At 67.4% G+C, this 55840-nt stretch carries 52 protein-coding genes (2 of these 52 only partly in view); 22 read left to right on the top strand and 30 right to left on the bottom strand.

Annotated features, from left to right (window positions below):
• Window positions 1-1014 carry the 5' portion of an FAD-dependent oxidoreductase gene (locus JC881_RS19250; RefSeq protein WP_198787309.1) on the bottom strand. 147 nt of this gene lie to the left of the window's left edge, so only the first 1014 of its 1161 coding nucleotides appear in the window; the start codon lies at window positions 1012-1014; the stop codon falls past the left edge of the window.
• A gap of 70 nt (window positions 1015-1084) precedes the next feature.
• Here JC881_RS19250 and JC881_RS19255 point away from each other — a divergent pair, with 70 nt between their 5' ends.
• On the top strand, window positions 1085-1543 hold the full coding sequence (locus JC881_RS19255; protein WP_198787310.1) for a MarR family winged helix-turn-helix transcriptional regulator: 459 nt from the start codon (window positions 1085-1087) through the stop codon (window positions 1541-1543).
• A gap of 572 nt (window positions 1544-2115) precedes the next feature.
• On the top strand, window positions 2116-2397 hold the full coding sequence (locus JC881_RS19260) for a hypothetical protein (protein WP_198787311.1): 282 nt from the start codon (window positions 2116-2118) through the stop codon (window positions 2395-2397).
• 331 nt (window positions 2398-2728) lie between these two features.
• Here the strand turns inward: JC881_RS19260 and JC881_RS19265 are convergent, their stop codons facing one another.
• From JC881_RS19265 to JC881_RS19320, 12 genes are all read right to left on the bottom strand, one after another.
• Window positions 2729-3496 (bottom strand): hypothetical protein, encoded by a 768-nt coding sequence (locus tag JC881_RS19265; protein ID WP_198787312.1) that lies wholly within the window; start codon window positions 3494-3496, stop codon window positions 2729-2731.
• 18 nt (window positions 3497-3514) lie between these two features.
• The gene (locus tag JC881_RS19270; RefSeq protein WP_198787313.1) at window positions 3515-4933 is read right to left on the bottom strand and encodes a radical SAM/SPASM domain-containing protein; all 1419 of its coding nucleotides are present in this window, start codon (window positions 4931-4933) and stop codon (window positions 3515-3517) included.
• A 28-nt stretch (window positions 4934-4961) separates the two neighbouring features.
• Window positions 4962-5174 (bottom strand): hypothetical protein, encoded by a 213-nt coding sequence (locus JC881_RS19275; protein WP_198787314.1) that lies wholly within the window; start codon window positions 5172-5174, stop codon window positions 4962-4964.
• A 167-nt stretch (window positions 5175-5341) separates the two neighbouring features.
• A complete protein-coding gene (locus tag JC881_RS19280; RefSeq protein ID WP_198787315.1) occupies window positions 5342-6358 on the bottom strand; it encodes an SLAC1 anion channel family protein in 1017 nt (338 codons plus the stop codon).
• A 229-nt stretch (window positions 6359-6587) separates the two neighbouring features.
• Window positions 6588-7028, bottom strand: a complete 441-nt coding sequence (locus JC881_RS19285; RefSeq protein ID WP_198787316.1) for a hypothetical protein — start codon at window positions 7026-7028, stop codon at window positions 6588-6590.
• Window positions 7025-10081 (bottom strand): autotransporter outer membrane beta-barrel domain-containing protein, encoded by a 3057-nt coding sequence (locus JC881_RS19290; RefSeq protein WP_198787317.1) that lies wholly within the window; start codon window positions 10079-10081, stop codon window positions 7025-7027. Before JC881_RS19290 ends, JC881_RS19285 begins: the two co-directional genes overlap by 4 nt.
• Window positions 10082-10257: 176 nt before the next feature.
• Window positions 10258-10974: a response regulator transcription factor gene (locus JC881_RS19295; protein ID WP_198787318.1), complete on the bottom strand. Its 717-nt coding sequence runs from the start codon at window positions 10972-10974 to the stop codon at window positions 10258-10260.
• An 18-nt stretch (window positions 10975-10992) separates the two neighbouring features.
• A complete protein-coding gene (locus tag JC881_RS19300; protein WP_198787319.1) occupies window positions 10993-12951 on the bottom strand; it encodes a sensor histidine kinase in 1959 nt (652 codons plus the stop codon).
• A gap of 257 nt (window positions 12952-13208) precedes the next feature.
• Window positions 13209-14243: a succinylglutamate desuccinylase/aspartoacylase family protein gene (locus JC881_RS19305; protein WP_198787320.1), complete on the bottom strand. Its 1035-nt coding sequence runs from the start codon at window positions 14241-14243 to the stop codon at window positions 13209-13211.
• Window positions 14240-15073: a transporter substrate-binding domain-containing protein gene (locus tag JC881_RS19310; protein ID WP_198787321.1), complete on the bottom strand. Its 834-nt coding sequence runs from the start codon at window positions 15071-15073 to the stop codon at window positions 14240-14242. Before JC881_RS19310 ends, JC881_RS19305 begins: the two co-directional genes overlap by 4 nt.
• A gap of 11 nt (window positions 15074-15084) precedes the next feature.
• Window positions 15085-15936, bottom strand: a complete 852-nt coding sequence (locus JC881_RS19315) for a transporter substrate-binding domain-containing protein (protein WP_233101899.1) — start codon at window positions 15934-15936, stop codon at window positions 15085-15087.
• Between the two features lie 118 nt (window positions 15937-16054).
• Window positions 16055-17008: a LysR substrate-binding domain-containing protein gene (locus JC881_RS19320; RefSeq protein WP_093442858.1), complete on the bottom strand. Its 954-nt coding sequence runs from the start codon at window positions 17006-17008 to the stop codon at window positions 16055-16057.
• Between the two features lie 112 nt (window positions 17009-17120).
• On the opposite strand from JC881_RS19320, the gene metC reads away from it, so the two are divergent.
• The 3 genes from metC to JC881_RS19335 are packed head-to-tail and all read left to right on the top strand — an operon-like array spanning window position 17121 to window position 19726.
• The gene (metC, locus tag JC881_RS19325; protein WP_198787322.1) at window positions 17121-18287 is read left to right on the top strand and encodes a cystathionine beta-lyase; all 1167 of its coding nucleotides are present in this window, start codon (window positions 17121-17123) and stop codon (window positions 18285-18287) included.
• Between the two features lie 21 nt (window positions 18288-18308).
• Window positions 18309-18959 carry an amino acid ABC transporter permease gene (locus JC881_RS19330; protein ID WP_198787323.1) on the top strand — a complete coding sequence of 217 codons (651 nt, stop codon included), beginning with the start codon at window positions 18309-18311 and terminating at the stop codon, window positions 18957-18959.
• The gene (locus JC881_RS19335) at window positions 18956-19726 is read left to right on the top strand and encodes an amino acid ABC transporter ATP-binding protein (RefSeq protein ID WP_198787324.1); all 771 of its coding nucleotides are present in this window, start codon (window positions 18956-18958) and stop codon (window positions 19724-19726) included. Before JC881_RS19330 ends, JC881_RS19335 begins: the two co-directional genes overlap by 4 nt.
• Window positions 19727-19752: 26 nt before the next feature.
• Here JC881_RS19335 and JC881_RS19340 read toward each other — a convergent pair whose 3' ends face one another.
• Genes JC881_RS19340 through JC881_RS19350 form a run of 3 tightly spaced genes read right to left on the bottom strand, consistent with a single transcriptional unit; the run spans window position 19753 to window position 23200 of the window.
• Window positions 19753-21102 carry a sulfatase family protein gene (locus JC881_RS19340; protein WP_198787325.1) on the bottom strand — a complete coding sequence of 450 codons (1350 nt, stop codon included), beginning with the start codon at window positions 21100-21102 and terminating at the stop codon, window positions 19753-19755.
• A gap of 19 nt (window positions 21103-21121) precedes the next feature.
• Window positions 21122-22132 (bottom strand): Bug family tripartite tricarboxylate transporter substrate binding protein, encoded by a 1011-nt coding sequence (locus tag JC881_RS19345; RefSeq protein WP_233101900.1) that lies wholly within the window; start codon window positions 22130-22132, stop codon window positions 21122-21124.
• A 48-nt stretch (window positions 22133-22180) separates the two neighbouring features.
• Window positions 22181-23200 carry a Bug family tripartite tricarboxylate transporter substrate binding protein gene (locus JC881_RS19350; RefSeq protein WP_233101901.1) on the bottom strand — a complete coding sequence of 340 codons (1020 nt, stop codon included), beginning with the start codon at window positions 23198-23200 and terminating at the stop codon, window positions 22181-22183.
• 94 nt (window positions 23201-23294) lie between these two features.
• Here JC881_RS19350 and JC881_RS19355 point away from each other — a divergent pair, with 94 nt between their 5' ends.
• Complete coding sequence (locus JC881_RS19355; RefSeq protein WP_198787326.1) at window positions 23295-23807, top strand: MarR family winged helix-turn-helix transcriptional regulator; 513 nt, start codon at window positions 23295-23297, stop codon at window positions 23805-23807.
• Window positions 23808-23925: 118 nt separating this feature from the next.
• Entirely contained in the window at window positions 23926-24540 is a 615-nt protein-coding gene (locus JC881_RS19360; protein ID WP_198787327.1) for a Dps family protein, read from the top strand.
• A 173-nt stretch (window positions 24541-24713) separates the two neighbouring features.
• Here the strand turns inward: JC881_RS19360 and JC881_RS19365 are convergent, their stop codons facing one another.
• Window positions 24714-24968, bottom strand: coding sequence for a DUF1488 family protein (locus JC881_RS19365; protein WP_042577022.1), 255 nt, complete (start codon window positions 24966-24968; stop codon window positions 24714-24716).
• A gap of 167 nt (window positions 24969-25135) precedes the next feature.
• Between JC881_RS19365 and JC881_RS19370 the strand changes: the two genes are divergently transcribed.
• Complete coding sequence (locus tag JC881_RS19370; protein ID WP_198787328.1) at window positions 25136-25798, top strand: suppressor of fused domain protein; 663 nt, start codon at window positions 25136-25138, stop codon at window positions 25796-25798.
• A 6-nt stretch (window positions 25799-25804) separates the two neighbouring features.
• Here JC881_RS19370 and JC881_RS19375 read toward each other — a convergent pair whose 3' ends face one another.
• The 6 genes from JC881_RS19375 to JC881_RS19400 form a co-directional block, all read right to left on the bottom strand.
• Window positions 25805-28189, bottom strand: coding sequence for an ATP-binding cassette domain-containing protein (locus JC881_RS19375; protein WP_198787329.1), 2385 nt, complete (start codon window positions 28187-28189; stop codon window positions 25805-25807).
• A 30-nt stretch (window positions 28190-28219) separates the two neighbouring features.
• On the bottom strand, window positions 28220-28630 hold the full coding sequence (locus JC881_RS19380; protein WP_198787330.1) for a VOC family protein: 411 nt from the start codon (window positions 28628-28630) through the stop codon (window positions 28220-28222).
• Between the two features lie 12 nt (window positions 28631-28642).
• On the bottom strand, window positions 28643-29110 hold the full coding sequence (locus JC881_RS19385; RefSeq protein ID WP_093431166.1) for a helix-turn-helix transcriptional regulator: 468 nt from the start codon (window positions 29108-29110) through the stop codon (window positions 28643-28645).
• A gap of 61 nt (window positions 29111-29171) precedes the next feature.
• The gene (locus tag JC881_RS19390) at window positions 29172-30254 is read right to left on the bottom strand and encodes a mechanosensitive ion channel family protein (protein WP_198787331.1); all 1083 of its coding nucleotides are present in this window, start codon (window positions 30252-30254) and stop codon (window positions 29172-29174) included.
• Window positions 30254-32491: an FUSC family protein gene (locus tag JC881_RS19395; protein ID WP_198787332.1), complete on the bottom strand. Its 2238-nt coding sequence runs from the start codon at window positions 32489-32491 to the stop codon at window positions 30254-30256. The genes JC881_RS19390 and JC881_RS19395 overlap by 1 nt, the downstream gene beginning before the upstream one ends.
• Window positions 32491-33540, bottom strand: a complete 1050-nt coding sequence (locus JC881_RS19400; RefSeq protein ID WP_198787333.1) for an inositol monophosphatase family protein — start codon at window positions 33538-33540, stop codon at window positions 32491-32493. Before JC881_RS19400 ends, JC881_RS19395 begins: the two co-directional genes overlap by 1 nt.
• 131 nt (window positions 33541-33671) lie before the next feature.
• Here JC881_RS19400 and JC881_RS19405 point away from each other — a divergent pair, with 131 nt between their 5' ends.
• Window positions 33672-34424 carry an RNA methyltransferase gene (locus JC881_RS19405; protein WP_198787334.1) on the top strand — a complete coding sequence of 251 codons (753 nt, stop codon included), beginning with the start codon at window positions 33672-33674 and terminating at the stop codon, window positions 34422-34424.
• A gap of 57 nt (window positions 34425-34481) precedes the next feature.
• On the top strand, window positions 34482-35273 hold the full coding sequence (gene cysE / locus JC881_RS19410) for a serine O-acetyltransferase (protein ID WP_443083362.1): 792 nt from the start codon (window positions 34482-34484) through the stop codon (window positions 35271-35273).
• A gap of 27 nt (window positions 35274-35300) precedes the next feature.
• Here the strand turns inward: cysE and JC881_RS19415 are convergent, their stop codons facing one another.
• From JC881_RS19415 to cadR, 3 genes are read right to left on the bottom strand one after another with little or no spacing between them, the layout of a single operon-like run.
• A complete protein-coding gene (locus JC881_RS19415; RefSeq protein ID WP_198787336.1) occupies window positions 35301-35693 on the bottom strand; it encodes a VOC family protein in 393 nt (130 codons plus the stop codon).
• A 14-nt stretch (window positions 35694-35707) separates the two neighbouring features.
• Window positions 35708-36160: a helix-turn-helix transcriptional regulator gene (locus JC881_RS19420; protein WP_198787337.1), complete on the bottom strand. Its 453-nt coding sequence runs from the start codon at window positions 36158-36160 to the stop codon at window positions 35708-35710.
• Between the two features lie 13 nt (window positions 36161-36173).
• Window positions 36174-36647 (bottom strand): Cd(II)/Pb(II)-responsive transcriptional regulator, encoded by a 474-nt coding sequence (gene cadR, locus JC881_RS19425; protein WP_198787338.1) that lies wholly within the window; start codon window positions 36645-36647, stop codon window positions 36174-36176.
• 70 nt (window positions 36648-36717) lie between these two features.
• Here cadR and JC881_RS19430 point away from each other — a divergent pair, with 70 nt between their 5' ends.
• Entirely contained in the window at window positions 36718-39009 is a 2292-nt protein-coding gene (locus JC881_RS19430) for a heavy metal translocating P-type ATPase (RefSeq protein WP_198787339.1), read from the top strand.
• 3 nt (window positions 39010-39012) lie between these two features.
• Here the strand turns inward: JC881_RS19430 and JC881_RS19435 are convergent, their stop codons facing one another.
• Complete coding sequence (locus JC881_RS19435) at window positions 39013-39591, bottom strand: carboxymuconolactone decarboxylase family protein (protein ID WP_198787340.1); 579 nt, start codon at window positions 39589-39591, stop codon at window positions 39013-39015.
• A gap of 119 nt (window positions 39592-39710) precedes the next feature.
• Here JC881_RS19435 and JC881_RS19440 point away from each other — a divergent pair, with 119 nt between their 5' ends.
• From JC881_RS19440 to JC881_RS19455, 4 genes are all read left to right on the top strand, one after another.
• Window positions 39711-40043, top strand: a complete 333-nt coding sequence (locus JC881_RS19440; RefSeq protein ID WP_198787341.1) for a winged helix-turn-helix transcriptional regulator — start codon at window positions 39711-39713, stop codon at window positions 40041-40043.
• A gap of 210 nt (window positions 40044-40253) precedes the next feature.
• On the top strand, window positions 40254-40736 hold the full coding sequence (locus tag JC881_RS19445; RefSeq protein WP_198787342.1) for a DUF4148 domain-containing protein: 483 nt from the start codon (window positions 40254-40256) through the stop codon (window positions 40734-40736).
• Window positions 40733-41206, top strand: a complete 474-nt coding sequence (locus JC881_RS19450) for a DUF305 domain-containing protein (RefSeq protein WP_198787343.1) — start codon at window positions 40733-40735, stop codon at window positions 41204-41206. Before JC881_RS19445 ends, JC881_RS19450 begins: the two co-directional genes overlap by 4 nt.
• Window positions 41203-42660, top strand: a complete 1458-nt coding sequence (locus JC881_RS19455) for a YncE family protein (RefSeq protein WP_198787344.1) — start codon at window positions 41203-41205, stop codon at window positions 42658-42660. The genes JC881_RS19450 and JC881_RS19455 overlap by 4 nt, the downstream gene beginning before the upstream one ends.
• A gap of 4 nt (window positions 42661-42664) precedes the next feature.
• On the opposite strand, the gene JC881_RS19460 is transcribed toward JC881_RS19455, so the two are convergent.
• Window positions 42665-43405: a response regulator gene (locus tag JC881_RS19460; RefSeq protein ID WP_198787345.1), complete on the bottom strand. Its 741-nt coding sequence runs from the start codon at window positions 43403-43405 to the stop codon at window positions 42665-42667.
• Window positions 43406-43557: 152 nt separating this feature from the next.
• Between JC881_RS19460 and JC881_RS19465 the strand changes: the two genes are divergently transcribed.
• From JC881_RS19465 to JC881_RS19475, 3 genes are all read left to right on the top strand, one after another.
• Window positions 43558-43932, top strand: coding sequence for a response regulator (locus JC881_RS19465; protein ID WP_198787346.1), 375 nt, complete (start codon window positions 43558-43560; stop codon window positions 43930-43932).
• A 14-nt stretch (window positions 43933-43946) separates the two neighbouring features.
• Window positions 43947-46484: an ATP-binding protein gene (locus tag JC881_RS19470; protein ID WP_198787347.1), complete on the top strand. Its 2538-nt coding sequence runs from the start codon at window positions 43947-43949 to the stop codon at window positions 46482-46484.
• A 64-nt stretch (window positions 46485-46548) separates the two neighbouring features.
• On the top strand, window positions 46549-47823 hold the full coding sequence (locus tag JC881_RS19475; RefSeq protein WP_198787348.1) for a cation:proton antiporter: 1275 nt from the start codon (window positions 46549-46551) through the stop codon (window positions 47821-47823).
• A gap of 16 nt (window positions 47824-47839) precedes the next feature.
• Here JC881_RS19475 and JC881_RS19480 read toward each other — a convergent pair whose 3' ends face one another.
• Window positions 47840-49168, bottom strand: a complete 1329-nt coding sequence (locus JC881_RS19480; protein ID WP_198787349.1) for a heavy metal sensor histidine kinase — start codon at window positions 49166-49168, stop codon at window positions 47840-47842.
• Complete coding sequence (locus JC881_RS19485) at window positions 49165-49842, bottom strand: heavy metal response regulator transcription factor (protein WP_198787350.1); 678 nt, start codon at window positions 49840-49842, stop codon at window positions 49165-49167. Before JC881_RS19485 ends, JC881_RS19480 begins: the two co-directional genes overlap by 4 nt.
• A gap of 160 nt (window positions 49843-50002) precedes the next feature.
• Here JC881_RS19485 and JC881_RS19490 point away from each other — a divergent pair, with 160 nt between their 5' ends.
• The 4 genes from JC881_RS19490 to JC881_RS19505 all read left to right on the top strand — a co-directional run.
• Window positions 50003-50377 (top strand): hypothetical protein, encoded by a 375-nt coding sequence (locus tag JC881_RS19490; protein ID WP_198787351.1) that lies wholly within the window; start codon window positions 50003-50005, stop codon window positions 50375-50377.
• 95 nt (window positions 50378-50472) lie between these two features.
• Window positions 50473-51810 carry a TolC family protein gene (locus JC881_RS19495; RefSeq protein WP_198787352.1) on the top strand — a complete coding sequence of 446 codons (1338 nt, stop codon included), beginning with the start codon at window positions 50473-50475 and terminating at the stop codon, window positions 51808-51810.
• 12 nt (window positions 51811-51822) lie between these two features.
• Entirely contained in the window at window positions 51823-53196 is a 1374-nt protein-coding gene (locus JC881_RS19500; RefSeq protein WP_198787353.1) for an efflux RND transporter periplasmic adaptor subunit, read from the top strand.
• A gap of 10 nt (window positions 53197-53206) precedes the next feature.
• Window positions 53207-55840, top strand: the 5' portion of a protein-coding gene (locus JC881_RS19505) for a CusA/CzcA family heavy metal efflux RND transporter (RefSeq protein WP_198787354.1). The gene runs 576 nt beyond the window's last position; 2634 of the gene's 3210 nt are visible here — the first part of the coding sequence; it begins with the start codon at window positions 53207-53209; its stop codon lies off the right edge, out of view.

Consider the following 55840-nt stretch of genomic DNA (forward strand, 5'->3'; position numbering starts at 1 on the left):
GCCGTCGCAGTCCTGTTCCGAGGCCAGCAGCGCGGCCAGCTCTGCCGCATCCCTCAGCGCGGCATTCACGCCTTCGCCGCCGAAGGGCGACATCACATGCGCCGCATCGCCCAGCAGCGTGAGCCCGCGCCGGTGGGCCCAGCAGTGCCCGACCGGCAGCGCATGAATCGGCCGCGCCGCAAAGCTGTCGTTGCTCGCGCGAAAGAGATCGGTGATCGCATCGCCATACCCCGTGAACTCGGCAAGCAAGGCGCTGCGCACCGCGGCGGGCGAGGCGAAATCGAAACGCTGCGCCGCCCAGTCCGCCGGCACCCGGAAGATCGCGTACCCCCGGATGTGCGCGTTGCCGTTGCGCTGCGCAATGATCGACATGCCATCGCCCTGCACATCGAGCTTGCCGCGCCCGACCAGCTGCGCGAGGGCAGGGTGGCTGCGGTCCACGTCGTCGATGCCGAACTCGATGAAGGTCAGGCCGCTGTACTGCGGCTTGTACGGCGACAGCAGCGGCCGCACGCGCGACCACGCGCCGTCCGCGCCGACCACCAGATCGAAGGGCCCGGCCTCACCGTTCGAGAAGACCAGGTTCCATCGCCCATCGTTCAGCGGCACCACCTCGCGCAGCGCGCACCCCCACTGCACACAGCCCTCGGGCAGCGACGCGAGCAGCATGTCGCGCAGCGCCGTGCGATCGACCTCGGGCCGGTCGCCCGCGGACGCATCGGGCTCCTCGAAAAGCACGCGCCCCGACTTGTCGACCAGCCGCGAGCCCTGGTCGTCATAGCGCGCGATGCGAAGGAACCCGGCTTCGAGACCGGCGCGGCGCACGGCCATCAGCCCCGAGTCTTCGTGCAGGTCGAGCGTGCCGCCCTGCGGCCGCACGAGCGCGCTGTCTTCGCGCTCGAACACGGTGGCCGCGATGCCCGACAGGTGCAGCAGGCGCGCCAGCATGAGGCCGCCGGGACCCGCGCCGACGATGGCGATGCGGGGCGTGAAAACAGAAGAAGAGGGATGCATCCGGATGACTCCGCAGAAAGGATAGGTTCCTATCCATATTAGCATAGGAGCCTATGTATAGAATGAGCGCATGACCGAAGCCAACGACACCCTCGATCTCCCTGAAACCAACCCCCTCAAGCTCATCGGCCGCGTCGCCCGCGGCTTCGTGCGCATCGCCGATGCCGACCTGCGCGAAGCGGGCCTGGCCGCGGGCCAGCTGCCGGTGCTCGTGTCGCTCAAGAAAAGCAAGGCGCTCTCGCAGGCCGAGCTCGCGCGCATCGCGCAGGTCGAGCAGCCCAGCATGGCGCAGCTGCTCACCCGCATGGAGCGCGACGGCCTGGTCCAGCGCGTGGACGACCCCGCCGACAAGCGCAGCCGCCTCATCTCGCTCACGCCGCTGGCCGCGCGGCGGCTGCCCAAGGCGAGGGCGCTGATGGAAGGGCACACGCAGCAGGCGCTGGCCGGCTTCTCCAAGGCGGAGGTCGCGCAGCTGCTGGCGCTGCTGCGGCGCGTGAATGCGAACGTGGAGCGCATGGGCGGCGGCTGATGGCACCGGCGCGCAGCGGTGTCGCCTTGAACGATTGACGGTCGGCCCGCGCGAAGCGCATCGCATCGCACCGTGCGACCGAGGGAATGAGCGACCGCGCAGCATCCCTGGCTTCATCGCGCGCTTTACGGCCCCATGTGCGCGATGAATCGAGCGGGACGAATTGCGCACAGCCCCGCCTCGTTTTTCTTCGTCGGATGCCGCGGCTTTTGCACCGCGCCTGGCGCGCGTCGGGCCTTCAAATGTCAGCCCTTTGTGTCCCTCGGCCGCGAGCCCGCAGATACCTCGCGAATTCGAGAATTCCTAGACGAATTCTCTTCGCCGGACACGGCTTTGCTTCTCTACAGTGAATGCCCTGACGACAAGACGCCGCACCGAATGCGCGACGAACAGCGTCAGACAAACAACCCCGGAAAAACGAATGAACGAATGAACCGCTTTGCCTCACAGCGGGTGTCGATGGCCTTGTGCTGGCGATGCGAATGTGAGGCGCAAAAGGCGACGGCCAAGGTGTTCACGCACCTTGGCCGTCTAACCACATGACGTGCAACTATTTACTGAAAGCACACCAAATGGCTAAGCAAATTATCGCCGGGCGCTCTACGCCCAAGTCTTCCCGTCACACGGCAACCGCCATCACCAGCGGCTCACCACCCGTGCCCCCGACAGGCCAGGACGCATTCGACCTCCTCGAAAACAAAGCCGCCCAACTCAGATCACTGCTGTGGTGCGCCTACGGCGGCAACGGCTGGTTCGAAGAAGCAGGAGAAGAACACCGATCGAACATCGTCTGGATCGCAGCGGATCTGGCGATGGAGGTGGAGGAGTTGGTGCAGGGGAGTGTGAGGGGGTAGGAGCTCAGTGCCGTCATCGCTCGCTGGGATGACGGCTTGAGAGCAGCAAATGTTCTAAGTTGTGCAACGTTTCATCATCCGCACAGAATCAGGAGCGCCAGACTGTTCGCTAGGCCGCGTAAAAAAGCTTGTTGAGTTGGGCCCGTCGAGACACCTTGCCGAGCGGTTCGATAGCGAATTCCAGAGGCCCGGTTTCTCTTTAAACCGCGAGAAGCGCCATCAATTCGGGTCTAGGCATGCCTCCTCAGGCACGTCGACAGCACGTTCAAAAAGCAGGGCGCGCCATGTCATTCGCTCTTCATCACAGTTACAGCCGAGAGTTAGAGCGAACTCAACCTGATTTTTCAACTACCCTTTGATCCAGAGCTGGCCACATTAGCCATTCAGTTGGGTTCCTCAGAATTGCGTTACTAATTTCTGAATTTATTGTTGTAGCCAATGCGCTTACGTTGTTGATTTCTTTAAAGTGTGAGAGCGTTCCAATATCTTTTTTAACTGGACCAAGCACCCTAATTTCATAGTTGAAAAGTTTTCCGAGTTTTAGGATGCCTATTGGAGTTCTAACAGGATAGGAGAGAAAGTTAACGATCTCCTGCTTGGTTTCTTCGTAGCAATAGTCAAACATTGCCACGATTGGAGTGCCATTTCGCATTTCCCGTACTAGTTTGGAAATTGGCTTTCCAGATCTAAAGTTGAACGTTAGGCCGGCGCTGGTAAGGTCCTCTAGCCAATCTGCATCGCGCGCAACCAGAATTATTGCTTTGTGAGCCAGGAGAATAGGGCGTAAGGTTGGGTAATCGCGAAAGTGCCAGCATAAGTAAAGTGTTTTTGAGCCTCCTTCTAAATTTACTGCCCGACTCGATATAGCCGTTCCGGCAGCTTGCTCTGCGTTCTTATAGCAACTATTTAAGTACCCATTTATGAAGTCGGACTCATCTAAATACCCACTGCCGAGCCGATTTGTGACGATTTTGTAGTTCTTGAATGCTTTTCGAACCATTGGTGAGCTTTTATCCCACGTCTGACTAAGCAAGTCTTGTCGGCCGATCGAGTCATCACGTAGCTTTCGAAGTTTTGCAATGAGCGATTCTTCATTCATAAGTAAAGATTATTCGCATTAGTTGGGTAACACGTGCTTGCGATAGTACGAAATTAACGGGCCGGAATCCAAGCCAATATTTGCTATTTCTTCTAATATTGTTGGGTAGATGAATTTAGCAATGCTACAGGTGACTTGATCTACCGTATGACTGCTGCCGGTCGACGAAATTGCTTTGCCCACGCAAGTGCCTCCGCACAATCCAAATAGAGCGCAAGTTGAACAAGAATTCCCGAAGCTTTTAAGCCAAATATGCCTTTCGCCAATTTTTTCACGCGCCGCGAGAACGGTATCGTCGTTGGGGTTTTGCGTCGCATCTCCGATCTCAAAAAAAGGATCGTAAATAATATCGCAGGAGCGCAACTTGTTTTCTGAATCCAATACCAGGAATTCATTGGCAGCGGCACAGGGTCCTCTGTTGCAAAAATCCCTTGGGATAAATGAAAAAAGATTGTCTATATAGCTTACTAGAGAGGATATATTAATTTTTGAAATTTCTCCCCCCTGGATAAGCTTGACGAGACGAGCATATAAAAGTGCTGCATCTTTAGGACTTGGAACTTCGTGGGTCAATCCCAGTCCTTTCCCCGTAGCATCCATGAAGGCGAGGGATAGACTCCGAAAACCTTGGTCTTGCAACCAAATTGCAAAATCGGGGATTTCGTTTATAGAGCTTTGTGAAACTACTGCAAGAACTCCACACCTTCGCCTGATGAACTCGCCGAAGTTTTTGAGAAGATGTTGAAGTACGTCGAACGAATTGGACCCTCTGGGTCCAATTCGAAGTTTGTTGGAATTGTATGTTTTTCCATCAAAAGAAATACCGACAGTGAATTTCTTTGTTTCCAAGAAATCAACTATCTCTTGGGTGAATAGAGAGCCATTTGTTTGAATTGTGTATTTGATTTTTTTGTGTTGATGATTTTTTTCTATGAATTCAACTATTTGTTTGATGAAATCAAATCTTAATAAAGGCTCGCCACCGTGAAACGCGATGTTTAAATCATCTTGAGTATTGAGGATTTCAGATATTACACTAACAGTGCGCTCCGTTGATAATCGCGTCTTAAAGCGCTTCGCCTCGTAGTCATAGCAATAAGTGCATTGAAAATTGCAGCTTCCGGTAACTTTAAGCAGTAGGGTTGTTATTTTTTTCTTTTTAATAATTGTCGAGGCTGAACTCAAATCCCCTTGGGCAACAAGTAGGCCGGCATGCCACAAAACATTCAGTGTCGATGTCTGCGAGAGCGAAGTATCTTCAAGTTTTATTGATTTGGAAAGCCAGTGGGTTAAACTAGCGTAATCGCGCTCCTCAATGATGACCCAGCCCGTATGCTTTGAGGCCAAGATGGCAAGTTTTCCATCACGCAAAGTCAAAATTCTGTGCTCAGAAAGACAGAGAGGCTTTTTATCCGGGATCGACGCACGATCAAACATGGCGCTCCAATACTAGTGGTTAATGCATTCAATGACCACCGATGTCGCAGGTTGTTTTGGTCCACATTGCATTCATTCCTTTTTCTTCGGCTCGAGAAATTCGAAGATCTCCGGCCGATCTAATCGGAATGTGTGGCGCGATTGCGTTTTGAAGAGCCTTTCCAAAATCATCGGAAAGATTGGCTTCATCGAAATTGTCATCGACGGTGATTTCAACTGAGATTTGCAACTTCTTTGTCATAAAATGATCCTGGTTATGAGAGTTTATGAGTAATGTTTTAAATTTGCCTTGGGCTACATCAGATCGTTTGTAATAAACCTGGTGCAAGGATTGGTGTATGTGTTCTGTTTTTAATTGTCAATCCCATATATTGGTGAATTCCGACGAGAGTTTTGTCGATATCACCCTCACCCTGCCAGCAATCGCCCAGTAAAGAGAACCCGCACGGTCCGAACCGCCAACACAAACATCGTCGCAGTCAACACCACCAACATCCCCCCAGCCACCACCTTCAACGGCACCGCCCCCCGCACGCTCGCGTACTTCAACCCCGCATTCACCATCGCAGCCAGCGGAAAGCTAATAGCCCACCACCCCGCCCCAAACGGCACGCTCCGCCTGAACACCTTCGGCGCCAGCACCACGAACAAGAACAGCCCGAAGTAAAAGAGCAGCCCCGCGAACAGGTCCACCCGCCCCGTGAGGTTCACATACGCCGTGAATCCCACCTCGAAGGGCGCGACAAGAATCAGCAGCGAGGGCGTCATCGCCGGCGCGAGCGGCTCGTGCTGGATCAGCCGCGTGACGATCATCGTGAACAGCACGAGCGCCAGCACCGAGCCCACCGCCGCCGACAGCAGCAGCACCTCGCCGGCCCAGGCCATGGGCATGTGGCTGCCGGTCACGGGAATGTCCAGCGCGGCGACGCCCGGAATGATCCACGCGGGCACCGCGTGCGCGGGGTGGCAGTTGCCGCCCAGAAGGCGCGAGACCACGTATGCGGCCAGCAGCAGCGTGGCGACGGTGCCGGCGATCCACATGGCCTGGCTCAGCGCGTGGCCCAGCGCGCTGTCGCAGGTGGTGCCGAGCACGGCCGATTGCAGCAGCAGCGCAATGGCGATGGTGCCGAAGAAGTTGCCGGCAATCGGGTGATGGAACTCCGCCTTCACGGCCGCCGGGTGCCGCAGCAGCTTGGCGCCATAGCCCACGAGCAGCACGACGAACACGAAGGTGGCGAAGAGGCCGATCGCATCCGACACGACGCGCGGCACGCCGAACTCGGTGTGCGCAAAGCGCCAGCCCATCGAAAGCCCCGACAGGCCCATGACCGCGGCGAAGAGGTTGACGGGGAGGTTCTTGATGGACGCGCCGGAGGCAGGGCGAGTGCCCGCCGCGGCGAGGGCAGAGGTAGCGGAATTTGTCATGGCGCAGTCTCGGGCGCACAGGGGTCGGCCGTCCGTGTCGTGAGGCGGCGATTCCTGCCAAATTCATGTGTTGTCTGACGTGCGCGGTGGCCCCAGCTTTTTTCCGCTCCAGCGGGCCTCGACGATTTCGTTTTGTCCGAGTTGTCGCAGTTCAACTGCGACAACGCGAACAAATCGAAATGGGCCGAGCAAGTTCAGGGGTCAAGCCATCGCAGGCGCAGCCCGGCCCTCAGCCCTGCGCCGTGTCGCCGCCCACGCGCCACAGGCTGGTCATCGCATCCTGCGCAATCCGCAACTCGAAGATGAACCGCACCGCGCCGGGCCGCGACAGCATGCCCGCGGCCACGCCCGCCGAATGATCGAAGGCCTGTTGCCAGGTGCGCGCGTTGTCGCGCTCGATCTTGTTCATCCAGTCGAAGCCGCTCTCGCGTTGCTTTTGCCACGCACGAAAGCAGGCGATGACGTGGTCCGGCCCGCCCAGGCCCTGCTCGAGCATCACGAGCATGGCCTGGCTCACCTGCATGCGGTCGCGCAGCGTGATGCCGTCGCCTTCGAGCCGGACGGCGTAGGGCGAGATGAACGAGGCGCTGTGCCGGCGCGCGAAGGCCTGCGCCTCCTGGGCGCCTCTGGCGTCGTCTTCACCGTGCGCTTGTCGGGCGCCCGTTCTCACCACTTCACGCGCACACCGAGGGAGCCGTTGATCGCGCTCTTGACCTTCGCATCGCCGCCCGACGACCAGAGCTTGCCGACCTCTCCGTAGAGGCTGGTCGTGGGGCCGAGCGCCAGCGTGAAGCCGCCCGCGAGTTCGGTGCTCGTGCCGCCGGTGGGCGCCGCGATGTCGGTGGTGGTCGCGCCGTTCACGAAGCGCGCGATGTCGGTGCCGCTCGATGTCTTGTAGACGTTGAAGCGGCCATACGGCTGCAGCGCGCCCATGACGGTGTCGATCTCGCCCTTCACGCGCACGCCGGCGCGCGCGATCCAGCCGCTGTCGGCCTGCGGTTGCACCACGGCGCCCAGGATCACCGAGTTGCCCAGGTCCAGGTGCTGGTGAATCAGCTGCAGCTGCGGCTCGATGCGCCAGCCGCTGCCGCCCAACGGAAAGGACTGGCCCACCTCGATGGAGCCCAGCAGGCTGTTGCCCTTGCCTTCGGCACCGGTGCCGATGTTCGTCTGCACGGTGTAGCGGTGGCGGCCCGACTGCACGACGGCATCGGCATAGAAACCGCTGTCGCCGGTGAAGGTGCCGTACACGCCGACGTATTCGTTGCGCAAGTCGTTGCGGCCCGTGCGCAGGTTGCTCACGCCGCTGGCGAAGCCGTTGACCGTGGCGTCGCCGTCGAGCTGGCCGACGTACAGGCCCGCGCGCCAGTTCGGCGTGGCCAGCAAATCGGTGCCGGCCTGGAAGCCCGTGAGGCGCCCCTTGCTGGTCGGCGACACGGTACCGCTTTGCTGGATGTCGATGTCGGTGGAGAGCACGCGCGCCCAGGCGCGGCGGGCGGTTCCCTCGGAGGCCGCGGCCGATCCCTTCACGTCGTCGTCGCCGATGCGTTGGTGCAGGCTGCCGAGCATCGAGACGGATGCCTGGCGCAGCTGCGCGGGCAGCGCGGCGAACAGCGGCACTTCGGTGCGATAGGTCGGGATGACGATGGGCGCAGGCGCCGGTGCGGCACCGCCCGGCGCATTACCGGGTGCGCCGGGCGTGCCGGGGTCCGCGGGCGGCGTGCCCGGATCGACCGGCGGCGCGACCACGACGGCCGAGCGCAGGTACCAGTTCTCGCCCGCGCCGCCGGCATCGGCCGCATGCAGGCGGTATTCGAAAGCGCCCGCGTCCACATGGCCGCCTGCGAGGCTGAAGGCGTCCTTGGTGGTCTGCGCGGTGGTGGTCGCGCCGTTGATCGCGCTCACCACTTCGATGCCGTTGCCCGTGGTCAATGCGCCGAGGCCGCCGAGGTTGGCGATGCGCACCTGCGTGTTGCCGCTGGCGATGGCGCCTGCGCCGTCGAGCACCAATCGGTCGGTGGGGCTCGCGCTGTTGCCCAGCGCGGTGCCCAGGCGCAGCGTGCCGCCGTTGCCGACCCACGCGCCTTTCACGGTGAGCGTGGTGCCCGGTGCGCCGCCCACGAGCGACACGGTGCCCGCGTTGTCCACCGAGGCGAGCGTGTGGCCGAAGCCGGCCAGGTCGAGCGTGCCGGCCGCGGCCACGGTGTAGGCCGAGGCGGCGCTCAGCGTGCCGGCCGCGCCCGCGCGCAAGGTGCCGGCGGCCACGCGCGTGGTGCCCGCATAGGTGTTGGCGCCGCTGAGCACCGTGGTGCCGGGGCCGCTCTGGCTCACCACGGCGGCGGCGGAGCCGCCGAGGATCGGCACGGCGAAGTGGTAGTTGCCGTCGGTGTGGTTGAAGTCGATGGTGGCCGCGCCGGTACTGAGCGTGACCGATGACGCTTCGAGCACGCCCGGCGCCTGGGCCGCCTGGCCCAGTGCGCCGCCGATGCTCAGGGTGCCGCGGGCCGCGGCCGCGCTGGCGATCTTCACGGTACCGACGCCCGCGCGCGCGGAAGCCGTGCCGCCGTTGGCCAGCTGGAGCGAGGCGTCGCCGGCCCGCGCGATCTCGAAATCGACGCCTGCGCTGGAGGAGCTGGACACCAGTTGCGAGCCAACGCCCGAGATGACGGTCGAGGCCGTTTGGCCTGCGGTGGTGCCGATGCGCGTGTACGCGGTGGCCACCACGCCGCCATCGAGAATTGCAAGGGAGCCGTCGTGCAGGTTCGCTGTGCCGGTATCGAGCCGTGAGCCGGGGCCGGTCACCGTCACCGCACCGGTGCCTCCCGCCGAAATCGTGCCAATGCCGCCGATGGCGAACGAGCCGCTGTCGATCTTGCCTCCGGCCGTGACGTCGATGAAACCCGTTCCGCGGAATATCGACAGTCCGTTGATCGAGACCAGGGAGCCCGCACCGTCGACCCTCAGTCGTCCCGTCGTGCCCGCTGTATCGCCGAGCATGAGCGCGTTGCTCGTGCGGAACTGGCCGCCGCTCTCCACGGTCAGCGAACTGCCGGCCACGGAGCCCACCCTGGATGCGCCGTCGCGCGCGTCCATCAACGAGCCCGCGCCGGTGATGGTGACGCTCGCGTTGTTGCCGCTCACCTCCAGCCCTGTGTTACCGACGGCATTGCCGAAGGTGATCTGTCCGCCGCCCTGCACGCGCACCGCGCCGGCCCCGATCACCATGCGGTTGGTGTAGCTGCTGCCCGTGCCCGTCAAGACCAGCGTGCCCGCGCCGTTCTTGTTGAACTGGCCCGTGCCCGTGATGCGGCCGTCGACGGTCACCGTCGCGCCGGCCGCCGCATCGATGCTGCCGTTGCCGGCCGTGGCCAGCACGAAGGCGCCGGGGCTGATCGTCAGCGCCTTGGTGGCGGAGGGCACCGCGCCGGGCGCGGCGATGGTGATGTTGCTGGTGAGGGTGATGGTGGACGACGGATCGCCGTCCGCATTCGCGGACGCGATGGCGGTGGCCAGCTCTGCTTCGTTCGATGCGGTGTAGGCGGCGGCCAGCGCCGATGGCGCGATGGCCAGGGCCAGCACCGCCGCCGCGGCGTGCGGCGCGAGGCGAATGGCCGCATGCCGCGTGGCGCGGGCCGAGCTCTTCACGCGCCCCGACGCCAGCTCCGATGCGGCGACCCATGCGCCCAGCGTTTCGTTCCACACCGACCTGTATGTCCTGTTCAAGCTCTCGCTCCTCGTTGTTTTGTGAAGGCGCACCAAGAAACAATATTTAACGTTTGGCGCGGGAGCGACTGTCAGGGATCAGGGGGGTGGGGTCAACGCTCGTTCCTTTCACTAAGTTGCAGAGAATTGCAGTGGCGCGCGCGCCGTGCGTGCTCGCCTTTTCGCCTGCGCGCGCGCTACGCGGCGAACTGGTAGCCCGCGCCGCGCACCACATGCAGCGGCAGGCGCATGCCGGCCTGCTCGCTCTTGCGGCGCAGGCGGCTGGCGATCACGTCGAGCCGCTTGGGGTCCAGGGCGCCGGCTTCGCCTTCCAGGCCCGCGAGCAGGTCGTTGCGGCTCACCACGCCGCCGTGCGAGCGCATCAGCAGGGCGAGAAAACCGCGCTCGTTGCTGGTGAGCTTGAGCGTCTTGCCCTCGGGGTCGCAAAGCATCCAGTCGCCTTCGGTCAGCCGCCATCCGGCGCCAGAGGGCAGGGAGGGCGCCGATGCATTGGCCGGCTGCCTCCCTGAGCGCACGCGGCTGCCGAGCATGCGGATCGTTGCGCTCAGTTCATCGACATGCACGGGCTTGACCATGTACACGTCGGCGCCCTGGCGCAGTGCCGCGATGCGGTCTTCGACAGCGCCGCGGGCCGACGCCATCACGATGCCGATCGAGCCCGAGGCGCGCAGTTGCGATGCGAGCGAGAGGCCGTCTTCGCCATCGAGCCCGATGTCGAGCACCACGACCTCGCAGGGCGCGAGCGCGTGGGCCTTGTAGAACGCGGGCGCATCGGCCAGTCCCAGCACCTCGAAGCCGGCGCTGCCCAGCAGCAGGGCCATGTCTTCGCGCAGGTCGTCGTCGTCTTCCACGAGGTAGACGCGGAGGGGCGTCGATGCGTCGATCATCCTCATGCGCTGCGCCTTGCGGCGTCAGGATGCAACCGGTGCGCTCGATGCACCCGATGCAACGGGCATCCCGAAGCGAAAGAGCGAGCCCTCGATGCCCGAGCGCACGAGCGTGAGCGAGCCGCCGTGCGCATGCGCGATCTCGGCGCCGAGAAAGAGCCCGAGCCCGGTGCCGCTCGCGATGCGGGAGCCCGCGCCGCGAAAGAAGCGCTCGAAGATCCGGCCTTGCTCGCCGGCGGGAATGCCGCCGCCGCGGTCTTCCACGTCGATGCGCGCGGCGCCCTCGTGGTCGGTGAGCCGGATGTCCACGGGGCTATCGGGCGGGGAGTACTTGATGGCATTTTGTACAAGGTTGTGAAGTGCGATTTCCAGCAGTGCGGGGTCCGCATGCACCCAGCTGCCGGCGGCGGGCAGCTGGATGCGGATGCGCGCCTGGTCCAGCGGCGCGAAGGGCGAGGCCAGCGCCTCGACGATGGCCTTGAGATCGACCGTCTCGGTCCTGGGCAGCATGCGGTCGGCATGCAGGCGGTCTTCGGCCAGGCAGTTGACCACCAGCAGCGTGAGGCGCTGCACGGCGCGCCGGATCTTGACGATGCGCGGCTCCACCGCAACGCCCGGCAGCGCGATCGACTGCGCCGCCGCATCGATCACCGCGAGCGGCGTGCGGAATTCGTGCGACACCAGCGAGACGAACTGGCGCTGCTGCTGCATGGCGCTGCGCTCGGAGCTGAGCGCGGCCTCCAGGCCTGCCTCCGCGCGGCGGCGGCGGTCGATCTCTTCGGCCAGGAGCGCGTTGCTGCGCGCGAGCTCGGAGGTGCGCTGCAGCACCTTCTCTTCGAGCACGCGCTCCGCGCGCTGCGCCTCGTCCAGCTCGCGGCGCCGGGCGCTGCGCACATGCAGCTCCGCGCGCCGGGTGCGGTCGGCAACGATGATGGCCAGGAGCAGCATGTAGGTCAGGCGCACGACGATCCACGTCGGCCCGAGGCCTTCGTCGGGCCCCGCGTCCAGCACGCCGAGCCAGCGCAGCCGACCGACCAGGCTCGCCACCGCGAGCAGCAGCATCAACGCCGCGGGCCAGGTGAACTGCCACTGGCGCTTGACGAACAGCAGCCAGCCGGCCGCGGCGATGGTGCCCGCGAGCGCCGAGAGCTCCAGCACCGCGGTGAGGTACTCGATCGCTTCGTGATGGCCCGCCAGCGAAATGACGCCCGTCACCACGTTCAACGCGACGAACACGCCCACCATTCGCGCCGCCATGGGAAGGTAGCGCCTGAACTCGAACATGCGCGAGACGAAGAGCGCGGTGGTCGCCTGGAACAGCGACTGCATCGCGCCCCGAAGCGCCAGGTCGCCCACGCGCTCGGGCTCCCACATCGAGGGCGCGATCTGCCAGGCGTGCAGCAGCACGGCCGAGAGCATGACGAGCGCGAAGTACAGAAAGAGCCGGTCGCGCAGCCACCGCCAGAAGATCAGGTTGAGCACCAGCAGCGCGAAGGTGGCGCCGGCGCTGATGTTCAGGTACGTGCTCAGTTGCCGCTGCTGGCGCTCCAGCCCGCCGTCCTGCAGCAGCGAGAAGCCGTCGACGCCGAACGTGTCTTCCAGGCGCATGTAGTAGGTCGCGGGTTGCTGGGCGAGCTGCACGGGAAAGAACAGGTCCGAGCTGACGAAGCGCCAGTTCAGCGGGAGCTCGCGGGGCAGCAGCGCGTTGGTTTCGTTCGTCTTGTTCGCACCGGCCGCGTACAGCGCCACCGCGCCGGGCCGCACGGCCCTCGCGCGCAGCCACCAGTGGGCCGGTGCCTGCGCACTGCGCTGCAGCGTGAATCGGACCCAGCACACGGTGCCGTCGTTGCACTTGAGGTTCGGCGTCGCAGGCTCGATGAACTCGGCGTCCCGATGGCCCGACAGCACCTCGCTGGTGGCCAGTGAATTCGCGGGTGTGCGAAGCACCGCGATCGCCTGCCCGAAGCCGAAGGGCTGCGCCACGCCATCGGCCTCGGTCGCGTCGACCGATTCGAGCGCATCACCCGATTGGGCCGATGCGGTGCAGGACAGGCAGAAAAGAAATGCGGCCAGCAGGCAGAGGAGAAACCGGTGCGCAAGGCGAGGAGGTGCGAGGTTCGGGATGGAGGCGTCTCCGTTCGGGGCTGAGGGGCCGCCGGATTCTCACACTCAACGCCGGATGCTGCAGGCCACGCCGCGTCGCGGGGACATCGCGGGACGCCCCGGGGGGGGCGCCTCGGTCAGACCTTCGCCCGGCGCTCGCTCGCCAACTGGAAGATGCAGTCGCCGCGCTTGACCATCGCGATCGCGCGCTTGCAGATCACTTCGCCATCGCCCGGGAAGTACACCGTCTCGGGTTCGCGCTTCGGGTGCGCCGGAAAGTGCACCAGCGCGGCGGGATCGCCCTTGCGCACCACCGCGCCCAGGCCCACCAGCGGCTCGTGCACGCCGTCGTCCATCGCGTACACGTAGTGCAGCTTGCGGTCGATCTGCATGAGGCGCGCGGTCGCCGGCGGCGCGGCCGGTACCAGCGCGCCGTGCAGCAGGCCGATGTAGCCCAGCAGGTGCAAAAGGCCGTGGCGGCCCTGCTCGACGAGCGCCGCATCCACGCCGCCGCCGCCGCCCAGCTCGGTGAGAAAGCAGATGGCGCCTTGCCGCCGCGCGGCCGCCGTCACGTTCACCGGGTTGGGCTGATAGAGAAAGGCGCGCGGCAGGCCGAAGGCTTTCAAAAGGCCCGTGACGCGCGCTTCCTCTTCGGCATCGCGCGGCTCCAGGCCCATCATGTTGGCGCCGTCGTACACGAGCGAGGTGCCGCCCGAGTGCAGGTCGATCATGTACTGCGCACGCGCGAGCAGCGTGTGCTCGATGTAGTGCGCGATCACCTGCGAGGGCGTGCCCTGCGGGTTGCCGGGGTACAGGCGGTTGAGGTTGCCGTCGTCCAGCGGCGAGGTGCGAAGGCCCGCCTCGGCCGCGGGCGCGTTGGCCATCGGCATGAGGATGAGCTGGCCTTTCACCATCGCGGGGTCGATCTCGCGGATGAGGCGCGAGACGATGATCTGCCCCTCGTACTCGTCGCCGTGCGTGCCCGCGGACACCAGCACCACGGGGCCTTCGCCGTTGCGGATCGACGCGATGGGAATCGGCAGCCACCCGTAGGCCGAGCGGTGCACGGAGTGCGGCAGGCGCAGGAACCCGATGTGCTTGCCGTCGGCGCCCAGGTCGATGTCGCACTGGATGGGGTTGGCCGCTGTTGTCGTTGTCGTTGCCGCGCTCATTTCCAGGCCGAGCCCTTCTTCATGTTGCCCACCATGTCGTAGCCGGGCGCGACGTACTGGTCGGCGAGCTTCTGCAGCGTGCCGTCCGCGATCATGTCGCCGATGGCCTTGTCCATGGCCGCGAGCAGCGCGGGCGAGTTCTTGGGCACCACGGCCGCGCCGAGCGAATACACCACGGGTTCGCCGACCGACTTGATGGGCAGCTTGTTGACGGTCTTCATCTTGTAGCCGTTGAAGTACGAGTCCACGATGCTGTCGATGCGCCCGTTCACCAGGTCGTTGAAGACGAAGCCGCCGCCGTCGTAGGCCTTGATCTCCGACGACGGCAGGTTGTTGCGCGCCCACATCTCGTTGGTGGTGCCCGCGCTCACGCCCACGGTCTTGCCCTTGAGGGTGGCCGCGTCCTGGATGTCGGTGTTGCGCTCGTGCACCCAGAGGCGAAAGTCCTGCACGGTGTAGGGCACGGTGAAGTCGACCACCTTGGCGCGCTCGTTGGTGCGCGCGAGGCTGTTGACGACCACGTCGTACTTCTTCGCGTTCACGCCGTCGATGAAGTGCTTGAACTTGTCCGCGACGAACTCCACCTTCGCAACGCCCAGGCGGCGGAAGATCTCGCGCGCCACGGCCACGTCGTAGCCGGTGGGCAGGTTGTCCGCGCCGAGGTAGCTCCAGGGCGGGCTCTCCTGCGTGTTGGCGACCTTGACGACGCCGGCTTTCTGCAGGCGCGAGAGCGAGTCGTCCGCTTGCGCGGTGGCGAGCGATGCGGCGCAGAGGCCGGCGGCGGCGAGCGCGATCGCGCCTGCCGTGCGAAAGAGAAGGCGGCGCTTCATGGCTTGGCGCTTCATTGTTTTTCCGCCTGCTTCTCGGCCTTGGCGATCTCCACCGTCATCTGGTAGCTCACGCCGAGCCAGCGCGTGGAGAGGCGGTCGATGGTGCCGTCCGCGCGCATGTCCCGCACGGCCTTGCTCACGGCCTCGCGCAGCGCGGGCTGGTTCTTGGCCATGGCCGCGGCCGACAGCTGGTAGGTGAGGATGGGGCCGACTTCCTTGATCGGCAGCTTGTTCACCGTCGCGTACTTCATGCCGCCGAAGTGCGAGCTGATGACCGCATCGATGCGGCCGATGGCGATGTCGTTGAACACGAGGCCGCCGTTGTCGTAGGTGACGATCTCCGAATCGGCGAGGTTCGCGCGCGACCACGATTCGTTGCTCGTGCCCGCGGTCACGCCGATGCGCTTGCCCTTGAGGTCGGGGCGGTCCTTGATGTCGTTGTTGGCGGTGCGAACGAAGATGCGAAAGTCCTCCAGCCCGTAGGCCGCGCTGAAGTCCACCTGCTTCTCGCGCTCCACGGTCGGCGTGAGGTCGTTCATCACGAGGTCGTACTTGCCGGCCTTCAGCCCCTCGACGAAGTTCTTGAAGAGGTCGGCCACGAACTCCACCTTCGCCACGCCGATGCGCCGGGCCACTTCCTTGGCCACTTCGACGTCGTAGCCGGCGGGCTGGTTCTTGTCGTCCAGCATGCTCCAGGGCGGGCTGGCCTGTGTGTTGGCGATGCGGATCACGCCGCTGCTGCGCGCGGCGGCCAAGAGGTCGCGCGGCTGCTGGGCCCAGGTGGCGGAGCCGAGGAGTGCGAGCGATGCGCACGCGCCCATCAGGCTGCACAGCAGTGTTCGGCGAAGAGGGGTTCGGTTCATGGCGCTGTCCTGCAAGAAGGTGTGAATGAGCGCGATCTTGTCGGCGTCATCCGCCCGCCACAATCGTGCGCCGGTAGTTGCTCAATAACCTGAGCTTATGCACCAATCGGGGAAACCACTATCCCCTTTTAGGTGCCCGCTTCACTGAAGACACGGCCGAGCGGCCCAGCACCTCGCGCACGCGCTTCAAGTCCGCATCCAGCTGGATGCGCATCACGCGCAGCAGCTCCTTGGCGTTGTCCGACAGCGGCATGCCGGGCCGAAAGACCAGAAGCGAGGTGGCCGGAATGTCGAACACCATCGGCTTGAGCAGCAGGCCGCGCGAGATGTAGTCCAGCGCCATCACCGGATGCGCCATGCCCATGCCCACGCCCTGCAGCGCGAATTCGCACACCGAGATGGAGTAGGGCGTCTCGATCACCGGCCGCAAGGTCTTGCCTTCCTCGGCCAGCGCCTGGTCGAGCGCGCGGCGGCCCACGTCTTCGGGGTTGAGCGCGATGAAGGGGTGGCTCGCCAGGTCGTCGGCGTCCAGGATCTTCTTGCGCGCGAGCGGGTGCTTCGCGTTCATCACGATGACGCCGCACACCGCGGCGAACGGCGAGTGCTCCAGGCCCGTGACCGAGAGCTCCTCGGCCATGAGCCCGAAGTCCAGCTGGCCGGCCGACACCTGCTGGTAGACCTCGCGCGAGCTCATGACCTGGAACGACAGCTGGATCTGCCGCTCGTGCAGCCCGAACGCGGCGATCGCGCGCGGCATGAAGCCGGTGCCCAGCGCGGGCAGCGAGCCGATGGCCAGCCGCCCCAGGCCGAAGGACTTCAAGCTGCGGATGCGGTGCTCGATCATCTCCAGGCCGGTGAAGTAGCGGTCCACCTCGACCATGAGCGCGAGCGCCTCCTGCGTGGGCACCAGGCGTCCGCGCACCCGCTCGAACAGGCGCAGTTCGCAGGCGGTCTCGAACTTGCGCAGCGACTGGCTCACCGCGGGCTGAGACACCCCCAGCAGGTTGGCCGCCTGGCTGGTCGTGCCGGCGCGCATGACCGCGCGGAACACCTCGATGTCGCGTTTTTCCATCCATAACCTCTGCTTATTGAGCGACTCTTGCAGCCTGTTGAGCCGATAGGGCGGAAGGCGAATACTTCCATGGCACCGGTCGCGGACCACCTAACCTGAACGAATAGCATAAATGCAATCTATAGACCCAACTAATGTGGCGTTCGAGAGCCTTTCGCCCCCGGTGATGCGCGGCTCCACGGTGGTGTTCGACACCTTCGCCGACTTCGTGAACCGCAAGAGCCGCCAGCCCGACGGCTTCAGCTACGGCATCACCGGCACGCCCACGGCGCGCGGGCTCGAGCGCAGGATCGCCGAGCTCGAAGGCGGGCGGCACTGCGTGGTCACGCCCTCGGGGCAGTCCGCGCTCATGACCACGGTGATGGGCTTCGTGCGGGGCGGCGAGCACCTTTTGGTGTCGGCCGCCTGCTACGGGGCGCTCAAGACCTTCGCGCAGAAATGGCTCGCCGCGATGAATGTCGACGTGGAGTTCTATCCGCCGGCCATCGGCGCGGAGATCGAGGCGCTCATCCGCCCGAACACGCGGATGATCTGCATGGAATCGCCCGGCACCGTGACCATGGAGATGCAGGACACGCCCGCCATCGCGGCCGTGGCCCGGCGCCACGGCGTGCTCACGATGATGGACAACACCTGGGCGAGCCCGCTCGGGTTCCAGCCGCTCGCGAACGGGGTGGATTTCAGCATCGAGGCGGCGACCAAGTTCATGGGCGGGCACTCCGACCTCCTGATGGGCAGCATCAGCACGAACGACCACGCGCACTACGAGGTGCTGCGCGAAACGCAGAGCATCCTGGGCCAGCAGGTGAGCCCCGACGACTGCTTCCTGGTGCTGCGCGGGCTGGAGACGCTCAAGGTGCGGCTGGCCGCGCAGAGCGCCTCGACGCTGCACATCGCGCAATGGCTGCAGGCGCAGCCGGCCGTCGAGCGCCTCCTGTACCCACCACTCGAATCGGACCCGGGCCACGCGCTGTGGAAGCGCGACTTCCGCACCAACGGGTGCCTCTTCTCGCTGGTGCTCAAGCCCGCGCCCGAAGGCGCGTTCCACGGCTTCTTCGATGCGCTGCGGCACTTCGTCATCGGCGCGAGCTGGGGCGGCGTGCACAGCCTGGCCGCGTACTACCCCGCGGCGCTGCAGGCCGACCGCGTCTTCCCGGCCACCGACCAGCCAGTGGTGCGGCTGTCGATCGGGCTGGAAGACACGGACGATCTGATCGCCGATCTGAAGGCCGCGCTTGCCGGCTACAGCGCGCACGGCACCGCAGCGTCCGCGCGCTGAAGAACCCCAAGGAGTCCCACGATGATGGATCTGTTTCTGAGGGCGCTGCCCTTGCTCGAGAAGGCCGTGCTGGTCACGCTGGGCCTCGGGTTCTCGGCGTTCTTCTTCGGCTGCGTGCTGGGCCTTCTGATCGCGCTGGCGCGCATCTCGCCGTTCCGGCCGCTGCGCTGGTTCGCGTTCTCGTACGTGTCGGTGTTTCGCGGCACGCCCCTCCTGATCCAGATCCTCTTGATCTACTTCGGGCTGCCGACCTGGGGCATCGTGATTCCGCCCATTCCCTCGGCGCTGCTGGCGCTGAGCCTCTTCGCCGCGGCCTACCTGAGCGAGAACTTCCGCTCCGGGATCATGGCGGTGGACAAGGGCCAGTGGGAGGCCGCCTGGGCCATGGGCATGGGCTACTGGAAGACGCTGGTGCGCATCGTGCTGCCGCAGGCCTTTCGCATCGCGCTGCCGCCGGTGGGGAGCCGCCTCATCGGCCTCATGAAGGACACCTCGCTCGCCTCGACCGTCACCGTGGTGGAGCTCACGCGCGTGGCCGAGCAGATGGGCGCGACCACCTTCCGGTACATGGAAATGTTCCTCATCGTCGGGGCCATCTACTGGTTCATCAACCAGATCCTCACCATCCTGCAGACCTGGCTCGAAAACCGACTCTCCAAGCGCTACGCATGAACGATTCGCTCAACCCCCCGGTGCAGGTTCGCGGACTTGCCAAGAGCTTCGGCGCCAACCAGGTGCTCAGGCACATCGACTTCTCGGTCGCGCGCGGCGAGGTGGTGGTCATCATGGGGCCCTCGGGCTCGGGCAAGACGACGCTGATCCGCTCGCTCAACTTCCTGGAGATGCCCGACAGCGGCAGCATCCGCATGTGCGGCATCGAGATCGCCGATGCGGGGCCCAGGCCCTCGGGCGAGACGCGCCGCAAGATGCGCGAGATCCGCAAGAAGACCGCGATGGTGTTCCAGTCGTTCAACCTCTTCGCGCACATGACCGCGCTGGACAACGTGATCGAGGGCATGGTCTCGGTGCAGGGCATCCGCAAGGCCGAGGCGCTGCCGCGCGGGCGCGAGCTGCTCGGCCAGGTCGGGCTGCTGGAGAAGGCGAACGAGTACCCGGGGCGCCTGTCGGGCGGGCAGAAGCAGCGCGTGGCGATTGCGCGCGCGCTCGCCATGAACCCCGAGGTGATCCTGTTCGACGAGCCCACCTCGGCGCTGGACCCCGAGCTGCGCGGCGAGGTGCTCAAGGTGATGCGCGATCTCGCCGACAAGGGCATGACGATGCTCGTGGTGACGCACGAGACGCGCTTCGCCAAGGACGCGGCGGACCGCATCATCTTCATGGAAGGCGGCGTGATCGTGGAAGACGCGGCGCCCGATCACTTCTTCGGTGCCGCCGCGAGCCAGCGCTCCAGGGACTTCCTGGGGCTGATACAGGATTGAGGGGGGGCCGTGCCGCGGCGGCGCTGTCAGCGCTGCGGCATGTCCTTCACCGAATACCCCAGGCTCACCGTCGCATCCTCCGGAATCGCCGGCATCGTCGCATTCCACGCATCCCAGTTCGCGCGCATCGCGGCCAGCCGCTCAGGTTCCTTCTTCGCGAGGTTCGCGCGCTCGCGCTCGTCCGCCGGAATGTTGAACAGGTACTCGTTGCCATCGACCTTCAGGTACTTCCAGTCGCCGTCGCGCATCGCCTGCTGGCCGCGGTGGTTCATGCGCCAGTGCAGCGGGCGGGCGAAGCTCTGCGTCGCGTCTTTCAGCACGGGCATGAGCGACACGCCATCGAGCGGGTAGGCCGCATCGGCCTTCACGCCGGCCGCATCGGCCTTCACGCCGGCCGCATCGAGCATGGTGGCGGACCAGTCCATCGTCATGCACAGCTGCGTGCTCTCGCTGGCCTTGGCGATCACCGCGGGCCAGTGCGCGATCCATGGCACGCGGATGCCGCCTTCGGTCAGGTCCATCTTGCCGCCCACGAGCGGCCAGTTGTCCGAGAAGCGCTCGCCGCCGTTGTCGCTGGTGAACACCACGAGGGTGTTGTCGGCCATGCCGTGCTTCTCGAGCGCGGCCATGATCCAGCCGATGCCCTCGTCCATGTGATGGATCATGCGGCGGTACACGTGGATGTTGCCGCCGGCCAGGTCGAACAGGTTGTCCTTCACGGCGGGCGCCTTGTCGGCGTCGTCGCGCGTCTCCCACGGCCAGTGCGGGGCGGTGTAGTGCAGGCTGAGGAAGAAGGGGGCTTCTTCCTGCTTTTGTTTTGCGGCCATGCGCTCCACGTAGTCCACGGCGCGCTTCGAAAGAATGTCGGTGAGGTAGCCCTCTTCCGCCTTGTCTTCCTCGCCGAACCACAGGTCGTGCTTGCCGGTGGAGTCGCAGTGGGTGAAGTAGTCCACGCCGCCCGACATGGGCCCGAAGAACTCGTCGTATCCCGAGCGCAGCGGCCCGAAGTGCGGCGGATAGCCCAGGTGCCACTTGCCGATGAGCGCGGTCTGGTAGCCGCTGGCCTTGAGCAGCGAGGGCAGCGTGGGGTGGTCGGTGGGCAGGCCCAGCGTGGTGCTGCCGCGGCTGCTGCTGCGGATGGGCTCCTCGGCCGCGCCGCGCAGGCGGTACTGGTAGCGCGCGGTGATCATCGCGAACCGCGTGGGCGAGCACACGGGCGAGTTCGCGTAGCCCTGCGTGAGCTTCAAGCCATTCGCCGCCAGGCCGTCGAGCACGGGCGACACGGGGCCGAACGCGGCATCGCGGCCGCCGTAGCAGCCCAGGTCCGCATAGCCGAGGTCGTCGGCGACGATGAAGATGATGTTGGGTCGGGTCATGTCTCTTTTTTTAAAAAGGTCAGGGCTGGTAACCCGATTTCTGCACGACGGGCGCCCACTGCGTCTTGTACGCCTTGAGCATCGCGATCGTCTGCGCCTGCGAGCTGACGACGGGCGTCATGCCCGAGTCCTTGAACTTGCGCTGCGTGTCGGGGTCCTGCATCACGTCGCGGATGGTCGCGGCCAGTTGCTCGATCTTGTCCTTGGGCATGGTGGCGGGCGCGAAGAAGGTGTTCCAGCCGGTGGCCGCAAGGTCCAGGCCCGCTTCCTTGAAGGTGGGAATGTTCGGCGCGAAGGGCGAGCGCTTTTCGCCCGAGAGCGCCAGGATGCGCAGCTTGCCCGCGTTGTGCTGGGGGATCACCACGTCTTCGGTATCGACGGCGATGGGCACCTGGCCGCCGATGAGGTCGTTCAAGAGCGGCGCCGAGCCGCGGTAGCCGATCACCTGGGTCTGGACCTTGGCCTTCTCGCCGACCATGAGGCCGAAGAAGTGCGGGAGGCTCCCGGTCGCGGGCACGCCCACGTTGGCCTGCTGCGGGTTGGCGCGCATCCATGCGAGCAGGTGCGGCAGTTCGCGCACGGGCAGGGTGGGCGAGACGGCCAGCGCGAAGTCGTAGGCGTTGACATGCGACACGGGCACGAAGTCGCGCTCGGCGTCGTAGTTGTTGTCCTTGAAGACCAGGGGCGCGACCACCATCACGGCAGGGTTGGCCAGCATCAGCACGTTCTGGTTGGCGGGCGTGAGCTTGACCTGCTGCGCCGCCAGGCGCCCGCCCGCGCCGGGCTTGTTGTCCACGATGACGGGCACGCCCAGCTTGGCGCCGAGCTTCTCGCCCACGATGCGCGCCACCCGGTCGGTGGCGCCGCCGGGGGCGTAGCCCACGACGATGTGCAGGGGGCTGTCGAGCTTCAGCTGCGCGCTGGCGGTGGTGGGCACGGCGGCGATGGACGCCATGAGGCCGGCCGCGGCCATGAGGCCGGCGGCGCGGCGGGTGATGCGTCGTGCAGTGGGTTGGTTCGGGTTCGGCATGGTGTTGGTTCCTCCTCGTTCAGTCATTCGGTCGTCTGTCGTTCAATCTCAATCGTTCGCCTGGAAATTCACGGCCTTCATGATGCCGGCCCAGCGTGTCGTGTCTTCGCGCATGGTCTTCAAGAGCGCCTCGCTGCCATCGGCGATGGGGTACATGCCGTTCTGCAGCAGGAGCTGGCGCACCTCGCGCGAATTGACGGCGCGGGTGAGCTCGGCGCGCAGCTTGTCGACGGTGGCCTGCGGCGTCTTGAGCGGCGCGTAGTACGCGAACCATGCGGTGGCCACCACGTCCTTGTAGCCGGCCTCCACGAAGCACGGCAGGTTGGGCATGAGCGGCGAGCGCTTCTCGCCGCTGGTGGCCAGCACCTTCACGCGGCCCGAGGGCAGCATCTGCTGCGCGCCGCCGATGGTGTCGAAGTACACGGGCACGGTGCCGCCCATGAGGTCTTGCCGCGCGGGCGTGGAGCCGCGGTAGGGCACGTGCACCATCTTCAGGCCCGCCGCGCGGTTGAGCATTTCGCCCAGAAAGTGCGAGGGCGTGCCCGCGCCGTAGGAGCCGAAGCTCAGCTTGTCGCCTTGTGCCTTGGCCCAGGTGATGAATTCGGGGAGCGTGCTGGCGGGCACGTCCTTGTGCACGGCGAGCGCGAGCTCGAAGCGGGCCGCGTTGATGAGCGGGATGAAGTCCTTCACCGGGTCGTACGAGAGGTTGCGGTACGCGCTCGGGAACATCGTCATCATGCTGGCCGTGCCGAGCAGCAGGGTGTGGCCATCGGGCGGCGCGGTCTTCACGGCATCGACCGCGATGCGGCCGGCCGCACCCGAGCGGTTGTCGATGATGAGCGGCCCGAGCGAGTCGCGCACCTGCTGCGCGATGGCGCGCGTGAGCACGTCCTGCGTGCCGCCGGCCGGCACGCCGATCAGCACCTTGATCGGCTGGCCCGGCACGAAGGCCTGGGCCTGCTGGGCTTGCACGCGCCCGGCGAGCGGCGCGAGGGCCAGCCCGCCCAGGGCGGCGAGTGCATGGCGGCGGTCGAAGGCGAGGCTGCGGCGGGGCATGGGCACGGGCATGGGCGGGTCTCCGGTTCTTTCGTTCGGTGGCGAACGACTTTAGAGACGCTACATTCGATTGATCTAATCAACCATCCCCCGGACTAACCCCCACATGCCCGCCCCAGCCTCCGCCGCGTCCCGTCGCCCGCTGGACGACCTGCTGCTGTACCGCCTGTCGCGGCTGCTGGCCGTGGCGGGGAGCATGGTGATCCGCCTGTGCGAAGGGCGCTTCGGCATCACCCGGCGCGAGTGGCGGCTGATCGCGGTGCTGGCGAGCCGAGGCGAGCTGGGCTCTTCTCAACTGGCCGAGCATGCGCAGCTGGACCGGGCGCGCACCTCGAAGGCGGTGGGCTCGCTGGTCGCAAAGCACCTGATCTCGCGGGTGGCCAAGGCCGGGGACCGGCGGCAGGTGCAACTGGGACTCACCGAGGCGGGGCGGGCGCTGTACGACGAGCTCTTTCCGCTGGTGACGAAGATCAATGCCGACCTGATGGGTGCGCTGGATGAGGACGATGCGGCGCGCTTCGATGCTTCGTTGAATCTCTTGCAGGCGAGGGCGGAGCGGATGGTCGAAGAGGCGGTGCTGCCCAAGGCAGACCGGGGTCGCCGCGGCGCCAAGGCATAGACCCCGTGGGGACAAGCGCCCCGCACGAACACTGCCGCCCCGCCTACGCACAGCCCGATTGACGGGTGCTAGAAGTTGTCGATCGATTCCATCATCACCAACTCAGGAGCATCCCCCAATGGCAGCCTCGAAGAACACCAAGCCGACCGCGCGCACGACGCCCGCCCGCTCGAAGCAGGAAGAAGTCAAACCCGATCTCGACCAGAAGAGCCACGAGACGCAGCGCTTCGGCGAAATCGTGAAGCTCCCCAACGGGTTGTCGGAGAAGGTCTGCAAGGACAGCGTGGCGCTGCTGAACCAGTGCCTGGCCGACACGATCACGCTGCGCGACATGTACAAGAAGCACCACTGGCAGGTGGTCGGCCCGACCTTCAACCAGCTGCACCTGATGTACGACCAGCACTACGAAGGGCAGGTGCTGCTGGTGGACATCCTGGCCGAGCGCATCCAGCTCCTGGGCGGCATCGCGCTCGCGATGGCGGCCGACATCGCCGAGACCACGAAGATCGCCCGCCCGCCGCGCGGCCGCGAACCCGCCGCGGTGCAACTGCGCCGGCTCGCCGAGGCGCACGAGCACATCATCGTGGGCGCGCGCGAGGCGGCCGAGAAGGTCGACAAATCGGGCGATGCGGGCAGCAACGACGTGTTCGTGAGCAATGTGCTGCGCACCAACGAACTGCAGGTGTGGTTCCTGACCGAGCACCTGGTCGCCGCGTCGCCTGTCACGGCCTGAGCAACGGCCTGAGGCAACGGCCTGCGCGTTTTCAGCGCATTGGCGATCGATCCACAAGAGCCGTTCGGGCTGAGCTTGTCGAAGCCTCGCGCGGCGCTTCGACAGGCTCAGCGTGAACGGGTCCCTCTTTTCGAACGCGCCTTTGCAGCCTTTGCAGCCTTTGCAGCCTGGTATCAGGCCGGTGCGCGCAGGTCGTTCTCGCGCAGCATGATGGGCGCCGTGGAGCCCGCTGCCAGCCGGCGCCGCACGGCCGCATCGAACTCCTCGATGTGCATGCCGTAGGTGTCCAGCGGGTCGGCGTTCTCGGCGGTGCGGTAGTGGTAGCGCAGCACTTCGCGTCCGATGCTGGCGTTCACGTCCTGGCCCTCCACCGTCACCGAAAACCTGACCGTGCCCGAAGCGTCGTGAAAGAAGGGGGCGTCAGCCATGGCGTGGCTTCGTGTGTGTCAAGGAGATTCCTTTGGACGGATGCGCAGGAGGACTCCCGCGTCGGGCCACTCTAGTCCTTTAGGCGGGTGGCGTCTGTCGGGTCTCACGCTTATGCTCTCGCCGGCGCCAAGGCCCCGAGGCACCTGCGCACGAGAAGGAGAGGCCGATGAGTTCCATGGAAGAAGTCTGGGCGTACCGCGAGGAGACGCTCTACCCGCAGCTGTTCGGCGACAAGCGCAGCGGCATCTACGTGCTGGACTTCGATGTCTTCTCATCGCTCGGCGCAGAGGACATCGACCCGGCCTGGCTGCACCTGGGCGTGTTCGAGTTCGAGCCCACGCCCGCGCGCAACTCGTGGCTCTACGTCACCTCGGGCGGATCGACGCCCTGGGCAACGGAGCCGGCCGAGTACGACCCCGAAGCCTATTCATGGCTCGGCTCCGAGCTGGTCATCGAGGTCGCGCAGCAGCCGAAGGACCAGTGGGCGATCAAGCTGCTGCGCCGGCTGCTGGCCTTCAACGTGCTGCTCGCGCACGGGTGCTTCGGCGAAGACAAGCCGCTGCTCGACTACGGCGACCGGGTTCCGATGGGCGAGGTGGTTCGTGAGAAGGGCGCCGTGGGCCTGCGCAACGTGGTGCTGACCGAGCCGAAGCACTATCCCGCCACGGCGCAGCTGGCTTCGGGCAAGTTCGACTTTCTGCATGTGGCCGGCATCACCGATTCCGAGAAGGACTGGGCCAAGGCGCACAGCTCCGAGGCGCTGGTGCGGCTGCTCGAAGTGCATGGCGGCTGTCCGGTGACGGACCCGGGGCGCAAGGCCGTCGCTTGAACTGAATCAGCCGCCGACGTAGGCCGCGAGGTGCTTGCCTGTGAGCGTGGCGCGCCCCTTCACGAGCGCGGCCGGCGTGCCTTCGAACACGACCTTGCCGCCGTCATGCCCCGCGCCGGGGCCCAGGTCGATGATCCAGTCCGCATGCGCCATCACCGCCTGGTGGTGCTCCACCACGATGACCGACTTGCCCGCATCGACCAGCCGGTCGAGGAGGCCGAGCAGTTGCGCGACGTCGGCCAGGTGCAGGCCGGCGGTCGGCTCGTCGAGCACGTAGACGCCGCCTTTCTCCGCCATGTGCGTGGCCAGCTTCAGGCGCTGCCGCTCGCCGCCCGAGAGCGTGGTGAGCGGCTGGCCGAGGCTCAGGTACCCGAGGCCGACGTCGGCGAGCCGTTCGAGGATGGCGTGCGCTGCGGGCGTGCGCGCATCGCCCTTGCCGAAGAATTCGGTGGCCTCGGTGACGGACATCGCGAGCACTTCGCTGATGTCGCGTTTACCGAGCTTGTGTTCGAGCACCGAGGCGTGGAAGCGCTTGCCTTCGCACTCCTCGCAGACCGTGGCCACGCCGGCCATCATCGCGAGGTCGGTGTAGATGACGCCCGCGCCGTTGCATGCGGGGCAGGCGCCTTCGGAGTTGGCGCTGAAGAGCGCGGGCTTCACGCCGTTGGCCTTGGCGAAGGCGTTGCGGATCGGGTCGAGCAGGCCCGTGTAGGTCGCGGGATTGCTGCGCCGCGAGCCGCGGATCGAGCCCTGGTCGACCGACACCACGCCCGCGCCCGCGGGAATCGAGCCGTGCACCAGCGAGCTCTTGCCCGAGCCCGCCACGCCGGTCACGACGACGAGCACGCCGAGCGGCACATCGACGTTCACGTTGCGCAGGTTGTGCGCCTTCGCGCCGCGGATCGGCAGCATGCCGGTGGGCGTGCGCACCTTCTTCTTGAGTGTGGCGCGGTCGTCCAGGTGGCGGCCGGTGAGGGTGGTGCTGGCGCGCAGCGCATCGACCGTGCCCTCGAAGCAGATGCTGCCGCCGGCCGAGCCCGCGCCGGGGCCCAGGTCCACCACGTGGTCCGCGATGGCGATGGCCTCGGGCTTGTGCTCCACCACGAGCACGGTGTTGCCCTTGTCGCGCAACCGCAGCAGGAGGCCATTCATGCGCTGGATGTCGTGCGGGTGCAGGCCGATGGTGGGCTCGTCGAAAACGTAGGTCACATCGGTGAGCGAGGAGCCCAGGTGGCGGATCATCTTCGTGCGCTGCGCCTCGCCGCCCGAGAGCGTGCCCGAGGGGCGGTCCAGGCTCAGGTACCCGAGGCCGATTTCCACGAACGAATCGAGCGTGTGCGCGAGCTTCTCGAGCAGCGGCGCGACCGAGGGTTCGTCGAGGCCGCGCACCCATTCGGCCAAGTCGCTGATCTGCATCGCGCAGGCGTCGGCGATGTTGATCTTCTTGATCTTCGAAGACCGCGCGCCTTCGCTCAGCCGCGTGCCGTCGCACTCGGGGCAGGTGCTGAAGGTGACCGCGCGTTCCACGAAGGCGCGGATGTGCGGCTGCATCGCATCGACGTCCTTCGCGAGAAAAGACTTCTGCACCTGCGGGATCAGGCCCTGGTAGGTGAGGTTGATGCCGTCGACCTTGATCTTGGTCGGCTCCTTGTGCAGCAGGGCGTCGAGCTCTTTCTTGGTGAACTTGCGGATCGGCTTGTCGGGGTCGAAGAAGCCGCAGCCGTTGAAGATGCGGCCGTACCAGCCCTCCATGCTGAAGCCCGGAATGGTGAGCGCGCCTTCGTTGAGCGATTTGCTGTCGTCGTAGAACGCAGTCAGGTCGAAGTCGGTGACCGCGCCCCGGCCTTCGCAGCGCGGACACATGCCGCCGGTGCGGTTGAAGGTCTGCTTGACCGTCTTGCTCGCGCCGCGCTCCACGGTGATGGCGCCGGTCGCCTTCACCGAGGGCACGTTGAAGGCGAAGGCGCTCGGCGAGCCGATGTGCGGTTTGCCGAGGCGGCTGAAGAGAATGCGCAGCATCGCGTTGGCATCGGTCGCGGTGCCCACGGTGGAACGCGGATCGCCGCCCATGCGCTCCTGGTCCACGATGATCGCGGTCGTGAGGCCGTCGAGCACATCGACCTCGGGCCGCGCGAGCGTGGGCATGAAGCCCTGCACGAAGGCGCTGTAGGTCTCGTTGATCAGCCGCTGCGATTCCGCGGCAATGGTGCCGAAAACCAGGGAGCTCTTGCCCGAGCCGGAGACGCCGGTGAACACGGTGAGCCGGCGCTTGGGGAGTTCGACGCTGATGTCCTTCAGGTTGTTCACGCGCGCGCCCTGCACGCGGATCATGTCGTGATGGTCGGCGGCGTGGGGCGTGTTCTTGGTGTCCTTCTTCGGGGCTTTGCTCATCAGGTCTCCGTCGTTTTCTTGTCGTGCGGCTCAGCGCAATTGCTGGATGCGGATCATGTTGCCCGCCGGGTCGCGCACCGCGCAGTCGCGCACGCCGTAGGGCTGGTCGGTCGGCTCCTCGACGATCTCGGCCTTGCCGGCCTGCAGTTTTGCGAAGGCGCCATCGAGGTCCTTGGTGGCCAGCAGCATCGTGGCGTAGGTGCCCTTGGCCATCATCTCGGCGATGGTGCGGCGCTCGTCGTCGGTGATGCCGGGGGTGGCGGCCGGCGGGTACAGCACGATCGAAACGCCGGGCTGCCCCACGGGGCCGACGGTGATCCAGCGCATGCCGCCGTAGCCGACGTCCTTGCGGATCTCGAAACCGAGGGTGTCGCGGTAGAAGGCCAGCGAGACCTCGGCGTCGGCGTGCGGAAGAAAGGTGGAGTGGATGGTGATGTCCATGGCAATGTGCTTTTAAGTGGGTTCGGGCGCCGATGCTATTTCGGCAGGCGCGGTCGGCGCTTCTCGATTCCTGATCGGTCGCGTCACCTGCCGGGCCACACATGAAGGAATGCCCTCGGTCGTGTTCGCGTCCTGGCGCCGGTACACGCCGGGCGGCACGCCCACCAGCTCGGTGAAACGGGTGGTGAAGGTACCGAGCGAGCCGCAGCCGACCGAGAAGCACACCTCGGTCACGCTCAGGTCGCCGCGGCGCAGCAGCGCCATCGCGCGCTCGATGCGCCGCGTCATGAGGTACGCGTAGGGCGGCTCGCCGTAGGCGATGCGGAACTGGCGGCTCAGGTGGCCGGCCGACATGCCCGCGTCGCGCGCGAGCGTCTCGACGTCCAGCGGCTGCGCGTAGTCGCGGTCGATCCGGTCGCGCACGCGGCGCAGGCGCGCAAGGTCGCGCAGGTGCTGCGCGGCGGTGGGCTTGGTGGTCATCGACGGGATCGTGCCACGTCGCACCGGCGCGCTCAAGCCGCCCCCCGCGAGGGTGTTGTGGTCAGGCCGCGGCGGGCCCCTGGACTTGCGCCGGCGCGGCCATCGCCGGATCGGCCTCCACGCGCATCTTCGGCAGGAACTGCGGGTACTCGCGCTGCATGAAGTCGATGAGGCCTTCGCGCACGCTGCAGCGCAGGTCGAAGGCCAGGCCCGAGGTGGCGGCGGTGCACAGCACGCGGACCTGCATGGTGCGCTCGGTGGCGTCGGTCACGCGCAGGTTGAAGAAGCGGCCGTCCCATTCGGGTGCGGCCTTCACGATGCGCTCGGCCTCCGCGCGCAGCGGCGCGAGCGGCATGCCGTAGTCCACGGAGATGAACACCGAGCCGAGCAGTTGCGCGGAGTGGCGCGTCCAGTTCTGGAACGGCTTTTCGATGAAATAGGTGAGCGGCAAGATGAGGCGCCGGTCGTCCCAGATGCGCATGACCACGAAGGTGCCGGTGATCTCTTCCACGCGGCCCCATTCGCCCTCGACCACCAGCACGTCGTCGATGCGGATCGGCTGCGCGAGCGCGATCTGCAGGCCCGCGATGAGATTGCTGAAGACCGGCTTGGCCGCAAGGCCGGCCACGATGCCGATCACGCCGGCCGAGGCCAGCAGGCTCGCGCCGACCTGGCGCGCGCCCGGAAAGGTCATGAGCATCATCGCGCCGCCGGCCACGATGACCACCGACATGGCGGTGCGCGCGAGCACGCGTGTTTGCGTGAGCACGCGGCGCGCCTGCAGGTTGTCGGCCACGTCGGAGGGGTGCTGCGCGAGCACGCCGTCGGCAAAACCGCTGATGGCGCGCACGATGAACCAGGTGGTCGCGGCGATGAGCAGGAGGCCGTTCAGGTGCCGCACGCTGGCGATGAAGCGCAGGTCGTCGGGCGCGGCCTGGAACACCAGCAGCAGCGCGGCCAGCGGCAGCACCAGCCGCCCGGGCGACTGGCAGTTGACGACCATGGCATGCACCGCGGGCGCGGGCCGCGTGATGCGCCGGAGCACAAGGCCGCCGATGCGATGGACAAGAAGCGCGAGCGGGACGGCGACGAGGACGGCAAGCCAGGTGCCGAACCAGGGGTGGGCAAGAATGTCTCGGATCATCAGGCGGTGGTGGTCGCTGGTTCTGTTGTCTCGTTCAGGGGTTGGAGAATGCGCGCCGCGTCGTCGCGCAGCTGCGTGGCAAGGGCCGTCGCCAGGTCGAGCCGGCGCAGCAGCCAGGGGCTGATGTCGTTGTCGAACGGGTCGGGCAGGGGAATCGGGCCGCCCACCGTGGTGGAGCCCGGACTCTCGGGTTGAGAGGGGCCGGTGGTCGGCGTAGTTCCGATGGCCGCTTCGATGCGTTGCGCGGTGCGCGCGAGCGGGCCCTCGACCTCGCCGGGCGTGAGGCGGTCGCGCCGCAGCACCAGCATCGATTTGACGGCGCTCAGCTGCGCGAGCATCTGGTAGCTGTGGGCCTGCAGGTGTTCGAGCGGCTCCAGCGGCGGCTGCACCGCGCGCGGCTCGGAGAGCGCGCGCTGCGTGGCCTGCACGAGGGCCGAGAGGCTGTCGAAGGCCTCGCGGCGCGCGAGCCGCCATTCGAGCTCGGGGCTGCTGTCGATGGCCTGCAGTTGGCCCAGGCCCAGCGCAAGGCGCGCATGCCGCGCCTGCGCGGTGAGCACGCGCGCCACCAGTGCGGGCAGCTGCGTGCGCTCCCACGAGGGCAGCACGTAGCAGAAGCCCCAGGCGAGCGCGGCGCCGATGAGCGTGTCGGCGATGCGCTCGAAGAGCGCGAAGATGGGCGCGGTGCCGGTGTTGAGCATGTGCGCCTGCACGAGGCCGAGCACCGTGGCCGCCACCGCCGTGATGAGGTAGCGCCGCACCGCGAAGCTGTGGGCAATGGCCTGCGCCACCGTCACGATGACCAGCAGCCACAGCGCCGACGGGTGCGCCGAGAGCAGCCCCACCGCGAGCACGCAGCCCAGCAGCGTGCCGGCCACGCGGGCGTTGCGCCGCTCCAGCGTCTGCGAGAGGCTGCCGCGCAGCACCACCACGATGGTCAGCAATATCCAGTAGTCGTGCGAGCCCCACGGCATCGACACCGCGATGCCGTAGCCGGCCGCGATGGCGAGCGACGCGCGGATCGCATGGCGCAGCGGCGGCTGGTCCCAGCGCCACAGTGTGAAGAAGGGGCGCCACGACCAGTCGGTCGGGCTCACGAAAAGCTGCCAGTTGGCGCGCACCACGGCCAGGTTGGGTTCGGCATCGCCGCGCGCCATGGCCGACAGGCGCAGCACCTCGTCGTTGATGTGGCCGATGCGGCTCGCCAGGCCGCGCGCGAGCATCGCGGCCGTGGGACCTGGATGGCCGTGATGGTGTTCGTCGTCGGCCGAGACGTGGATGGCCGCCAGGCGCGGGCGGCGATCGGTCACCGCATCGGGGTGGCGGCCCAGCATGAGCGCGTCGGCCAGGGCGATGGTTTCGTCGGAAAGCTCTTCGAGCACGCGGCGCATTTCGATCAGCGCGTCGGAGTGGGCGGGATGCGCGAGCAGCGCGTCGAGGTCGAGCTCGCTCGCGAGCAGCTGGTCGCGCATCTCCAGCACGATCACCAGCATGGCGGCCAGGCGCTGGCGGCGCGGCGTGCGGGGCGACTCGAGCACGATGTCGCGCGTGGCCTGCAGCTGGTCGGCGAGCGCCGCCTGTTCGCGCAGCAACTGGCCGAGCACCGGGGCGGGGGTGTCGCGGATGTCGCGGGTTTCGTCCTGCGGGGTGAACTGGCTGGCCTCGGTGCGCATGAGCGCGGCAAGCGAATAGAGCACGTCGGCCACCGACTGGGTGCGAAAGCGCCCGTTGAGCACGAGGTTGGCCAGCGTCGCCCAGATCACGTAGAGCCCCGCGCCCAGGCCGAAATGCCAGGTGCGCTGCACGGCCTCGGCCATGTCGACCGGCGCGGGCGTGGCCATCGAGAAGATCATCGAGAACATCACCGCGATGGCGATGGGAATGCCGCGCTTGCCCCAGGCCATGGCCAGGAAGGCCATGAAGGTGGCGGGCACCAGCAGGAGCCCCAGGCGGATCGGCGCGGTATGCAGCATCTGCACCGCGAAGAACAGCGGCAACCCGATGAGCGGCGCCGGCAGCATCTGGAAGAACTTGCCGCGGCGCGGGCCGGGCAGGTCGGGCGGGGCGGTAACGATCACGCCCGTGGCCGCGGCCGACGCGGCGATGGTGCCGAGCCAGAGGTGAACGCCCCCCGAGATGAACAGGAGGCCGAGCGCGACGGTGAGCCCGCTCGCCACGTAGTGGCTGAGCGCAATGCGCAACGCGGCTCGGACCCGGACGGCTGCGCTGGGCCCCGTCATCACTTGGCGGAAGCGTCGCCCTCGGAGGGGCTGGTGGGAGCGTCGCGGCGGATGCGCGTGAGCTTGCGCTGCACGGGCTTGGGAGCCACGGCGGGTGCGTCGCCCTCGGTGGCTTCGTCGGCGAAATCGACCACCGTGCTGCGGGCGTACAGGTCCACCGAGGCGTCGTCGGCGTTCGACTTGGTCGATGCCGACACGGCGCGCACGCGGTCGCTGGCGCGCAGCTTGTCGTCCACGTTGGCGAACTTGGAGTACTTGGCCAGCAGCGGCACGAGCTGGCCGTAGATGCGCGGGGCGCCTGCGAGGCACTCGCGCTGATCGAGGAAGTCGGGCTCGCCGGTGAAGTTGCCGATGAGGCCGCCGGCTTCGGTGACCAGCAGCGAACCGGCCGCCACGTCCCAGGGGTTCAGGCCCGTCTCGAAGAAGGCGTCGGTGAAGCCGGCGGCCACGTAGGCCAGGTCGAGCGCGGCGGCGCCGGGGCGGCGCAGGCCCGCCATGCGGGGCATCATGTCCGCCATGATGGCCAGGTACTGCTTGAAGTTGTCGCCGCTGCGGAACGGAAAGCCCGTGGACACCAGGCACTCGCTCAACTTGGTGCGCTTGGAGACGCGGATGCGCCGGTCGTTCATGTAGGCGCCGCGGCCCTTGGTGGCGGTGAAGAGGTCGTTGCGGCTCGGGTCGTAGATGACCGCCTGCTCGATCTTGCCGCGCACCGACAGCGCGATGGACACGCAGTAGACCGGGAAGCCGTGGATGAAATTGGTGGTGCCGTCCAGCGGATCAATGATCCAGACGTAGTCGGAATCCTTCGCACCGTATTCGGTGCCCGATTCTTCGGCCAGGATGCCGTGCCCCGGGTATGCGCCAAGCAGCGTTTCGATGATGACCTTCTCGCTGGCGTGATCGACTTCGGTGACGAAGTCGTTGACCTGTTTTTGCGAGATGCGGACCGATTCGACGTCGAGCGCGGCGCGGTTGATGATGGCGCCGGCGGCGCGTGCGGCCTTGACGGCCACATTGAGCATGGGATGCAGGTTGGGGGACGACATTCTGGATTGTGAGAAGAACGGTGGGAGTGGCCCCCAAGAGGTGATCCTGGCGACCCTGCGGCCCGGCGATGCGGGCGGCGAGAATCGGGCATTTTACCGGCTCCGCCCCGTTAGTGTCTCCAAACCCTCCCATGCGCACTCGTTTCATCCTGATCCAGACCAGCCACGCCGGCAATGTGGGCGCCGCCGCCCGCGCCATGAAGACCATGGGTTTCGACGACCTCGTGCTGGTGGCGCCGCGCTGGGCCAACGTGCTGCGGCGGGAAGAAACCATCCAGCGCGCGAGCGGCGCGCTCGACGTGCTGACCAACGCCCGCATCGTCGAAACGCTGGACGAGGCGCTCGATGGGGTGACCCATCTGTGCGCCACGGCGATGATTCCGCGCGACTTCGGCCCGCCCACGCGCACGCCGCGCGAGCACCTGGAGCCGCTGGCCAAGCAGGATGACCAGCACGTGGCCTTCCTGTTCGGCTCGGAGCGTTTCGGGATGCGCAACGAGGACGTCTACCGCTGCAACGTGGCGCTGAGCATTCCCACGGACCCGACATTCGGCTCGCTGAACCTGGGCGCGGCCATCCAGGTGGTGGCCTACGAATGGCGCCTGGCGCTGGGCGGCTACGAGGTGCGCGATGCCACGGCGCCGGTGCAGGCGGCCGATGCGCAAGCCGTGGCGGGCATGCTGGACCATTGGGAGCGCTCGCTGGTGGACATCGGCTTTCTCGACCCGGCCGCGCCCAAGAAGCTGATGCCGCGGCTGCAGCAGCTCTTCAACCGGGCGCAGCCCACGCCCGAGGAAATCCACATCCTGCGCGGCATCGCCAAGGCCATGACCGATGCGGCCAAGGGCCCCAAAGGCGGCGCCGAGGGCGGCTCGGGCGCTTAAAACCCCATCGAAAGTACGCGAAGACACCGGGCCTTAGACTGCCCGCCCACTATCGATATAACGACAACAAAGGCAGCGATGTTCTCTCGACTGCGCGCCGACATCCGGTGCATCCTCGAACGCGACCCGGCCGCCCGCAGCGCCTGGGAAGTGATGACGGTCTACCCGGGCTTTCACGCCGTGGTGCTGCATCGCTGGGCGCACGCCTGTTGGACGCACGGTTTCAAGTGGCCCGCCCGCTTCATCGCGCACTGGGCGCGGTGGATGACCGGCATCGAGATCCATCCGGCCGCCAAGATCGGCGAGCGCGTGTTCTTCGACCATGCCATGGGCGTGGTGGTCGGCGAGACGGCCGAGATCGGCGACGGCTGCACCATCTACCAGGGCGTGACGCTGGGCGGCACCTCGCTCTATAAGGGCGAGAAGCGCCATCCGACGCTGGGCCGCGACGTGGTGGTGAGCGCGGGCGCCAAGGTGCTGGGCGGCTTCCTGGTGGGCGATGGCGCCAAGATCGGCAGCAACGCGGTGGTCATCAAGCCGGTGCCGGCCGGGGCGACCGCGGTGGGCATTCCCGCGCGCATCATCCCCTCGAAGGCCGGCGAGAGCGCCGACGTGTCGGCGCCGCAGAAATTCTCGGCCTACGGCATCACGCAGGAAGACGATCCGCTGAGCCAGGCCATGCGCGGGCTGATCGACAACGCATCGAGCCAGGAGCACCAGATCGCGTTGCTGTGGCAGGCGATCGAGAAGCTCTCGGCGCGTCCGGGCAACGGGGACTGCGTGCCCGGCGATGCGGCGCGCGACGAATGCTTCGAGGCGGAGAAGCTCACGCAGCTCATCGGGAAGTAGGCCCCCCCAAACACCGATCCCCGCCGATCAGGGCTTGGTCAGCGGTTGGTAGAGCTGGATCAGGTTGCCGCAGGTGTCCGCGAAGATCGCCAGCTTGATCGGCCCCTGGTCGATCGGGTCCATCGTGAAGCGCACGCCATGCCCGCGCAGGCGCTTCGCGTCGGCCTCCAGGTCGTCGCTCTGGAACGCCGTGGCCGGGATGCCCTGGCTCATCAAGGCCTGCTGGTACGCGCGGGCCGCGGGGTTGGCGTTGGGCTCCAGCGAGAGCTCCGTCTCGCCGCCTTCGGGCGACTTGACCGTGAGCCACCGGTACTCCCCGGCCGGTATCTCCAGGCTCTTCACGAAGCCGAGAACCTGCGTGTAGAAGGCCAGGGCCTTGTCCTGGTCGTCCACGAAGATGCTGGTGAGGTTGATGCGCATGGTGATGAAGGGGTTCAGTGAGGTGGAAAGCCGCCATCCTGCCCGACATGCCCGCTCGCGACTTCGCCGAAATTGCGGTCGCCCGCATGGGCCAGGTTCATGAGCGCGATGCAACCCGCGGGCGCCGCGGACGGTTGGCCGCTGCGCCGATAGTCCCGGGGCGGCACGCCGAAGTGCCGGGTGAAGAGGCGCGAAAAACTCCCCAGGTCGGTAAACCCCAGGGCCAGGCCGATCTGCGTGGCCGGCTCGTCGCTGGCCAACAGCATCGCCCGCGCGCGCTCCAGCCGCGCGCGCGTGCGGCATTGCAAGGGCGTCTCGCCGAAGAGCGCGCTGAACTGGGTGATGAAGTGCGAGGTCGACAGGCCCGCCTCGCGCGCCAGGTCCGCCACCCGGGCCGGCGGCTCCAGTTCGAACTGGAGCCGGTCGCGCGCATCGCACAGGCGGCGCAGCAGGTCGGGCAAGATCATGGCGAGGCCAATCTCAGGCCGGGCGCCTGGCCGACGTGCCGTGCAGCGAGCCGTGCACGTGGCCCGCATGCTGGCCGAAGGTCTCGGGCGCGAGCGCGGTGGTGTCCAGCTCCTGCAGGATGCCGCAGGCATTGGCCGATTCGGGCCCGCAGCACTGCAGGCGCAGCGCCTTCAGTTGCTTCTCGAGGGTCTTGAGTTCGGAGATGCGCGCTGCCACGTGGCCGATGTGGTCGTCCAGCAGCTGGTTGACCTGGCCGCAATCGTCCTGCGGCGCGTCGCGGAATTTCAGCAGGCTGCGGATCTCGTCCAGCGTCATGTCCAGCGAGCGGCAGCGCCGGATGAAGCCCAGGCGCTGGGCGTGCTCGTCGTCGTAGATGCGGTAGTTGCCATCGGTGCGCGCGGGCGCGGGCAGCAGCTGCTCGCGCTCGTAGTACCGGATGGTTTCGACCGGCGTGTTCGCGGCCTTGGCGAGTTCACCGATTTTCATGATGCGGCAAATCGAAGTGAAGGGATTTGCGTTTGACTCTACACCTGCTTCAGGGTTTCCAATCGACTTCATGACGAACCAGAACGCCCTGAAGCCCGTGACGCCGGCCCTTCATCAAGACCACGACCACGGTCACGATCATTCGCATGGCCATCCTCATGCGCATGCAGAAACAAGCTGCTGCGGCAGCCCGGTCTGCGCCTCGTCCCCCGCCGCGGACACCGCCGACATTCCCAAGGGCGCCTTGCTCTTTCGCATTCCCACGATGGACTGCGCGGTCGAAGAATCCGAAATCCGCCGCGCGCTCGAGCCGGTTGCGGGCGTCAAGGGCCTGCGCTTTCGCCTCGGCGAACGCACGATGGCCATCACGGCCGACGATGCGGCCTTGCCCCAGGCGCTCGATGCGATCCGCAAGGCCGGCTTCAAGCCCGAGCCGGTCGGCGATGCAGCCGACCCGGCCACCCCTGTCGTCCCGGCGCGCATCGCGGGCATGAGCACCGGCCTCGCGCGCCTGGTCGCCGCGCTGGTGCTGGCCATCGCGGCCGAATCGATCTCGTTCCTCGCGCTCGAAGGCAAGGGCTTCATGGCCGTCGAGATGGGGCTCGCGCTCGCGGCCATCGGCCTCGCGGGCCTGGACACCTACAAGAAGGGCTTCGGCGCGCTGGTGCGCGGCCGCCTCAACATCAACGCGCTGATGGCCGTCGCCGTAACGGGCGCCTTCGTCATCGGCCAGTGGCCCGAGGCCGCGATGGTGATGGCGCTCTATGCAATCGCCGAACTGATCGAAGCGCGCGCCGTGGACCGCGCCCGCAATGCGATCCAGGGCCTGCTCGCGCTCTCGCCCGAAGAGGCCGAGGTGAAGCAGCCCGACGGCAGCTGGCAGACGGTGCGCGCCGACGCGGTGCCGCTCGACGCCATCGCCCGCATCCGCCCCGGCGAGCGCGTGCCGCTGGACGGCGTGGTGACCGCGGGCCTGAGCGCCATCGACCAGGCGCCCGTCACGGGCGAGAGCATTCCGGTCGACAAGACCGTCGGCGATGCGGTCTTCGCGGGCACTATCAACCAGACCGCCGCGCTGGAATTCCGTGTCACGGCCGTGGCCGCCAACACCACGCTCGCGCGCATCATCCACGCGGTCGAAGAGGCGCAGGGCACGCGTGCGCCCACGCAGCGCTTCGTCGACAAGTTCGCCGCCATCTACACGCCCACGGTCTTCGTGCTGGCGCTGGCGATTGCGCTGTTCGCGCCGCTGTTCATGGACTGGACCTGGCTGCAGGCCCTCTACAAGGCGCTGGTGCTGCTGGTCATCGCCTGCCCGTGCGCGCTGGTGATCTCCACGCCCGTCACGGTCGTGAGCGCGCTCGCATCGGCCGCGCGGCGCGGCATCCTCATCAAAGGCGGCACCTACCTCGAGGAGGCGCGCAAGCTCAAGGCGGTGGCGTTCGACAAGACCGGCACCATCACCGAAGGCAAGCCCAAGCTGGTCGAGTCGACGCTGCTCGATGCATCGGGCAACGAGGCGGCGGTGTTCGCGATCGCCGCGAGCATCGCGGGCCGCTCGGACCATCCGGTGTCCAAGGCCATCGCCGCGGGCCTGAAGGGCGAGCGCGCAGAGGTCGGCGATTTCACCGCGCTGCCGGGCCGCGGCGTGCAGGCCGCGCTTTCGGGCCAGACCTACATGCTCGGCAACCACCGGCTGATCGAGGAGAAGGGCCTGTGCACGCCGGCGCTCGAAGCCGAGCTCCAGCGCCATGAAGAGGCCGGCCGCACCGTGACGCTGCTCGCATCGGGCCAGGCCGTGCTCGCGCTCTTCGCCGTGGCCGACACCATCAAGGAATCGTCGCAGGCCGCCGTGGCCGAGCTGCGCGCGCTGGGCGTCGTGCCCGTGATGCTCACCGGCGACAACGCCGCGACCGCCAGGACCATCGGCGCCCACGCCGGCATCGAGGACGTGCGCGGCAACCTGCTGCCCGAGGAAAAGCTCGGCGCCATCCAGGCGATGCAGGCGCGCTACGGCGCGGTGGCGATGACCGGCGACGGCATCAACGACGCCCCCGCGCTCGCGCAGGCCGACATCGGCTTCGCCATGGGCGGCGCGGGCACCGACACCGCGATGGAAGCGGCCGACGTGGTCATCATGAACGACGACCTGCGCCGCATTCCCGAGACCATCCGCCTCTCGCGCCGCGCGCACGCGGTGCTCTGGCAGAACATCACGCTGGCGCTGGGCATCAAGGGCGTGTTCTTCGTGCTCGCGGTGTTCGGCAGCGCGACGATGTGGATGGCGGTGTTCGCGGACATGGGAGCGAGCCTCCTGGTGGTGGCGAACGGGCTGCGGTTGATGCGGGCCGAGAAAGGCTGAGGCCTACCAGCGCGCGGCCCATTTCTCCAACGGCACGCGCGCCGCATTGCACACATAGCTCACCGCGTGGTACCACCCCGCGAGCATCATCAGCTCGATCAGTTGCGCGTGACTCCAGTGTTCGCTGAGCGATTGCCAGAGCTCGTCGTCGATGTCGCTGCGGTCGTGCAACTGGTCGACCATCGATACCAGCAGCCTGTCGCGCGGCGCGAGCAGTTCCACGTCTTCGGCGACCGACGCCATCACGCGCCGATCGACTGCGCTGAACCCCGCCGCATCGGCAAACGCCGCGACGTGCACGCCCCATTCGTACTCGGCGCCGCAGCGGGCGCAGGCGCGGGTGATCACCACCTCGCGGTCGCGCAGGCCGACGGCGGCCTTCCGGCCCAGCAGGTAACGGCCCAGCCCCAGCGTCCGCTCGGCGAGTTCGGGGTTCACGGCCAGCACGCGGAAGAGCGCGAGGATCTCGGGCTGTCCGGGCGGATTCATCCGCGCCAGCAGGTCGGCGATGGGTTCGGGGAAGGGCGCTTCGAGCGGTGGAATGCGTGGCGCGCTGAGGGGTGGCAGGGCGGCGGTCGTCATGGTCGGAATCCTTCGTAGAATGCGTCGAAATCGCTACGAAAAGCGTAGCGATCCGGCGCAGTCTATCGCTACGAAATGCGTAGCGCAAGAGGGGCCCGTTCGATCACCGGAAGCACGATATGGACAACGAAGAAACATCGGCCTCGCAGCCCGCGTCCCCCACGCCCCCCGCGGCGCGGCGGCCCATCATGCGATTGCTGGAGCAGCTGGGCCGCAAGGGCACGCTGCGCATCCTGTGGGAGTTGCGCGATGGCTCGCCGCAGAGCTTCAGGGCGCTGCGCACGAGCACGGAGGACATGTCGCCCTCGGTGCTGAACGACCGGCTCAAGGAGTTGCGCGCGGCTGGCGTCGTCGAGCTCTCGGGCACGGGCTACGTGCTCACCGAGGCGGGCGGCGAACTCGTCAAGCGGTTGACGCCGCTCAACCAGTGGGCCAACCGCTGGTTCGAATGACCCTGTATTTCATCTGCAATCGTTCCCGCTTCATCTGAATCGGCCGCGCCGCGCGCGCAATTCGTGCGCAACGCGCGCTTTGCAAAGTAGAGCCCGAGACAAGCACCGCCCCCGGTGCCTGGATCACCCAGTGTTGGCTCGGGGCCTGCCGGACGCGTGTCTGCCGGCGCACCCCTTCTACTTTTTCAGATGCGCAAGAAGGAAACGATCATGAAGAAACTCAATGCCGCCATGGCTGCCCTTGCCGCCACCTTGATGCTCACCGCCGCCGGCGCCGCCTCGGCCCAGAGCCTGACCCGCGCCGAAGTCGTCGCGCAACTGAAGGCGGCGCAGGCCAGCGGCCAACTGGCTGCACTGACGGGCGAAGACAGCGGCTCGGCCTACCTGTCGCGCCACTTCCAATCGAGCGAACCGCGCTCTGAAGTGAAGGCCGAACTGGCGCAGGCCAAGGCCGACGGCACGCTCGGCGTGCTGGTCGCCAGCGACAGCGGCTCGGCGTATCTCTCGCGCAATTTCAAGTCGACCGAGCCGCGCGCCGAGGTCAAGGCCGAGCTGGCCACTGCCGAGAAGAGCGGCCACTTCGATGCGCTCTACGGCGAAGACAGCGGCTCGTTCTTCCTCGCGCACGGCGGCAACGCGGTGGCGACGAACAGCGCCGTCGCGATGGCCACGCCTCAGAACGCAGGCCAGTGAGCGCCACGTCACCACGCCGGCAGCGCGGCATCGCGCTGGCGGCCGTAGTGGGCGCCGCGCTGGTCGCTGCCGCGGGCGTGCTGCCCGCGGCGGCCGACTCGCTCGCCGCCGCCTTCGCCGCCGAGAACGACGCGGCCATGAACCGCATGATGGCCGCGATGGAGATCAAGCCCTCGGGCGACGTCGACCGCGATTTCGCCGCGATGATGATCCCGCACCACCAGGGCGCGATCGAGATGGCGCAGGCCGAGTTGCGCTACGGCCGCAACGAGCAGCTGCGCCGCATCGCGCAGGAAATCATCGTCGAGCAGCAGCAGGAGATCGCGGCGATGCACCTCGCGCTCGGCCAGCCGCTGCCGCCTTCGGCACCCGCGCCCACGCAGGGCCTTTCCGCCACCAACACAACAGATGCCATGCCGCATCGGCACACGATGCCCGGCATGCACATGGAGCACCGAGACAACCCATGACCCCCATTCGTCAAGCTGTCGCGCTGCTGTGCGCATCGCTAGCCTTCGCCACGTCGTTCGCGCACGCAGGGCAGGCCCCTGGTGCCGCCGCGTCCGCCGACATTCCGGTGAGCCACCGCGACCGCCTCTATGCCGCCGAGCAGTTCTCCAACACCGTCTCCGTGACAGACCCGGCCGACAACAGGCTGCTGGGCGTGATCCGCCTGGGCGATCCGTCGCCCGGCAACTTCAGCCCGCTCTACAAGGGCCAGGTGCTGGTGCACGGCATGGGCTTCTCGCCCGACCATCGAACGCTGGCCATCGTGTCGATCGGCTCCAACTCGGTGACCTTCATCGACACCGCGACCAATGCGGTCAAGCACACCACCTACGTCGGCCGCTCGCCGCACGAGGCCTTCTTCACGCCCGACGGCAAGGAGGTGTGGGTCACGGTGCGCGGGGAGAACTACGTGTCGGTGATCGACGCGGCCACCTTCCAGGAGAAGACCCGCATCGTCACGCCCGCCGGGCCCGGCATGCAGATCTTCTCGCCCGACGGCAAGTACGGCTACGTGTGCTCGTCGTTCAACCCCGAGACCGTGGTGATCGACACAGCCAGTAAGCAGATCGTCGGCCGCGTGAAGCAGAACAGCCCCTTCTGCCCCAACATCGCCGCCACGCCCGATGGCAAGCAGGTGTGGTTCACCCTCAAGGACGTGGGCCGCACGATGGTGTTCGACGCGAAGCCGCCGTTCGCTGTCATCAAGTCGTTCGACACCGGGCCGATCACCAACCACGTCAATTTCGCCGCCACGAAGAAGGGCACCTTCGCCTACGTGACCGTTGGCGGGCTCAACCAGGTGAAGGTGTTCCGCACCGACGATTTCTCGCAGGTCGCGACCATCCCGGTGGGCAAGCTGCCGCACGGCATCTGGCCCTCGGGCGACGGCTCGCGCATCTATGTGGGGCTGGAGAACGCCGATGCGCTCGCCGTCATCGACACCGCGACGAACAAGGTCGTGGGCGAAGTGCCCATCGGCCAGGCGCCGCAGGCGATCGCCTATGTGCCGAACGCGGTGCCCGAAGGCGATGGCACGCAAGGGCTGCAGCCGCTCGGCGTGGCGGGTCAGGCCGCGCACCTCACGCTCATGGCCGTGCAGGGCGACAAGGCGGGTGCGCCTACCAGCGTGACGCTGTTCGACCAGGGGTTGACGCAGGTGCTGCAGGCCTCCGCGACGGGGCTCGAGCCGAAGTCGCCTTACGTGCTCGCGCTTGCCGAGCAGCCCGACGGCGGCGGCGCGCTGCAGCCGCTGGCCAACTTCATGACCAACCCGGCGGGCTCGGCCATCGTGAACGCGATCGGGCCGATCCGGCAGATCGTGCAGTCGAGTGCGGATGCCTCGCGCCGGTACCTCGTGATCGCGCCGCAGGTGGCGGGCCAGCCCGGCAAGCCGGTGCAGGTGCAAAGCCTCTGAAGCTTCAGTTCAGCGCGTCGACCTGCGTGTCGAACACATAACCCGCACCGCGCTCGGTGCGGATGAACTGCGGCGCCGAGGCATCGACCTCGATCTTTCGCCTGAGGCGCAGGATCTGCACGTCGATCGACCGGTCGTACACCTCCGCGCCGTGCAGGCGCGAGAGCTCGAGCAGCTGGTCGCGCGAGAGCACGCGCTGCGGCGCCTCGCACAGCGCCAGCAGCAGGTTGAATTCGCCGTTGCTCAGCTCCACCCGCCGGCCGTCCGGCGCGGTGAGGCGGCGCACCAGCACGTTCAGTTCCCAGCCCGCGAAGCGGTAGGCCCGCCGCTCGGTGCCGCCCTTGGCCGGCGCCGCCGCGATGGCGTCGCGCTGCACCTGGTAGCGCCGCAGCACCGCACGGATGCGCGCGAGCAGCTCGCGGTTGCTGAAGGGCTTGGTGATGTAGTCGTCGGCCGCGATCTCCAGGCCCATCACGCGGTCGGCCTCATCGCGCTTGCCGGTCACGATGATCACCGGGATGGCGCTGGTCTCGCGCAGGTGGCGCGCCAGGTGCATGCCGTCCTCGCCGCCCAGGCGCAGGTCCAGCACCACCAGGTCGATGACCGATTCCGCGAGCGCCTTCTTCATCTCGGCGCCCGAGACGGCGGTGGTCACGCGCAGCTCGTTCTCGGTGAGGTACTCGGCCATCAGTTCCCGGATGGCCGGATCGTCGTCGACAACAAGGATGTGGTGGCTGGCGCTCATGGAGGCGAAGGGTAATGCAACTTCGCTGCGCGCGGCGTGCGGGCGCATTACAGATGAAACGCCCGCGCCGCCGCCGACATGAGCGCGGCATGTGCAGGAGCGCCAATAGCGTCATGGCGGCAACCCGCGCCGCCCGCACCTGCAGAGAGACCATGCCCACCGTCGTAGTGATCGAGGAAGATAGCGCCATGCGAACACTGATTTGCGAATGGCTGCTGGGCGAGGGCTACGCCGTGCGGGCGCTGCCCGCGCAGGGCCTCGCCACCTCCTCCCACGGCGGTAGCGAGGCAGACCTGGTGATCGTCGATGTGCCCGACCTGCGGGGCGGCGGCGCCGACACCGTGCGCGCCGTGCGGGCCGGCTATCCGCGCGCGGCGCTCATCGGCCTCTCGACCCGCCTGGGCCGCAGCCTGCACAGCGACTCGAACCCCGCGCGCGCCCTCGGGCTGCGCCGCCTCGTCGCCAAGCCCTGCGCACGCGGCGAGCTGCTCCAGGCCGTGGCCGACACCATCGGCGCGGCGCACTGAGAACGCGTGACGCCATGAAATCCGCCGACCGCCTGCGCCGCCGCATCGTTGCCGCCGGCGTGCTGCTGATCGCCGCGTGCATCGGCTCGGCGGGCTACGACGGCTGGCGGCTGCACCAGCAGATCATGCTGGCCAACGAGCGCGAGCTCGGCAACCTCGCCAAGGCGCTGGCCGAGCAGTCGCTGCGCAGCATGCAGGCGGTCGACGTGGTGCTGCGCGACACCGCGAGCTGGTACGGCGCCTCGAGCGGCGACTTCGGCCCCGGCGAGGTGTCGCCGGGCCTGGCCTCCCGCACGGTCGGCGTGCCGCAGGTGAGCGTGCTCACCATCGTCGATGCCCACGGCATGCAGCGCCATCGCTCGCGCGAGACGGGCGGTCCGCTGTCCGATGTGTCCGACCGGCCGTACTTCACCGCGCAGCGCGATTCGCGCGACACGGGTCTTTTCATCAGCGAGCCGATGACCACCCGCACGGAAGGCATGCCGGGGCTGGTGGTGTCGCGCCGCATCGACGGGCCGGGCGGCGCGTTCGCGGGCGTGGTCACCGCCATCGTCACGCTGCAGCACCTCGAAGGCATGTACTCGGCCATCCAGCTGGGCCAGGGCAGCTCGCTGCTGCTCACGCTGAGCGACGGCACGCTGGTGGTGCGCCAGCCTGGGCCCACCGACCCCGAGAAGAAGCTGAGTTTTCCCGAGCTCGCGGCGCTGAAAGAAGGCGGCAAGGTGGCGCGCGCCATCAACCCGATGGACGGCCGCCCCAAGCTGATCGCCGCGGTGGGCGTGGGCAAGCGGCCGCTGATATTGGCCATCATGCGCGACGAGGAAGAGGCGCTGCGCCCCTGGTACGACGAGATGTGGAGCTCGGGCATCCGCACGGTGCTGCTGATCCTGCTGGTGGTGCTCACCATCGTGGGCCTCCTGCGCCAGCTGCGGCGGCAGGAACGCGGCGAACTGGCGCTGCGCCAGAGCGAGGAGCGCTACGCCATGGCCATGGAGGCCGCGAACGAAGGCCATGCCGAGTGGAACTTCGCCGAGGACTCGGTGTTCGTCTCCGACAAGTGGCGCGCGCTCCACGGCGTCGATGCGTCGGTGCCGCTGGGCACCTCGGCCGACGTGCTGCGCCACGTGCGTCTGCACCCCGACGACGCCCCGCGCGCGAAGGCTGCCATCGACGACCACCTGGCCGGCCGCACGCACGCGGTCGAACTCGAATACCGCGTGCGCCACGCCGGCGGCGAATGGCGCTGGATCCACGCCCGCGGCCGCTGCGTGCGCGACGAGGCGGGCGCGGCGCTGCGCCTCTTCGGCGCGGCCACCGACGTGAGCGACCGCAAGCTCGCCGAGGCCGACAAGGCCCGGCTCGAGGCGCGCCTGCAGCAGACGCAGCGCCTGGAGGCGCTGGGCACGCTCTCGGGCGGCATCGCGCACGATTTCAACAACATCCTGGGCGCCATCCTCGGCTTCGGCGAAATGGCGCAGCAGCAGGCCGAGGCCGGCAGCGCGATGCGCCGCCACATCGACCGCGTGATGCAGGCCGGCGCCCGTGCGCGCCTGCTGGTGCGGCGCATTCTCGATTTCAGCCGCAGCGGCATCGCCGAGCGCGTGCCGGTCAACATGCAGGCGCTGGTCGAAGAGGTGATCTCGATGCTCGTGCCCACGCTGCCGCCGGGCCTGCGCGTGGACGCGCGGCTGCAGTCCGGCAGCGCGGCCGTGGTGGGCGACGGCACGCAGCTCTACCAGGTGGTGATGAACCTCTGCACGAACGCCGTGCAGGCCATGGGGGAAGTTGGCGAGGTGGGCGAGGTCGGCGTGGTGAGCCTGCGGCTCGACCGCGTGGACATCGCCGAGAAGCGCGCGCTGCTGCACGGCGACATCGCCGCCGGTTCGTACGTGCGCCTGGACGTGGGCGACACCGGCCCGGGCATTCCGCCCGAGGTGCTGCAGCGCATGTTCGACCCGTTCTTCACCACCAAGAAGGTGGGCGAGGGCACGGGGCTCGGGCTCTCGGTGGTGCACGGCATCGTGGCGGACATCGGCGGCGCCATCGATGTGGTGACGGGCAATGGCCAGCCGACGGTCGTGTCGGTGTGGCTGCCGGTGCTGCAAGGGCAGGCGGCCGAGGGCGAGCCCGAACAGGCGCCGCTGGACACCGTGCCCGGCTGCCCGCGCGGCAACGGCGAGGTCGTGATGATCGTGGACGACGAGCAGCCGCTGCGCGAACTGGCCGAGGAACTGCTCGCGAGCCTGGGCTACGAGCCGGTGGGCTTCGGCACCAGCGAGCGCGCACTGGCCGCGTTCGAGGCCGATCCGCTGCGCTTCGACGCGGTGCTCACCGACGAGATGCTGCCCGGCATGCCCGGCAGCGAGCTGGCCCGGCTGCTGCGCGCGAAGCGCCCGGCGCTGCCGGTGGCGCTGGTGAGCGGCAACGTCAACGTGGCGCTAGAGCAGCGGGCGCGCGATGCGGGTGTGGCCGAGGTGCTGCACAAGCCGCTGGGGCTGCAGGAGCTGGCCGAGTGCCTCGCGCGCATCCTGGCGGGCCGGCTGCCGGATTGAACCCGGCCCCCCGCGGCACTAACATCGCTGGCTACGCCCCCTGGCGCCCGCGCCCCGATCTCCCATGTCCGTCACCACCCTGCTGCTGCAACTCGTCGTCATCCTCACCACCGCGCGCGTCTGCGGCTGGGTGCTCCGCTACCTGGGCCAGCCCAGCGTGGTGGGCGAAATGGCCGCGGGCCTGATGCTCGGGCCGGCGGTGATGGGCGCGCTCTTTCCCGCGCTGCATGCGCAGCTGTTCGCCAAGGATCTGCTGCAGGGCCTCTCGTCGCTCTCGACCGTGGGGCTGGTGCTCTTCATGTTCGTCGTCGGGCTGGAGCTGCGGTCTTCGCAGAACATGCGCGCGCAGCTGAAGGCGGCCGGCGCCGTGGGCGTGCTCAGCGTGATCGTGCCGCTGGCGCTGGGCCTGGCGATCTCGCCGACGCTGTATCCCGCGCTCGCGCCGGCCGGCGTCGCGTTCTGGCCGTTCGCGCTCTTCATGGCGGCGGCGCTCTCCATCACGGCTTTCCCCGTCATGGCGCGCATCCTGAAGGACCGCGGCATGACGCGCACTTCCTTCGGCCAGCTCTCGCTGAGCGCCGCGGCGGTGGTCGATGTGTTCGCCTGGATCCTGCTGGCCTTCGTGGTGGCCATGGTCGGCGCGGGCGAGGGCTATGCGGGCCTCGTGAAGATCACGGTCGGCGTGGTGGTGATGCTGGCCTTCCTGTTCTTCGGCCTGAAGCCGGCCTTCGCCTGGCTGCTGCGCGTGAAGGCGCCCGACGGCGAGCCGTCGACCACGGTGATGGCCTCGCTGATGATCGGCCTGCTGGTCACCGCGCTGCTGACCGAATGGCTGCACCTGCATGCGGTGTTCGGCGCCTTCCTGTTCGGCGCCTGCCTGCCGCGCGATGACCGCCTGTTGCGCTCGCTGAGCGAGCGCATCGAGCCCATTTCCATCGTCGTGCTGATGCCGCTCTTCTTCGCGCTCGCGGGGCTGGGCACCACCGCCAGCGCCTTCACGGGCACGAGCCTGGGCGCGATGCTGCTGATCATCGGCGTGGCCACCGTCGGCAAGGTCGCTGGCGGCGCGGCCGGCGCGCGCATGGCCGGCTACGGCTGGCGCGACAGCATGGCCACCGGCTCGCTGATGAATGCGCGCGGGCTGATGGAGCTGATCGTCATCAAGATCGGTTTCGACGTGGGCCTGATCGGCCCCGAGCTCTTCACGATGCTCCTGGTGATGGCGCTCGCCACCACCGCGATGACGGGGCCGCTGATGACGCTGTGCATCGGCCGCAAGCCGAAGGCGGTGGCCGGCGTGGCCGCCCCGGCGGAAGCCGAGGCGCACGCCAAGCCCTGAGCGCGAGGCAGCGCTTTCAGCCGTTGCGGCGCACCGTGAAGCCGATGCGCGTTTCCCCGCCTTCGCTCGTCGCGAACACGCGCCCGCCGTGCATGCGCGCGATGGCCTCGACGATGGCGAGGCCCAGCCCGTGGTGCCGGACCGATCCGTCGCGGGCCTGCGCGGCGCGGTAGAAGCGCTCGAAGAGGCGTGGGAGCGCGGCCGCATCGATCGGCTCCCCGCGGTTCACGACCGAGAGGATGAACGCGTCGCGGTCTTCCTTCAGTTCGATGCCGATGGCCGAAGCGGGCGCTGCGAAGCGGATCGCATTGCCCAGCAGGTTGGAGAGCGCGCGGCGGACCAGCGCGGCGTCCACGTCGGCCATCGCATCGCCGGTGACTTGGGCCTTCAGCCCCGCCTCGTCGAGCATCGCATCGTAGAAGTCGATCACGTCGCGCGCCTGCGCCGCCAGGCTCACGACGGCGCGCGAACGCGTGGAGGTGCCGCGGTCGGCCTTCGAGAGAAACAGCATGTCGGTGACGATGCCCGAGAGGCGGCCGATCTCCTCCAGGTTCGATGCCAGCACGGCCTGCAGTTCTTCGTTGGAGCGCGGCCGCGTGAGCGCGAGTTCGGTGGAGCCGATCAGGTTCGCGAGCGGCGTGCGCAGCTCGTGCGCCACGTCGGCATTGAACGATTCGAGCTGCACGTAGGCGCGCTGCACGCGCATCAGCAGCGCGTTGAACTGCGTGATCCACGGGCGCAGTTCTTCGGCGAAGGCCAGTGCATCGATCGGCTGGTTGGTCTTGTCGGGCGCCATCGCCGCGGTCCGGTCGGCCAGCGCCTTCAGCGGCCGCAGGCCGCGCCGCACCAGCCACATGCCGGTGAGCGACACGAGCGCCGTGCCCAGCACCACGGCGCCGAGCAGCGTCCAGGCGAGGCGTTCGAGGAGCCGCGCTTCCTGCGCCACGTTCACGCCGAGCTGCACCTGCAACTGGGTTGCGGGACCGTTTTGCTGCCAGGGCACCGTGAGGTCGCGCCGCATCCAGCGCCCGCCCGCCGTGGGCCGCGACTGGAAGAGCTGCCGGCCCGCATGCGAGATCGACAGGCTCACGTCGTCCTGCATCGAGAAGAAGTCGTCCAGCTTGTGCCTGAGGAAGACGAGGTCGCCGCCTTTCTCGGCCTCCTTCAGAAGGTGCTCTACCAGCACTGCTTTCTGGTCGAGTTCGTCCTCCTGCTTCTGGCCGAAGTTCCAAGCCGTCACGAGGTAGATGGCCAGGCAGATCACGCTGAGGCCGAACAGCGTCTGCGCGGCGATCCAGAGCGAGAGGCGGCGCTGGATCGAGTTCGCGTGCGGCCGGGGGCTCATGCCCAGGAGCGGTCTTCCAGCACGTAGCCCATGCCGCGCACGGTGTGCAGCAGCTTCACTTCGAACGGATCATCGATCTTGCTGCGCAGGCGCCGGATGGCCACTTCCACCACGTTGGTGTCGCTGTCGAAGTTCATGTCCCACACCTGCTCGGCGAGCGTGGTGCGCGAGAGGATCTGGCCGCGCCGGCGCAGCAGCACCACCAGCAGCGTGAATTCCTTGGCCGTGAGGTCCAGCCGCCCGCGGTTGCGAAACACCTTGCGGCTGGCCATGTCCAGCTCCAGGTCGGCCAGGCGCAGCACCGTCGAGTCCTGCGCCTTGCCGCGCCGCAGCAGCGCCTGCACGCGCGCCAGCAGTTCGGAGAAGGAGAAGGGCTTGACGAGGTAGTCGTCCGCGCCTTGCTGCAGGCCCTGCACGCGGTCTTCGACCTTGTCGCGCGCGGTGAGCACCAGCACGGGCACATTCTTCGTGCGGCGTATGGCCTGCAGCACGGCGAATCCGTCGATGCCGGGCAGCATCACGTCCAGCAGTACGAGCGCGTAGTCGCCCTCGGTGGCGAGGTAACGGCCCTCGATGCCGTCGCGGGCTATGTCGACCACATATCCGTTTTCCTCCAGCCCTTTTTTCAGATAGTCGCCCAGTTTGGGCTCGTCTTCGATGACAAGAATTCGCATCGTCGAATCGTACCCAATACCTTTCAATGCACCGGTTACGATTTAGTAATCCTATTGACGGACAAGGCGCCGCCTTCGCGTCGTAGATTGCGCCGGGCCCTCGAACCGCAGGGCCTTTGCGGGATGGGGACTTCACCCCCGTCGATATACTTTTTGACTCATGCGTCGCTGGCTCCTCATCTTTTTGCTGCTCCTGCTTCCGTTCCAGCTCAGCTGGGCGGCGTCGGCGGCGTATTGCGAGCACGAGCGCGATACGCAACCCGGGCACTGGGGCCACCATGAGGACGATGCCCGCGGCACCGATCGCACGCACACCGGCGACGGCGCCAAGAAGAACGCCACCACGCAGCCCAACGGCGCGGTCGGCCATTGCATCGTGAGCCACTTCGGCTGCGCGCAGCATGTGAACGTGGCGGCCGGCGATACAGCCGATGCACCGCGGCTGCCCCAGGTGCTGCACGCCCGATCGGAAGAGCGTTTCGTTTCGCATGTCTCCGAAGTCCCGGTGCGCCCCGCACGGCCTCTCGCCCTCTGATTCGGCGAGAGAACACCACCCACCACTGATCCCCTTCATCAGCTGAGCTCTCGCCGAATTCGTCCGTCCGTTGTTTCGCAACCCAGGAGAATTCGATGCGCACGCTCTTCGTGCCGCTGGCCGTGTTGGCCTTGGCGGTGCCCCCGGCCTATTCACAAACGCAGTCGCAGACTGCTGCCGGCTCCCAGTCTTCTTCATCCCGCGCGCCCGCCAGGACGCTGGAGCCCGCGGGTCCGCTGACCCTTCGCAGCGCCGTCGCGATGGTGCTGCAGTCCAACCCCAGCCTGTCCGCAGCCTCGCGTGAGCAGGAGGCCACCGAGGGCGCGATCGTGCAGGCCGGCGCCTGGCCCAACCCGGTGCTCGGCGCGCAGCTGGAAGACCTGCGTCGCGACAACCGCACGACCACGCTGCAGCTGAGCCAGCCCATCGAACTGGGCGGCAAGCGCGCGGCCCGCGTGACGGCGGCGGAGCGCGCGCGCGACCAGGCCGCATCGGCGCTCGCCGCGCGGCGCTCGGAGCTGCGCGCATCGACCGTCACGCTGTTCTTCGAGGTGCTGACCGCGCAGGAGCGCCTGCGGCTCGCGCAGGATTCCGTCGGCCTCGCGCAGACCGCGACGAAGGCCGCCGCCAACCGCGTCACGGCCGGCAAGGTGTCGCCGCTGGAGGAGACTCGCGCGCGCGTCGCCGAGGCGGGCGTGCGCGTCGAGCTGCTGCAGGCCGAGGGCACGCTGCGCTCGGCGCGCCAGCAACTGGCCGCGCTGTGGGGCAACCCGTCGCCGCGCTTCACGCAAGTGGACGGCGCGGTCGACCAGTTGCCGGTGCTCGCTTCGGCACGGGACGTTGAAGGCCGGCTCTTCGCCGCGCCCGTGCTGCGGCAGGCGCGGCTCGAAGTCGAACGGCGCGAGGCGCTCTCCAGCCTGGAGCAGGCCAAGCGCATCCCCGACATCACCGTCTCCCTCGGCGCCAAGCGCGTGCCCGCGTCCACCGACACCGAGGGCGCGAGCAGCCGCCGCAACCAGGTGGTCGTCGGCCTCTCGGTGCCGCTGCCGATCTTCGATACGAACCGCGGCAACCTCGCCGAGGCGCTCAGCCGCGAGGAGAAAGCGCGCGACGACCTCGCCGCCGCCGAGCTGCAGCTGGGCGCCGACGTGGCGCAGGCCACCGAGCGCCTGCGCTCGGCGCGCGCCACGGCCGAGACGCTGCAGCGCGATGCGCTCCCCGGCGCCGAGACCGCCTACAGGGCTGCGACCAAGGGCTTCGAGCTGGGCAAGTTCAGCTTTCTCGAAGCGCTCGATGCGCAGCGCACGCTGTTCCAGGTACGCAACCAGTACCTCGTCGCACTGGCCGATGCGCACCGCGCGGCCGGCGAGCTCGACCGGCTGCTGGGCACCGACGGCGAAGAAACCCTGCATGCGACGCCCGTCGCGCGCTGACAAGGACAGACCATGAACACGCAACAAGAACGCAAGACCTTCGCCGAACGCATCGGCAAGAAGCAGTGGATGGCCATCGTCGCCGTCCTGGTCGTGGGCCTCGCGGCGGGCGCACTCATCCTGCGCACCGCGCCGGCCAAGCCCGAGGCGGCGGGCCATTCGGAAGCCGGGGGGCATGCCGACGGCGAGCACCACGAGGAGGGAAGGGCCGAAGGCAAGGACCACGGCCATGAGCACGGCCATGAAGAGGCCAAGGGCCATGGCGACAAGGAGCACCACGGCGAGGAGTCCAAAGAAAAGAGCGAGAAGGGTGCTCCCGGCGAAGCGAAGGCCGAGTCGAAGGAACGCAAGGCGGAAGAAGAAAAGATCGCCTTCACCGACGAGCAGGTCAAGGCCGCCGGCATGGCCATCGAAAGCGCCGGCCCCGCGCGCATCAAGACCTCGCTGCAACTGCCGGGGGAGATCAAGTTCAACGAAGACCGCACGGCCCACGTGGTGCCGCGCGTGGCGGGCGTGGTCGACAGCGTGTCGGCCAACCTGGGCCAGGAGGTCAAGCGCGGGCAGGTGCTCGCGGTGCTCTCGAGCCCGGGGCTCTCGGAGCAGCGCAGCGCGCTGCAATCGGCGCAGCGCAGGCTCGAGCTCGCGCGCAGCACCTACGAGCGCGAGAAGAAACTCTGGGAAGAAAAGATCTCGCCCCAGCAGGACTACCTGCAGGCCCAGCAGGCCATGCAGGAGGCGCAGATCGCCGTGGCCAACGCCCACCAGAAGCTGCTGGCGCTGGGCGCCACGCCGGGCTCGGCCGCGCTCGGGCGCTACGAGCTGCGCGCGCCCTTCGACGGCATGGTGGTCGAGAAGCACATCTCGCTCGGCGAATCGGTGGGCGAGGCGGTCAACGTGTTCACCATCTCCGATCTCTCGACCGTGTGGGCAGAGATCAGCGTGGCCGCGGGCAACCTGAACCTCGTGCGCATCGGCGAGCCGGTGACCATCCGCTCGACCGCGTTCGACCAGACCGCCAGCGGCACGGTGTCGTACGTGGGCTCGCTCATCGGCGCGCAGACGCGCACGGCCACCGCGCGCGTCACGCTCACCAACCCGCAGCGCGTGTGGCGCCCGGGCCTGTTCGTGAACGTGGAACTGGTGGCGTCCGAGGCGGACGCGCCCGTCACGGTGTCGGCCGAGGCGGTGCAGACGGTGGAAGACAAGCCCACCGTGTTCCTCAAGGTGCCCGGCGGCTTCCTGCCGCAGCACGTGCAGACCGGCCGCAGCGACGGAAAGCGCATCGAGATCGTGGGCGGCCTGAAGCCGGGCGCGTCCTACGCGGCCAGCGGCAGCTTCGTCGTGAAGTCGCAGCAGGGCAAGAGCTCGGCCACGCACACCCACTGAGGACCGCCGCATGTTCGAACGCATCATCGGCTTCTCCATCGCGCAGCGCTGGCTCGTGCTGCTTGCCGTGCTCGGCATGGCCGCGCTCGGCGTCTTCAGCTACCAGAAGCTGCCCATCGACGCGGTGCCCGACATCACCAACGTGCAGGTGCAGATCAACACCGCCGCGCCCGGCTATTCGCCGCTGGAAGCCGAGCAGCGCGTGACCTACCCGATCGAGACGGTGATGGCGGGCCTGCCGGGCCTGCAGCAGACCCGCTCGCTCTCGCGCTACGGCCTCTCGCAGGTGACGGTGATCTTCCAGGACGGCACCGACATCTACTTCGCGCGGCAACTGGTGAACGAGCGCATCCAGTCGGCGCGCGAGCGCATGCCCGCCGGCATCTCGCCGGTGATCGGGCCGATCTCCACGGGGCTGGGCGAAATCTACCTCTGGACCGTCGAGGCGGAGGAGGGCGCGAAGAAGCCCGACGGCAAGCCCTACACGCCCACGGACCTGCGCGAGATCCAGGACTGGATCATCAAGCCGCAGCTGCGCAACGTGAAGGGCGTGACCGAGATCAACTCCATCGGCGGCTACGCCAAGGAGTTCCATATCGCGCCCGACCCCGCGAAGCTCTTGGCGCACGGCCTCACGATGACCGACCTGGTCACCGCGCTGGAGCGCAACAACGCCAACGTGGGCGCGGGCTACATCGAGAAGCGCGGCGAGCAGTACCTCATTCGCGCGCCGGGGCAGGTGAAGTCGGCCGAGGACATCGGCAACGTGATCCTGGGCAACGCGGGCGGCATTCCGCTGCGCGTGCAGGACGTGGCCGAGGTCGGCATCGGCCAGGAGCTGCGCACGGGCGCGGCCACCGACAACGGCCGCGAGGTGGTGCTGGGCACCGTCTTCATGCTGATCGGCGAGAACAGCCGCACCGTGTCGCAAGCGGTCGACAGGAAGATGCAGGAGGTCAACCGCACGCTGCCCGCGGGCGTGAAGGCGGTGACGGTGTACGACCGCACGGTGCTGGTGGACAAGGCCATCGCCACGGTGAAGAAGAACCTCTTCGAGGGCGCGGTGCTGGTGATCGCGATCCTCTTTCTTTTTCTCGGCAACATCCGCGCGGCGCTGATCACCGCGCTGGTGATTCCGCTGTCGATGCTCTTCACCTTCACCGGCATGGTGAACCAGAAGGTCAGCGCCAACCTCATGAGCCTGGGCGCGCTGGACTTCGGGATCATCATCGACGGGGCGGTGGTGATCGTGGAGAACTGCGTGCGGCGCCTGGCGCATGCGCAGGCCAAACACGGCCGGCCGCTCACGCGCAGCGAGCGCTTCCACGAGGTGTTTGCGGCCTCGCAGGAGGCGCGGCGCCCGCTGCTTTTCGGGCAACTGATCATCATGATCGTGTACCTGCCGATCTTCGCGCTCACCGGCGTGGAAGGGAAACTCTTCCACCCGATGGCCTTCACCGTGGTGATCGCGCTCCTGGGCGCGATGATCCTGTCGATCACCTTCATTCCCGCGGCCGTGGCGCTGTTCATCGGCAACAAGGTGAGCGAGAAGGAGAACCGGCTGATGGCGTGGGCCAAGCGCGGCTATGCGCCGCTGCTGGCGCGCGTGATGACGATCAAGCCGTTGGTCATCACCGCGGCCGTGGTGGCGGTGCTGCTCTCGGGCCTGCTGGCCACGCGGCTGGGCACGGAGTTCGTGCCCAGCTTGAGCGAGGGCGACTTCGCGGTCCAGGCGTTGCGCATACCGGGCACCAGCCTCACGCAGTCGGTGGAGATGCAGATGCAGCTCGAGCGCACGCTGAAGGCGAAATTCCCGGAGATCGAGCGCGTGTTCGCGCGCACCGGCACGGCCGAGATCGCATCGGACCCGATGCCGCCGAACATCTCGGACGGCTACATCATGTTGAAGCCCGAGAGCGAGTGGCCTGCGCCCCGCCGCACGCGCGCCGAGCTGCTGACGGCGGTGCAGGAAGAGGTCGAGAAGCTGCCGGGCAACAACTACGAGTTCTCGCAGCCTATCCAGCTGCGCTTCAACGAGCTGATCTCGGGCGTTCGCAGCGACGTGGCGGTGAAGATCTTCGGCGACGACATGGCCGTGCTCGACAAGACCGCGGCCGAGGTCTTGAAGGTGCTCGCGGGCATCGCCGGCGCGGCCGAGGTGAAGGTCGAGCAGACCACGGGCCTGCCGATGCTCACGGTGAACATCGACCGCCAGAAGACCGCGCGCTACGGCCTGAACGTGGGCGACGTGCAGGACGCGATTTCCATCGCGGTCGGCGGCCGCGAGGCGGGCACGCTGTTCGACGGCGACCGGCGCTTCGGCATCCTCGTGCGCCTGCCCGAGAACCTGCGCACCGACCTGGAGGCGATCAAGCGGCTGCCGATCGCGCTGCCGAAGGGTGTGGGTGTGGGAGTGGGCACAGGCGCTGAGGCCGCGCGCACCAGCTTCATCCCGCTCGGCGAAGTCGCCACGCTGGAGCTCGCGCTGGGCCCCAACCAGGTGAGCCGCGAGGACGGCAAGCGCCGCATCGTCGTCAGCGCCAACGTGCGCGGGCGCGACCTGGGTTCCTTCGTGGCCGAGGCCGAAGAGGCGATGCGGGCCGTGCGCATTCCCGCCGGCTACTGGACCGACTGGGGCGGCCAG

It is taken from the genome of Variovorax sp. IB41 (assembly GCF_016405905.1).
GTDB lineage: Bacteria > Pseudomonadota > Gammaproteobacteria > Burkholderiales > Burkholderiaceae_C > Variovorax.

What these genes read in the sequence shown, in the direction of transcription:
- JC881_RS19420 (WP_198787337.1), bottom strand. Translation starts at nt 36,160, where the DNA reads ATGATCTTGCCCGACCTGCTGCGCCGCCTGTGCGATGCGCGCGACCGG.
- JC881_RS19445 (WP_198787342.1), top strand. Translation starts at nt 40,254, where the DNA reads ATGAAGAAACTCAATGCCGCCATGGCTGCCCTTGCCGCCACCTTGATG.
- cadR (WP_198787338.1), bottom strand. Translation starts at nt 36,647, where the DNA reads ATGAAAATCGGTGAACTCGCCAAGGCCGCGAACACGCCGGTCGAAACC.
- JC881_RS19280 (WP_198787315.1), bottom strand. Translation starts at nt 6,358, where the DNA reads ATGACAAATTCCGCTACCTCTGCCCTCGCCGCGGCGGGCACTCGCCCT.
- JC881_RS19460 (WP_198787345.1), bottom strand. Translation starts at nt 43,405, where the DNA reads ATGAGCGCCAGCCACCACATCCTTGTTGTCGACGACGATCCGGCCATC.
- JC881_RS19255 (WP_198787310.1), top strand. Translation starts at nt 1,085, where the DNA reads ATGACCGAAGCCAACGACACCCTCGATCTCCCTGAAACCAACCCCCTC.
- JC881_RS19415 (WP_198787336.1), bottom strand. Translation starts at nt 35,693, where the DNA reads ATGCGCATCAACCTCACCAGCATCTTCGTGGACGACCAGGACAAGGCC.
- JC881_RS19270 (WP_198787313.1), bottom strand. Translation starts at nt 4,933, where the DNA reads ATGTTTGATCGTGCGTCGATCCCGGATAAAAAGCCTCTCTGTCTTTCT.
- JC881_RS19320 (WP_093442858.1), bottom strand. Translation starts at nt 17,008, where the DNA reads ATGGAAAAACGCGACATCGAGGTGTTCCGCGCGGTCATGCGCGCCGGC.
- JC881_RS19495 (WP_198787352.1), top strand. Translation starts at nt 50,473, where the DNA reads ATGCGCACGCTCTTCGTGCCGCTGGCCGTGTTGGCCTTGGCGGTGCCC.
- JC881_RS19380 (WP_198787330.1), bottom strand. Translation starts at nt 28,630, where the DNA reads ATGGACATCACCATCCACTCCACCTTTCTTCCGCACGCCGACGCCGAG.
- JC881_RS19350 (WP_233101901.1), bottom strand. Translation starts at nt 23,200, where the DNA reads ATGCCCGTGCCCATGCCCCGCCGCAGCCTCGCCTTCGACCGCCGCCAT.
- JC881_RS19275 (WP_198787314.1), bottom strand. Translation starts at nt 5,174, where the DNA reads ATGACAAAGAAGTTGCAAATCTCAGTTGAAATCACCGTCGATGACAAT.
- JC881_RS19355 (WP_198787326.1), top strand. Translation starts at nt 23,295, where the DNA reads ATGCCCGCCCCAGCCTCCGCCGCGTCCCGTCGCCCGCTGGACGACCTG.
- JC881_RS19405 (WP_198787334.1), top strand. Translation starts at nt 33,672, where the DNA reads ATGCGCACTCGTTTCATCCTGATCCAGACCAGCCACGCCGGCAATGTG.
- JC881_RS19395 (WP_198787332.1), bottom strand. Translation starts at nt 32,491, where the DNA reads ATGACGGGGCCCAGCGCAGCCGTCCGGGTCCGAGCCGCGTTGCGCATT.
- JC881_RS19435 (WP_198787340.1), bottom strand. Translation starts at nt 39,591, where the DNA reads ATGACGACCGCCGCCCTGCCACCCCTCAGCGCGCCACGCATTCCACCG.
- JC881_RS19260 (WP_198787311.1), top strand. Translation starts at nt 2,116, where the DNA reads ATGGCTAAGCAAATTATCGCCGGGCGCTCTACGCCCAAGTCTTCCCGT.
- metC (WP_198787322.1), top strand. Translation starts at nt 17,121, where the DNA reads ATGCAATCTATAGACCCAACTAATGTGGCGTTCGAGAGCCTTTCGCCC.
- JC881_RS19375 (WP_198787329.1), bottom strand. Translation starts at nt 28,189, where the DNA reads ATGAGCAAAGCCCCGAAGAAGGACACCAAGAACACGCCCCACGCCGCC.
- JC881_RS19295 (WP_198787318.1), bottom strand. Translation starts at nt 10,974, where the DNA reads ATGAGGATGATCGACGCATCGACGCCCCTCCGCGTCTACCTCGTGGAA.
- JC881_RS19385 (WP_093431166.1), bottom strand. Translation starts at nt 29,110, where the DNA reads ATGACCACCAAGCCCACCGCCGCGCAGCACCTGCGCGACCTTGCGCGC.
- JC881_RS19470 (WP_198787347.1), top strand. Translation starts at nt 43,947, where the DNA reads ATGAAATCCGCCGACCGCCTGCGCCGCCGCATCGTTGCCGCCGGCGTG.
- JC881_RS19330 (WP_198787323.1), top strand. Translation starts at nt 18,309, where the DNA reads ATGATGGATCTGTTTCTGAGGGCGCTGCCCTTGCTCGAGAAGGCCGTG.
- JC881_RS19370 (WP_198787328.1), top strand. Translation starts at nt 25,136, where the DNA reads ATGAGTTCCATGGAAGAAGTCTGGGCGTACCGCGAGGAGACGCTCTAC.
- JC881_RS19480 (WP_198787349.1), bottom strand. Translation starts at nt 49,168, where the DNA reads ATGAGCCCCCGGCCGCACGCGAACTCGATCCAGCGCCGCCTCTCGCTC.
- JC881_RS19315 (WP_233101899.1), bottom strand. Translation starts at nt 15,936, where the DNA reads ATGAACCGAACCCCTCTTCGCCGAACACTGCTGTGCAGCCTGATGGGC.
- JC881_RS19465 (WP_198787346.1), top strand. Translation starts at nt 43,558, where the DNA reads ATGCCCACCGTCGTAGTGATCGAGGAAGATAGCGCCATGCGAACACTG.
- JC881_RS19335 (WP_198787324.1), top strand. Translation starts at nt 18,956, where the DNA reads ATGAACGATTCGCTCAACCCCCCGGTGCAGGTTCGCGGACTTGCCAAG.
- JC881_RS19455 (WP_198787344.1), top strand. Translation starts at nt 41,203, where the DNA reads ATGACCCCCATTCGTCAAGCTGTCGCGCTGCTGTGCGCATCGCTAGCC.
- JC881_RS19390 (WP_198787331.1), bottom strand. Translation starts at nt 30,254, where the DNA reads ATGATCCGAGACATTCTTGCCCACCCCTGGTTCGGCACCTGGCTTGCC.
- JC881_RS19430 (WP_198787339.1), top strand. Translation starts at nt 36,718, where the DNA reads ATGACGAACCAGAACGCCCTGAAGCCCGTGACGCCGGCCCTTCATCAA.
- JC881_RS19340 (WP_198787325.1), bottom strand. Translation starts at nt 21,102, where the DNA reads ATGACCCGACCCAACATCATCTTCATCGTCGCCGACGACCTCGGCTAT.
- JC881_RS19500 (WP_198787353.1), top strand. Translation starts at nt 51,823, where the DNA reads ATGAACACGCAACAAGAACGCAAGACCTTCGCCGAACGCATCGGCAAG.
- JC881_RS19360 (WP_198787327.1), top strand. Translation starts at nt 23,926, where the DNA reads ATGGCAGCCTCGAAGAACACCAAGCCGACCGCGCGCACGACGCCCGCC.
- JC881_RS19345 (WP_233101900.1), bottom strand. Translation starts at nt 22,132, where the DNA reads ATGCCGAACCCGAACCAACCCACTGCACGACGCATCACCCGCCGCGCC.
- JC881_RS19490 (WP_198787351.1), top strand. Translation starts at nt 50,003, where the DNA reads ATGCGTCGCTGGCTCCTCATCTTTTTGCTGCTCCTGCTTCCGTTCCAG.
- JC881_RS19265 (WP_198787312.1), bottom strand. Translation starts at nt 3,496, where the DNA reads ATGAATGAAGAATCGCTCATTGCAAAACTTCGAAAGCTACGTGATGAC.
- JC881_RS19475 (WP_198787348.1), top strand. Translation starts at nt 46,549, where the DNA reads ATGTCCGTCACCACCCTGCTGCTGCAACTCGTCGTCATCCTCACCACC.
- JC881_RS19305 (WP_198787320.1), bottom strand. Translation starts at nt 14,243, where the DNA reads ATGAGCGCGGCAACGACAACGACAACAGCGGCCAACCCCATCCAGTGC.
- JC881_RS19400 (WP_198787333.1), bottom strand. Translation starts at nt 33,540, where the DNA reads ATGTCGTCCCCCAACCTGCATCCCATGCTCAATGTGGCCGTCAAGGCC.
- JC881_RS19365 (WP_042577022.1), bottom strand. Translation starts at nt 24,968, where the DNA reads ATGGCTGACGCCCCCTTCTTTCACGACGCTTCGGGCACGGTCAGGTTT.
- JC881_RS19310 (WP_198787321.1), bottom strand. Translation starts at nt 15,073, where the DNA reads ATGAAGCGCCGCCTTCTCTTTCGCACGGCAGGCGCGATCGCGCTCGCC.
- JC881_RS19440 (WP_198787341.1), top strand. Translation starts at nt 39,711, where the DNA reads ATGGACAACGAAGAAACATCGGCCTCGCAGCCCGCGTCCCCCACGCCC.
- JC881_RS19485 (WP_198787350.1), bottom strand. Translation starts at nt 49,842, where the DNA reads ATGCGAATTCTTGTCATCGAAGACGAGCCCAAACTGGGCGACTATCTG.